This is a genomic window from Thiohalomonas denitrificans (assembly GCF_016841685.1).
Taxonomy (GTDB): domain Bacteria; phylum Pseudomonadota; class Gammaproteobacteria; order Thiohalomonadales; family Thiohalomonadaceae; genus Thiohalomonas; species Thiohalomonas denitrificans_A.
On sequence record NZ_JAENYR010000028.1, the window covers coordinates 1 to 41,881 of the forward strand.

Annotated in this window: 43 protein-coding genes and 2 tRNA genes; 19 read left to right on the top strand and 26 right to left on the bottom strand. The window is 58.9% G+C overall.

The window, feature by feature from the left end; all coding sequences use genetic code 11:
- Positions 1–13 precede the first annotated feature (13 nt).
- On the bottom strand, positions 14–1,405 hold the full coding sequence (gene mltF / locus Q7L05_RS07980; protein WP_303904534.1) for a membrane-bound lytic murein transglycosylase MltF: 1,392 nt from the start codon (positions 1,403–1,405) through the stop codon (positions 14–16).
- Between the two features lie 176 nt (positions 1,406–1,581).
- Here mltF and Q7L05_RS07985 point away from each other — a divergent pair.
- Positions 1,582–1,672: transfer RNA gene (locus Q7L05_RS07985), tRNA-Ser, on the top strand.
- A gap of 215 nt (positions 1,673–1,887) precedes the next feature.
- Here Q7L05_RS07985 and Q7L05_RS07990 read toward each other — a convergent pair.
- Positions 1,888–3,063, bottom strand: a complete 1,176-nt coding sequence (locus tag Q7L05_RS07990; RefSeq protein ID WP_411293326.1) for a lipid A deacylase LpxR family protein — start codon at positions 3,061–3,063, stop codon at positions 1,888–1,890.
- Positions 3,064–3,234: 171 nt separating this feature from the next.
- Complete coding sequence (locus Q7L05_RS07995; protein ID WP_303904540.1) at positions 3,235–3,762, bottom strand: hypothetical protein; 528 nt, start codon at positions 3,760–3,762, stop codon at positions 3,235–3,237.
- Positions 3,763–3,860: 98 nt separating this feature from the next.
- On the opposite strand from Q7L05_RS07995, the gene Q7L05_RS08000 reads away from it, so the two are divergent.
- Positions 3,861–4,301, top strand: coding sequence for an RrF2 family transcriptional regulator (locus Q7L05_RS08000; protein ID WP_303904543.1), 441 nt, complete (start codon positions 3,861–3,863; stop codon positions 4,299–4,301).
- Positions 4,302–4,333: 32 nt separating this feature from the next.
- Here the strand turns inward: Q7L05_RS08000 and Q7L05_RS08005 are convergent, their stop codons facing one another.
- Genes Q7L05_RS08005 through Q7L05_RS08020 form a run of 4 tightly spaced genes read right to left on the bottom strand, consistent with a single transcriptional unit; the run spans position 4,334 to position 7,552 of the window.
- The gene (locus Q7L05_RS08005) at positions 4,334–4,942 is read right to left on the bottom strand and encodes a hypothetical protein (RefSeq protein WP_303904546.1); all 609 of its coding nucleotides are present in this window, start codon (positions 4,940–4,942) and stop codon (positions 4,334–4,336) included.
- A complete protein-coding gene (locus Q7L05_RS08010; protein ID WP_303904549.1) occupies positions 4,939–5,541 on the bottom strand; it encodes an SCO family protein in 603 nt (200 codons plus the stop codon). Before Q7L05_RS08010 ends, Q7L05_RS08005 begins: the two co-directional genes overlap by 4 nt.
- On the bottom strand, positions 5,541–7,013 hold the full coding sequence (locus Q7L05_RS08015) for a cbb3-type cytochrome c oxidase subunit I (RefSeq protein ID WP_303904551.1): 1,473 nt from the start codon (positions 7,011–7,013) through the stop codon (positions 5,541–5,543). The genes Q7L05_RS08010 and Q7L05_RS08015 overlap by 1 nt, the downstream gene beginning before the upstream one ends.
- Positions 7,010–7,552 (bottom strand): cytochrome C oxidase subunit II, encoded by a 543-nt coding sequence (locus tag Q7L05_RS08020; protein ID WP_303904554.1) that lies wholly within the window; start codon positions 7,550–7,552, stop codon positions 7,010–7,012. The genes Q7L05_RS08015 and Q7L05_RS08020 overlap by 4 nt, the downstream gene beginning before the upstream one ends.
- Before the next feature lie 211 nt (positions 7,553–7,763).
- Between Q7L05_RS08020 and Q7L05_RS08025 the strand changes: the two genes are divergently transcribed.
- The 4 genes from Q7L05_RS08025 to Q7L05_RS08040 all read left to right on the top strand — a co-directional run bounded on the left by Q7L05_RS08025 (position 7,764) and on the right by Q7L05_RS08040 (position 10,686).
- Positions 7,764–8,984 (top strand): 2,3-bisphosphoglycerate-independent phosphoglycerate mutase, encoded by a 1,221-nt coding sequence (locus Q7L05_RS08025; protein ID WP_303904557.1) that lies wholly within the window; start codon positions 7,764–7,766, stop codon positions 8,982–8,984.
- Between the two features lie 143 nt (positions 8,985–9,127).
- A tRNA-Ser gene (locus Q7L05_RS08030) sits at positions 9,128–9,217 on the top strand.
- Positions 9,218–9,886: 669 nt separating this feature from the next.
- Positions 9,887–10,372, top strand: coding sequence for a hypothetical protein (locus Q7L05_RS08035; RefSeq protein WP_303904559.1), 486 nt, complete (start codon positions 9,887–9,889; stop codon positions 10,370–10,372).
- Positions 10,373–10,383: 11 nt separating this feature from the next.
- Positions 10,384–10,686, top strand: a complete 303-nt coding sequence (locus Q7L05_RS08040) for a hypothetical protein (RefSeq protein WP_303904562.1) — start codon at positions 10,384–10,386, stop codon at positions 10,684–10,686.
- Positions 10,687–10,953: 267 nt separating this feature from the next.
- On the opposite strand, the gene Q7L05_RS08045 is transcribed toward Q7L05_RS08040, so the two are convergent.
- The 8 genes from Q7L05_RS08045 to Q7L05_RS08080 form a co-directional block, all read right to left on the bottom strand.
- Positions 10,954–11,199 carry a cation:proton antiporter domain-containing protein gene (locus Q7L05_RS08045; RefSeq protein ID WP_303904565.1) on the bottom strand — a complete coding sequence of 82 codons (246 nt, stop codon included), beginning with the start codon at positions 11,197–11,199 and terminating at the stop codon, positions 10,954–10,956.
- A 54-nt stretch (positions 11,200–11,253) separates the two neighbouring features.
- Positions 11,254–11,574, bottom strand: a complete 321-nt coding sequence (locus Q7L05_RS08050; protein WP_303904567.1) for a hypothetical protein — start codon at positions 11,572–11,574, stop codon at positions 11,254–11,256.
- Between the two features lie 4 nt (positions 11,575–11,578).
- Complete coding sequence (locus Q7L05_RS08055; RefSeq protein ID WP_303904570.1) at positions 11,579–11,791, bottom strand: SHOCT domain-containing protein; 213 nt, start codon at positions 11,789–11,791, stop codon at positions 11,579–11,581.
- 134 nt (positions 11,792–11,925) lie between these two features.
- Entirely contained in the window at positions 11,926–12,843 is a 918-nt protein-coding gene (locus Q7L05_RS08060) for a nucleotidyl transferase AbiEii/AbiGii toxin family protein (protein WP_303904573.1), read from the bottom strand.
- The gene (locus tag Q7L05_RS08065; RefSeq protein WP_303904577.1) at positions 12,840–13,625 is read right to left on the bottom strand and encodes a type IV toxin-antitoxin system AbiEi family antitoxin domain-containing protein; all 786 of its coding nucleotides are present in this window, start codon (positions 13,623–13,625) and stop codon (positions 12,840–12,842) included. Before Q7L05_RS08065 ends, Q7L05_RS08060 begins: the two co-directional genes overlap by 4 nt.
- Positions 13,626–14,662: 1,037 nt before the next feature.
- Positions 14,663–14,992, bottom strand: coding sequence for a hypothetical protein (locus tag Q7L05_RS08070; protein ID WP_303904580.1), 330 nt, complete (start codon positions 14,990–14,992; stop codon positions 14,663–14,665).
- Between the two features lie 295 nt (positions 14,993–15,287).
- Positions 15,288–16,373: a porin gene (locus tag Q7L05_RS08075; RefSeq protein WP_303904582.1), complete on the bottom strand. Its 1,086-nt coding sequence runs from the start codon at positions 16,371–16,373 to the stop codon at positions 15,288–15,290.
- Between the two features lie 524 nt (positions 16,374–16,897).
- Positions 16,898–17,248, bottom strand: a complete 351-nt coding sequence (locus Q7L05_RS08080) for a hypothetical protein (protein ID WP_303904585.1) — start codon at positions 17,246–17,248, stop codon at positions 16,898–16,900.
- 704 nt (positions 17,249–17,952) lie between these two features.
- Here Q7L05_RS08080 and Q7L05_RS08085 point away from each other — a divergent pair.
- Genes Q7L05_RS08085 through Q7L05_RS08100 form a run of 4 tightly spaced genes read left to right on the top strand, consistent with a single transcriptional unit; the run spans position 17,953 to position 21,802 of the window.
- Complete coding sequence (locus Q7L05_RS08085; RefSeq protein ID WP_303904588.1) at positions 17,953–18,435, top strand: cytochrome c oxidase subunit II; 483 nt, start codon at positions 17,953–17,955, stop codon at positions 18,433–18,435.
- Complete coding sequence (locus Q7L05_RS08090; protein ID WP_303904591.1) at positions 18,436–18,792, top strand: c-type cytochrome; 357 nt, start codon at positions 18,436–18,438, stop codon at positions 18,790–18,792.
- A complete protein-coding gene (gene ctaD / locus Q7L05_RS08095) occupies positions 18,789–21,293 on the top strand; it encodes a cytochrome c oxidase subunit I (protein ID WP_303904594.1) in 2,505 nt (834 codons plus the stop codon). Before Q7L05_RS08090 ends, ctaD begins: the two co-directional genes overlap by 4 nt.
- A gap of 11 nt (positions 21,294–21,304) precedes the next feature.
- Complete coding sequence (locus tag Q7L05_RS08100) at positions 21,305–21,802, top strand: DUF2231 domain-containing protein (RefSeq protein WP_303904597.1); 498 nt, start codon at positions 21,305–21,307, stop codon at positions 21,800–21,802.
- A 182-nt stretch (positions 21,803–21,984) separates the two neighbouring features.
- Here Q7L05_RS08100 and Q7L05_RS08105 read toward each other — a convergent pair whose 3' ends face one another.
- Both Q7L05_RS08105 and Q7L05_RS08110 read right to left on the bottom strand, forming a co-directional pair.
- On the bottom strand, positions 21,985–22,398 hold the full coding sequence (locus Q7L05_RS08105) for a CopD family protein (protein WP_303904600.1): 414 nt from the start codon (positions 22,396–22,398) through the stop codon (positions 21,985–21,987).
- 52 nt (positions 22,399–22,450) lie between these two features.
- A complete protein-coding gene (locus tag Q7L05_RS08110; RefSeq protein ID WP_303904604.1) occupies positions 22,451–22,807 on the bottom strand; it encodes a DUF1622 domain-containing protein in 357 nt (118 codons plus the stop codon).
- A gap of 312 nt (positions 22,808–23,119) precedes the next feature.
- Here Q7L05_RS08110 and Q7L05_RS08115 point away from each other — a divergent pair, with 312 nt between their 5' ends.
- The 6 genes from Q7L05_RS08115 (at position 23,120) to Q7L05_RS08140 (ending at position 28,725) form a co-directional block, all read left to right on the top strand.
- Positions 23,120–24,283 (top strand): inositol-3-phosphate synthase, encoded by a 1,164-nt coding sequence (locus Q7L05_RS08115; RefSeq protein ID WP_303904607.1) that lies wholly within the window; start codon positions 23,120–23,122, stop codon positions 24,281–24,283.
- Positions 24,280–25,191: a hypothetical protein gene (locus tag Q7L05_RS08120; RefSeq protein ID WP_303904609.1), complete on the top strand. Its 912-nt coding sequence runs from the start codon at positions 24,280–24,282 to the stop codon at positions 25,189–25,191. The genes Q7L05_RS08115 and Q7L05_RS08120 overlap by 4 nt, the downstream gene beginning before the upstream one ends.
- Positions 25,188–25,793, top strand: a complete 606-nt coding sequence (locus Q7L05_RS08125) for a histidine phosphatase family protein (protein WP_303904611.1) — start codon at positions 25,188–25,190, stop codon at positions 25,791–25,793. The genes Q7L05_RS08120 and Q7L05_RS08125 overlap by 4 nt, the downstream gene beginning before the upstream one ends.
- A gap of 49 nt (positions 25,794–25,842) precedes the next feature.
- On the top strand, positions 25,843–26,658 hold the full coding sequence (locus Q7L05_RS08130; RefSeq protein WP_303904614.1) for a TIGR04290 family methyltransferase: 816 nt from the start codon (positions 25,843–25,845) through the stop codon (positions 26,656–26,658).
- 119 nt (positions 26,659–26,777) lie between these two features.
- On the top strand, positions 26,778–27,833 hold the full coding sequence (locus Q7L05_RS08135) for a glycosyltransferase family 9 protein (protein WP_303904617.1): 1,056 nt from the start codon (positions 26,778–26,780) through the stop codon (positions 27,831–27,833).
- Positions 27,834–28,023: 190 nt separating this feature from the next.
- Positions 28,024–28,725: a class I SAM-dependent methyltransferase gene (locus Q7L05_RS08140; RefSeq protein WP_303904620.1), complete on the top strand. Its 702-nt coding sequence runs from the start codon at positions 28,024–28,026 to the stop codon at positions 28,723–28,725.
- A 319-nt stretch (positions 28,726–29,044) separates the two neighbouring features.
- Here the strand turns inward: Q7L05_RS08140 and Q7L05_RS08145 are convergent, their stop codons facing one another.
- Together Q7L05_RS08145 and Q7L05_RS08150 are read right to left on the bottom strand one after the other, a co-directional pair.
- Positions 29,045–29,533: a DUF4112 domain-containing protein gene (locus Q7L05_RS08145; RefSeq protein ID WP_303904623.1), complete on the bottom strand. Its 489-nt coding sequence runs from the start codon at positions 29,531–29,533 to the stop codon at positions 29,045–29,047.
- A 90-nt stretch (positions 29,534–29,623) separates the two neighbouring features.
- Positions 29,624–30,646 carry an AI-2E family transporter gene (locus Q7L05_RS08150; RefSeq protein WP_303904626.1) on the bottom strand — a complete coding sequence of 341 codons (1,023 nt, stop codon included), beginning with the start codon at positions 30,644–30,646 and terminating at the stop codon, positions 29,624–29,626.
- Between the two features lie 108 nt (positions 30,647–30,754).
- On the opposite strand from Q7L05_RS08150, the gene Q7L05_RS08155 reads away from it, so the two are divergent.
- The gene (locus Q7L05_RS08155; protein WP_303904628.1) at positions 30,755–31,432 is read left to right on the top strand and encodes a dienelactone hydrolase family protein; all 678 of its coding nucleotides are present in this window, start codon (positions 30,755–30,757) and stop codon (positions 31,430–31,432) included.
- Positions 31,433–31,510: 78 nt separating this feature from the next.
- Here Q7L05_RS08155 and Q7L05_RS08160 read toward each other — a convergent pair whose 3' ends face one another.
- Together Q7L05_RS08160 and Q7L05_RS08165 are read right to left on the bottom strand one after the other, a co-directional pair.
- Positions 31,511–32,188, bottom strand: coding sequence for an alpha/beta hydrolase family protein (locus Q7L05_RS08160; RefSeq protein WP_303904631.1), 678 nt, complete (start codon positions 32,186–32,188; stop codon positions 31,511–31,513).
- A 53-nt stretch (positions 32,189–32,241) separates the two neighbouring features.
- Positions 32,242–32,646 carry a DUF2267 domain-containing protein gene (locus tag Q7L05_RS08165; protein ID WP_303904634.1) on the bottom strand — a complete coding sequence of 135 codons (405 nt, stop codon included), beginning with the start codon at positions 32,644–32,646 and terminating at the stop codon, positions 32,242–32,244.
- A 343-nt stretch (positions 32,647–32,989) separates the two neighbouring features.
- Here Q7L05_RS08165 and Q7L05_RS08170 point away from each other — a divergent pair, with 343 nt between their 5' ends.
- Both Q7L05_RS08170 and Q7L05_RS08175 read left to right on the top strand, forming a co-directional pair.
- The gene (locus tag Q7L05_RS08170; RefSeq protein ID WP_303904637.1) at positions 32,990–33,439 is read left to right on the top strand and encodes a CBS domain-containing protein; all 450 of its coding nucleotides are present in this window, start codon (positions 32,990–32,992) and stop codon (positions 33,437–33,439) included.
- Positions 33,440–33,675: 236 nt separating this feature from the next.
- A complete protein-coding gene (locus tag Q7L05_RS08175; protein WP_303904640.1) occupies positions 33,676–34,605 on the top strand; it encodes an isoaspartyl peptidase/L-asparaginase family protein in 930 nt (309 codons plus the stop codon).
- A gap of 461 nt (positions 34,606–35,066) precedes the next feature.
- On the opposite strand, the gene Q7L05_RS08180 is transcribed toward Q7L05_RS08175, so the two are convergent.
- From Q7L05_RS08180 to Q7L05_RS08200, 5 genes are all read right to left on the bottom strand, one after another.
- Positions 35,067–36,083: an ABC transporter ATP-binding protein gene (locus Q7L05_RS08180; protein ID WP_303904643.1), complete on the bottom strand. Its 1,017-nt coding sequence runs from the start codon at positions 36,081–36,083 to the stop codon at positions 35,067–35,069.
- Between the two features lie 82 nt (positions 36,084–36,165).
- A complete protein-coding gene (locus Q7L05_RS08185) occupies positions 36,166–37,005 on the bottom strand; it encodes a carbohydrate ABC transporter permease (protein WP_303904646.1) in 840 nt (279 codons plus the stop codon).
- Positions 37,002–37,895 (bottom strand): carbohydrate ABC transporter permease, encoded by an 894-nt coding sequence (locus Q7L05_RS08190; protein WP_303904649.1) that lies wholly within the window; start codon positions 37,893–37,895, stop codon positions 37,002–37,004. Before Q7L05_RS08190 ends, Q7L05_RS08185 begins: the two co-directional genes overlap by 4 nt.
- Positions 37,896–37,897: 2 nt before the next feature.
- Positions 37,898–39,169, bottom strand: a complete 1,272-nt coding sequence (locus tag Q7L05_RS08195) for an ABC transporter substrate-binding protein (RefSeq protein ID WP_411293327.1) — start codon at positions 39,167–39,169, stop codon at positions 37,898–37,900.
- A 516-nt stretch (positions 39,170–39,685) separates the two neighbouring features.
- Positions 39,686–41,605 carry a hypothetical protein gene (locus Q7L05_RS08200; RefSeq protein ID WP_303904660.1) on the bottom strand — a complete coding sequence of 640 codons (1,920 nt, stop codon included), beginning with the start codon at positions 41,603–41,605 and terminating at the stop codon, positions 39,686–39,688.
- Positions 41,606–41,881: the final 276 nt, after the last annotated feature.

Consider the following 41,881-nt stretch of genomic DNA (forward strand, 5'->3'; position numbering starts at 1 on the left):
ATGCAACAGTACACTAGAGTGCAGGGCTGGCGATGGTGAGGTTGGTCGGGGTGCGTTTGGGAGGGGACTTCTCCTGGTCCGTCAGCCACGCAAGAATGTCGTAGTAACTGCGAATGTTCTCGACATAAGTCGTGGCTTCAGTGCCGCGTGCATAGCCGTGTTTGGTGTTTTTGTGCCAGGCACGTTTCCGTAAAAGCGGCAGGTTCTCCTTTACGTTCTTCCAGACATCGGCATCTTGGCCCTTTCTCTGGGTGATGATGCGAGCGTCGTTGAGATGGCCGTATCCGATATTGTAGGCCGCCAACGCCATCCATATGCGATCCGGACGGTCGATGCGCTCCGGCACGAGTTCAATCAGTTTGCGGGTGTAACGGGCACCGCCCTCGATGCTCTGCCAAAGGTCGGTCCGCTCTTGCACTCCGAGGTAGCGTGCGGTTGCCTGGGTGAGCATCATGAAACCGCGCACCCCGGTCGGCGAGACCGCGTCGGGATCCCAGTGTGATTCCTGATACGCCATGGAGGCGAGAAGCCGCCAGTCCAGACCGTTTTCTGTGGCAGCGGTTTCCAGCATTTCGCGATAAGCGGGTAGCCGTTCGCGGATATGGCGCATAAAGATGCGGGTGCCGACGTAGTCGAATGCTTCCACATGACCGTAATGGCGTTCAATCAGCTGCGCCAGTCTGCCACTTGCCTTGAGACGTTCGAAGTAGTCGACCGCAGCGTCGTAAAGGCTTTCATCCGGGCTCTTCAAAAAGGCCCATCCCAGTCCCTGCGGATCCGAGATGTCAAAAGCGGCACGTAGTTCCGGATAGAAACGTTGGTTCAGGCGCAGTTCGTTGGAATCCGCAATCGTGAAATCGGCGGCCCTTTCCGATACCCGCGTGAGCAGTTCTTCATTCTCCAGCTCACCATTTTCCAACCAGGCAAGTTGCGGATGGGTTTTCCTGAGTTCCCGAAGGCGTTCGGCATGAGAGCTGCCCGCCAATACCTCGAGTGTCCCATCCAGTTCCGAAACGTTGTCGGGCCGGTCGGTCGTACCGATCCGGTAGACCAGTTGCTGACTAATGGACTGGTAAGGCGGCGTGAAGCGGGCCCAGTTTTTACGCTCTTCGGTGATCGTCAGGCCAGCCGCGGCCAAATGGGCGCGGCGTTGACGCAATTCTGAAACCACATCGGACACACTGGCGACGGTGATCAGCTTCAGATCCACCCCTAACTCATTGGCAAAGCCCTTCGCAAGGTCGTACTCCAGTCCTGTCGGACCGGTGGGACCTTCATAAAAGGTGGTCGCCGCATTGCGGGTAAGGACCTGTAGCTCTCCCGCTTCGAGTACCCGGTCCAATTCGTTGCTGTAAGAACAGCCGGTGAGGAGGGGCAGCATCAGCAGGCCAGCTGCAATACGCATGTAGGTGCCAGTGAGCATGAATGAGTGGTTTTGTGGGCGCGGTCACATTTAACCACAAATATAGTGCAATTTCCGCCTTGTCACCGAAATACATCGGCGTTAAGCTAGTGGGCTTCCTTCGGTAATGAGCCTGTTTGGGCTAAAATTACAGGGAATACAATAAGTTAGAAAAATAAGGAGAGGTGGCTGAGTGGTCGAAAGCGCGCGACTCGAAATCGCGTGACGGGTAATCCCCGTCCGAGGGTTCGAATCCCTCCCTCTCCGCCAATCGCGTCGCCTAATTCCTAATCCCTCGTCTTCGCCCCTACCCGGGGAAGCCAATTCTCTCCGGCGTTTGTTCCATTCACTGAGCGCGAACGGGCGGCGCCCTATCTGGAGAGTTTGCCGTAGGTTGTGTTTCAACTCGATCAGGGCATGTCAGGCTATAAAGCCCGATCTACAGAGGTTTGCGCATTTAACGTCGACAAGAGCGCGGAATTCGCTCAGAACTCGATGCTTAGTGCTACAGAACCATGCGCCTGGTTGGCCTGCTGTTCCTCGAATTCCCGTGAGCGATAGATACGCATCACGGCCAACCTGACGCCGTTTCCTGACACCAGACCGTGAACACTGATCCCGATTGAAGCCTGGGCAACCCATGGTCGGCGAGTGACACGGTGGCTTGAGCGAAAGAGGTTGCCGTCGAGTGAAAAGTCATGCGCGACGAGCTTCGCTTCCAGCGTCCCAAAGAGCTGAACACCCGGACGTACCCTGGGGGCTGCCGAAGGGGTACCGCTCGGGCTGCTGTGGACGGAGGCGGATGGAGGACGATTTTCGGCGCCCGGTCGGATCGGATAGGTTCCGAAGTCATTTGGTAGATTCCAACCGATACGTCCTTCGATACCCAGGGTTGCAGAGGTTTCGATGTTGCCCAGCCGCAGCCCCAGTGAGCTTATCGAATCGGCAGAGAAACCGGGCGTAACCGCGCCCGTTCCCCGATACTCCTTGAACTTGCGGTCCATGGCCAATTGTAGTGCCGGCTCATTCTCCAATTGATGCTCCCAACCGGCAAATCGCTCGCTGCCGACCATATCGTGGACCACATTCTGTGACTCTTCCGCGAGCGACAGCGGGCCGATAACGCCGAATGTGACCTCGCGTGTATCGAGCATTTCCCGATTGCTGCGCGGTTCATGTTTGCGGCGGTTCCACGACATTCCCACGTACAGCAGGCCCGCATAGGGCCGATCGTCCGGGATCAAATCGGTCCTGGTATAGTCTTCTGGCGTGAACATGGACTGACCGAATTTCACTATCACGTTTTGTGTGGGTGCGGAGTCTCCCGCATCGGACCAGAAACCGGGATTTACCAACTGGATGAATTTTGCATGCAGCCGCACCGGTTTCGGCAGGCATTTGGTTTGCAGTCTGCCCGGAATGTCGTGGGACACAGCGGTGAATACCACACCGTTGGTATAGTTTTGGTCTCTGCCGATAAACAGGTCGTTTTCGAGCCTTGCCGTCCCCCCGCGAAATCTGACGGCTTCCTCTGCCTTGCAATCCCCGATAGCAGGGGTATTTTCATCGGCGGCTTGTGCCATGGCCGGGGCAATGGGCAAAAACAGCGCGAGTACCCACGCGACTTTTCGCCGCACATGCTTGGCCGAGGGATGCCTCATCAGCGGAGGTGGGGTGACTGAAAAGAGGGAGCAGAATTACAGGAAGTCATCTACGGCAATGTCACACACTAATTACCGAATAGTATCAAAATCCTCCTTTTTGCGCTGGAATGCACCCTGCCGGTGGTTGGCCGCGGGGTGCATTCTTTCAAACGTACCGACTCTGCTCTTTTATTGGGATGTTGGTCGGGGAGCGGGGTCTGCGGACTCCAGATTGGTCTCCTGGTGCGGGTAGCGCTCCAGTGCCCATTTGGGAAGAGTGCCGTTACTGGCGTGCTGCATGGCCTCTGACTCCATGAGAATCAAGACCAGCATGGTCCCCATCACCGGCACCCCGAAAACCCCACCGACCGCATAATGGCCCGGCTTCAGATCACCGCCTGATATCGCCAGCAGTCCCAGGATAATGGCCCCTGCGATCACCCACATTGCGGCGAAAAAAAGGCTTCGTTTTGCGGCGATCTGCCAGTGACAGACAACGAACCAGGGATCCCGGATCTGTGACCGCTTGGCCCGCCAGAGGGTGTACCCAAGGATTGCTGCCGACACGATGGGCACGATAAGCACCGTGCCCCGCAGGGAAGTCGCCATCAGCGCTGCAATGAGCAAAAAAATGTGGTTGAAAACCAGGTTGACCAAGAACAGTTCATGCGGTGACCTGGCCCTGACAGTATCGCTTTTGGAAACCTCGTAGCGCATCTCTTTCACTCCTGGTGGTGGTCGGTGAATGGCAAACCTAATAGACTGATAAGTAGTATCTGTAATGCATCTAGGCGATACGAGTGGAGCCCGTCTTTATGAACCTGACCCGCCACACCGATTATGCCCTGCGCGTGTTGATGTATCTGGGCAGCCAGCCGGAGCGACTGGCGACCATCTCCGAGATCGCACAGTCGTACGCCATTTCCCGCAACCATCTCATGAAGGTGGTGCATGAACTGGGTCGCGCCGGGATTGTCCGCACCGTCCGGGGACACGGGGGCGGGATTCAGCTCGGCCGCGATCCGGCTGCGATCAATGTTGGTGAGGTGGTGCGGTTGATGGAGGGGAATCTCGACATCATCGATTGTGCCAAACCGGGCTGTCCCATTGCCGCGGCCTGCGGTTTGCGAGGGGTATTGGACGAGGCACGGGACGCCTTTCTTGCAGTGCTGGACAGTTACAGTCTGCAGGATCTGATTCAATCCCGACGCACCCGGCTGAAGAGCCTGCTTCGAATCGAGAGACCGGTCGGTTGATTCTATCCGTCTCTTGTCCGCAAGTTGTCGCATCATGTTTTCCTCAACGCCGGATCAGGTGATGGCGACAGCGGCCGCGCTGCGACGCCAGCCGGCCGTGAGGGGATGAACGCACGAACCGTCAATGCCGTCGCGATCACAAAGCCGAGTAGCAACAGAATCTGACCGACCAGCGCCTGCTCATCGATGCGATAATTGTTGCAGACCCGAACCGGTGCACTGAGATAGAGCCAGGAGAGCACCCACAGCATCGCGATCAGGTTGCTCCAGACGAGTCCACGGCCGATCGCCGTCAAACGGCGCCAGCTCAACTGGAGCGGGATGCCGACCAGGAGTGGTAGCGAAAGGAATTTCCCGATCTCGTACGCCGTTCCTTCCAGGGAGGCATCCAGATGGCGGGGCAGCATCCAGAAGAGGGCGGTGATCACCACCAGGGCCAGTCCGGTTAGGCCATACCCGTTCATCGCCTGCAAAGCTTTCCGCTTCCCGGCAGGTAATCCCCACCCGATCCAGACGCCGCTGAGGACCAGAAGAGGGATCTGCAGCAGCATGTGGCCCGCCATGGTTTGCTCGAAGGCATGGCGTATCGGCGGAAGTGCCAGTATCCCGAAGAGCAACAGGCCTCCGGCCATCCATTTCATGGGCGGCCCTCCAGAAATCCGAGCACGGCTGATGGGTCGTCGTAGTCGAAGATGGCGACCAGAAGGCCGCCGGGATCGATCACATACATCGCCGCGTTGTGTTCATAGCCGCCCCACCCGTCGGGAATCACGGTCACCTGAAAGGTATCCAGCAAGGCCGGTAACCGGTCGGGGTCGGAAGCCCGTGCAATCGACCAGTGATCGGCATGGGCGCGGTAGCGTCTGGCGTAATACTCCAGCTGCGGCAATTGGTCATGGGTCGGATCAAAACTGATGCTCAGCAGGGATACACCCCGGCCCAGCCGCTCTTCGGGCAGCCCGTCGCGGATCTCGCTCAGCGTGTTGCCGGCAGTGATGCAGAGATCGGCGCAGCGGGTGTAGATAAAATCCAGTACCACCCACCTCCCGCGGAACTGTTCAAGACCGAACCGGCTCCCGGTGTGGTCCTGCAGCATCAGCGCAGGGACCGGACGGGGGGATTTACGGATATCCAGCCGGCGCGCACCCTCGGTGGTGAAGGCGCGCGCCCCGTCCGTGGCTGTCCAGAGCACTCCGGTTCCGGTCAGCAGCACAAGGATGGTTGCCAGAGCGGTTCGCATCAGTTCACTTCGGTTGCCAGTGCCACCGGTCTGGTTGCGAACAGCCGTGCCAGAAACTGCAGCGCAAAGACCAGTACCGAGGTGACCACCACCGCCACAAAGGCAGAGGCAATCTGATCGTAGGGAACCCATTGGGGCAGGTGTTCCGCAAACCGGCGCGGCACGCTGTTCGCACCCGAGTAGAGGAACATGAACACGAAGCCCAGCGAGCCGAACATGAAGCCCCAAAACGCCCAGCGAGCGAACCAGCGGTCCTCCTGTTCCACGCTCTCTTTCCCGAGGAAATGCATGAACCCGAACAGCATGGAGGCTACGCCGATGAGCAGGTAGAAGTGGAAGTGGCCGGGTACCCAGAGCGTATTGTGCATCACCATGTTGACGCGGATGGTGGCGTCGACGATGGCGGGGATCACCCCGGCGGCCCATCCGAATACGGAGAGCACCAGCAGACTGGAGGTCACATCCCAGCGCATGCCCGACCGGTAGATGAGCATCAGGGCACCGAAAGTGGTTACCACCAGTACCGGAAGCCCGCTGGTATAGGAGATGACCTGCCCCATGACCATCATCCAGGTAGGCATGGCAAAGTCCATCAGCAGATGGTGCGGATAGACAATCAAGACCATGATGGTGGATGCGGTCCAGGCCGCCAGGAAGGCCTTGTTGGGTTTCCAGGGCCGTTTGGCATAGAGCGGCAGGATCTCGTAGACCGCGATGATGGCCATGTAGATGGTGGCGTTGATAAACACGTGCCCGAAGAAGTAGATCAGGTTTTTGGCGAGCAGGGGATCGATGGTGAAGCTGGGCACGTAGAGGTTGACCAGACTCATGACCAGAATCGCCGCACCGGCGGTAATCCCCAGAATATTTACGATGGTGACCATGGTACTGGCGACCACCGTCGGGGGCGGCGCCTCACCCGAATCGCGGCCAAACAGCTGGGGCCAGCCCAGCCCCTGTCCCAGGCTTCCGTACTGGCGAGTGATGGCGCGTGCAAAATCGAGGTGAAGGATGAGAAACCCGGTGCCGATCAGCAGCAGACCGCCCAGGAACAGGGCTGCCGCTCCCGTGCCCCAGAGTCCCATGCCCTTGGCCGGCAGTGGATAGAGGAACGTCCAGCCGGCGGCGAAACCGCCGCCCAGAATGCTTCCCAGGATCATCACTACGCCCACCAGGAACAGGAGCAGGTTCGCGACAAACAGGGTCCGCGACAGGTCGAGATAACGGCTCGCGAAGTACCACATGATCGCCGCTGAACCCAGGGCAGCGATACCGACCATGCCGGCACCGTGGACGGTGAGTAGCTGGTAGAAGAAACCCGGTGAGATATCCAGCATCTCGCCCTGAGCAAGGCGCATCACCAGACCCACGATCATCATCAACAGCAGAACGACGGCGCTGACCCCGACGTAGATGTTCACGAGCGGTTGGGCCGGTTGGGTATTCCCGCTTTCGTTTGCGTGGGACATCATGCTCCCCCTTCTTCTTGATTCGTCAGCACCTGGAATTCGGCTTTCATCTGGTGGTGGGCTACGCCGCAATATTCGAGGCAGAGGATCTGGTAGGTGCCGGGCTGGTCGAAGACGTGGACCAGTTCATTGGTATAGCCCGGCATCGCCTGGGTCTGGGCAACCAGGCGCATGGACTCGTCGTAGATACCGAAGCCGTGGTTTACATCGGCGCTTTCGACCCGAAACACCACGGTTTGACCGACCTGCGCCTCTGATTCGCTGATTTCCCAGTACCACTGATAGCCCATGGCGTCGACGTGCAGCGCCTGCGCGTCGGCGTTTGTGGCGGCGGCATAGGGCATTTTCATCAGAGTGACTCCCATCAGCGGAATACCGGCTGCGGCGAGCGCTACGAACAGCCGCTTCCGCCAGCGGTAGCCGGATTGCTGGATGGTTTTGTACTCGGCTCGCTGACGCGAGCGGGTGATCACCCAGACAAACACGGCCGCGAGGGTTGCGATTGAGACCGTGGTGATGAGCCACACCGTTTCCTGCATCATGAAATCCTCTCCCAATAACATGTATGGTCAATACATCTTTGCTGGCGAGCCGGTTAATGTCAAGTGAATTACTGGGTCTTTCTTGGCTGGATTCGTCACAGGGTGTCTCCTTCCATGCAGCGCCGGCTGTGCCCGGTCCTTCATCGCCGGCTATGGTAAGGACACGGACCTTTTGCAGTAGGGAAACCGCATAAGACGTTCAGGTGCCGAAATGACGGAATATGGCGACATCAGTGATGTTTGGGAGGGGTTGGTACAGGACGGTGGGAAGATCGTCTATCTGGTCCTCGACGGCGGTGGCGGCCTGGCGGACCCGTTTACGGTCCGAACGGCGCTTCAGGGGGCACAAACACCCAATCTCGATCGCATCGCATCGGCCTCCGAAACGGGCCTTATGGAGCCGGTCGGGCCGGGGATCACGCCCGGCAGCGGACCGGGTCACCTGGCCCTGTTCGGGTACGATCCGCTCCGTTACCGCATAGGACGCGGAGTCCTTTCGGCACTGGGCGTCAATTTCGAACTACGGGAAGGGGATGTGGCCGCCCGGGTCAATTTCGCCACGAGTGAAGCGGGAAAGGTGGTGGATCGGCGCGCCGGACGCCTGGACTCGAACGTGAACCGTCACCTCTGCAAAAAGGTGCTGGACTCTCTCGAACTGAAATTTGACGGCGAGCTTTACCTGGAAACCGTCAGCGAGCATCGGGCCGTGCTTGTGCTGCGCGGCGAAGGGCTCGGTGGCGAGCTGACTGATACCGATCCGCAGGCGACCGGTCGTGAACCCTTGCCGCCGGAGGCGCAGGATGAGGGCTCGCGCCGAACCGCCGAACTGGTCAACCGTTTCCTGGAGCAGGCCCACCGGGCGCTTGCCGGAGAACCGGCCAATACCCTCCTATTGCGGGGCTTTCAGCGCTATTCACCCCTTCCGTCCATCCAGCAGCGTTTCGGTCTGCGCGGCCTCTGCCTGGCGCAGTATCCGATGTACCGCGGGGTCTCCCGCCTGTTGGGAATGCAGCTGGGGCCCCGCCCCGAAAGTGTCGAAGCCATGTTTGAAGTCCTGCAGCAGCGGTATCACGATGAAGACATCGACCTGTTTTTTCTGCACGTAAAGGGCACCGACAAGGCGGGAGAGGATGGTGACTGGGTGGCCAAGGTGGCCGTCATCGAAGAAGTGGACCGTCTGTTACCGCGCGTGCTGGCCATCGACCCGGATGTGCTCGTCATCACATCCGACCATTCGACCCCGGCGGTAATGGGGCGTCACAGCTGGCACCCCGTCCCGACCCTGATCCGTTCCCAATACGCCCGCATCGACGCCACCCAGCACTTCGATGAAATGGCCTGTGCGACCGGCAGCCTCGGGCTTCGTCCCGGCCTGCACCTCATGGGACTGGCACTGGCCAATGCCGGCCGTCTGAAGAAGTTCGGGGCCTGACCGACGGATCCAGTTTAGGGTAGGGCTGGTGGCCTTGCGTCTGCCATCCATCTGGTTTAACCTTTCGCGTCTTCCACGGGCGGGTCTGTTATTCCGAACTCCGGAACGCTGCTAGCGCGCCGCCCCGGCAGGAAGTCATGATTGGAGAGGTGTCCGAGCGGTCGAAGGAGCACGCCTGGAAAGTGTGTGTACCCTAACCGGTACCGAGGGTTCGAATCCCTCCCTCTCCGCCATTCAAATGATGGATTTCCGAGAATTCGAGCCCAAGAGCCAAGGTTCGAGTCAGAGTCGGCTTTCAGAAGCACGCGCTCATTTTTCCCAACCCGATTGACCCCCGAGCGACCCCCCGACCGGTTGACACCCTTCGGAATTCCCCAAAAATCCAACCCCCGCTTTCCAGAGTGCCGTCCTCAACGCACCCGGACAGCGCTGTCATCCATCGCCCAACTTGCCATACCCCGCCTAACCGATAATGTCATCCCTTGCCCAGACGCCACCGGAACCGAAGGCGTCGCAAAGACGAAGAGATGGATATCGCCATGGCAGCCGCTCCCGGGTCCGACATCATAATCCCTGCTTCCCCAGCCAGTCGACGCCGACCAAGCTGTCGTCGTCACGCAAAGCTGAACCCTTTCGGCGCGTCCATTCAATATATCGACCTCGTCCCTATCTCTTCGCCGGCGCGTCTACCGGACTGCGCACAACCGGAACACGGTCGATTCCTTGGTGCCAATCACGTTCTCGCTCTCACCGACTTTCGGCGGTTATACGTATGGTTCGCCACCGCATAACTGTTATGCGGCGAGCGGCCACCTATCCACGCAGGAAAATCGGCAGCTTAGCTGAAAAATGAAGAATCCAAACCTTTCAAATTGGCCCAATGAATTCAGGACCTTTCAGGGTTGCTTTACTTTGCTCAGCGTTGGGAGGAGATGCTTTTCGACTATTCGGTGGATTCGTATCGATTCAAAATGCTGAATGCACCAGGATTGTGTCAAGAAGTAATTGACACCTATAAACTGTGTGAAATGCAAATGCTTGCATGGGGTAGGCTCGTTTCAATTAAAGAAGAATTAGTCGATGCATTAGAGAAAGATGCAGAGTCCAGAGCATTACTCGGAACTCGATATGGTTCGCTTCTATCGACGCTTCGTAATTGGCATCCAAAACAAAAAGGTATTCGCGAGATTGCTCTGACGGCTAGTGCAATCCATAATGTGCTAGCCAGAGGTTTATACGATTCACTATTGTCCGAACTGCGCGCTACGCTTAAAAAGCCAAACCAAAAAGAAAAGATTTATAATTTGTCCGCCAACCTGCTTACTGAGTCGATAAGGAAAGGGTTGTCGCCCAGTTTTTGTATCAGCAAATTAATGAGTTCTTTTTAGGAAAAAAAGAAGTGCGCAACCTTGACGCATTTGATGAGTTTGTTAAGGCAATTGAGCCTCAACTCCAACAATATACCGTTGTATTTTGTGCCTCCAAAACCGGTAAGCTAATTACCAAAAATGCAAATGAGAAGTTTGTTAGCTATTCCGAAAGCTTCGTAACACGACTTGAAAATGATCCGAATGAAGGAAAGTTTGCATCAGAGGCAAAAGAAACAGATCTCTTTTTGACTTTTGGAAATATTGAAGAGCGCGATCCGGTCTCGGCGCGGGAAGTGCTGAAACAAGACTCGAAATGGCATCATCGTTCATAGGATTTTTCAAGCATAGCTTCAATATTCGAATTCCCAGTTCTTCCATCGTTTATCAAGGTGAAAGCCAAGGCGAAGGTGAACCAATAACTTTTCTGATAAAAGCCCCGAAAAGTTCCACGAAAAAGCGCCCAGATCCGAAACCGTGGTTAGTGGATAAAAAAGTCATGGAGATGTTAGGGCCAATTATTAATTATGAGACAGAAGAAGCGACAAGGAATCGTTTATTGGGGTCTTTGCGATCTCACCTTATAGGGGGATGCGCTCCCTTCAGCCTCCAGAGATGCTGACGGAAAAATCGAGGCCGATGGTAAACAGCAGTAGCACCACCCCGAATTCCGCCAGAAAGTGGAGGTCCTCCGTATGCGGCACCCAAGAGATGCCGGAGGGGCCCAGAGAAATGCCCACAAGAAGGTAGCCGAGCAGCACGGGCAGGCCGAGCCGCTGGAACAGGGTCAGGACGGCGACGGAGGCAGCCAGCAGGACGACGGCAGCGGTGAGAACCGGGTATTCCATCAGCCAAGTCTCTTTAGTGGGGCGGACCGTGGTAGGCACGTCTGGGCGGCGTGGTTATTTCCGGCGGGAGGCACCGGGCGGCGGCTTGCTGCAACAGGCGGGTTTGTGTTCCAGATTGGCCCGCCGATTCTCGTCCTGGAATTGATACCAGCTGTCGCGCAGGCGCTGAAGACGGCCCGTCGGTCCTAGGTAACCGTGTCGGCGTAGCGCCTCCTGCAGCGTCCGGTAGTCGGTCTCTGCAATGTCATAGGTCACCTTCAGCTTACCCGCGCCGGCGTTCCGAGCGGCGAGGACTCCGGGCAGACTCTGAGCCACGTCAATGGCGCTATCGTTCACCTCCCGTAAGCGAAAGCCCCGGCTGACGCTCTCGACCATAGCGCTATCTCCTCAAATCATCGCGTTTGCGTTCGAACTCCTCCTTGTCGATTTCGCCCCGCGCGTAGCGCTCTTCCAGGATCTGTAGCGGTGTCCGGCGGGTTGCGCGTGGCTCGCCACCGCGGAACGCGCCTACCGCCCAGATGACGAGGAGGATTAGCAGTATCCAGAAAATCCACATGAATCCGCCGAAGCCGAAACCGAACCCGTCGTGCATAACGCTTCTCCCTTAATGGCGATCTCATGAGCATACGCAGGGGGAGCGTGGACTTCCATCACGGCCGCAAGCGCCTGTCCAGCGGGGGCTTCCATCATTGCAACATGAAGGACCGAGCTCTGTAAGCCATGTGGTCAGGCTAGGCGAAGTATTCGAGCAAGTTTATCTCGTGCCTTCATGTACGCGGCCCTGTCAGTAGACGAAAACTTGCTAATATTCCGAAGTTTCCAGCGTACCGCCGGTAATTCAGCGATTCCAGGGAGACCAAGTAAGTCCCAGTCAGGTTCCAAGTCTTTGAACGAAAGAAGAAACTTCCGGTGTTCCGGGCCTAGCTTGTCGTTTATTTCGCGGATAAGTCGCTCTCTAGCAGACACGAGGTCTTCAAGACCGATCGGTTCGCGAGTCATTCCTTGAAACTCGGTTACAAAGATAGGCTCCAGGGGTGCAAGGTTCGGTGCCAAGACCTCCGAAAAAGGTCGATTATGGCTGATTAGATAGACGATAAAACCTCGGATGAGGTCTTCTGAAAGACCTTCATTTTGAAACAGCAAATGTACATCGAAGAGGTCGCGTGGGTGCTGCCGGTCAAGGGCGGCAACCAACTTACCGCCGTAAAGGTCTTCGTGCGACACCAGCAACATCTCTGCAAAGCCGAACTCTTGTTCGACGGCTGGGACGACCCTCTTGAGAGAAGAGGGGAATGCCGTGCCACGCAGGACGGGCGATAGCTCTACTTTTACCTGCGCCGCGTTTGCGCGGACGAGCATACGGGGTGATCCCCCTCCAGCGGCGATGGTCACGGTGCTGCCTTGAATACGGCGCTCCACGTCTTCCTTAATCCGTCCAAAAGCTGCGGCTACTGCTGCCAACGCTTCAGCTCGCTCGTCATTGCCGAGATAGACGAGGTCGATATCAACCGACAGCCGGGGCAGATCCCGGACGAACAGGTTGATTGCCGTACCGCCCTTCAGGGCGAAGCAGCTCTCGCGGGCTATCGAGGGCAGCACCCTGATAAGGAGCCGAACCTGTTGCTTGTACTGTGGCGCTATCATGGGTGAAAGCCTTCACCCGACCGGGGCGCCATGTCACGTGGGACTGTGATGAGGTACTTCGGGTCGAGATGGCCGCCGGGCGTTAGCTGACGTTTGCCGTGGCCCAAGTCCACGCGTTCGCGGTTCAGGTACCGGACCCACGCGTGCCCATGGCGTTCGGCGAACCAGAAGAAGAGGCGGCGAGCTTTTACAGATGCCAGGGTCAGGGCCTCATGGGAAAGTGATGGCCGCATGTCGGTTAGGGACTCGAAAACCATATCGACTTGGTGCCAGGAGGCTTTCGGCAGCTCTTCCAAGAGCTGAAGCGCCGCCAGTTCCTGGGTAGCTGCCCGAAGCGCTGTGCCTTCAACTTTTTGTTCGGTGGAAAGGGTGGAAGGCACCGATTGTCGGTGATATTGGAATACTACGTCGATTTCCAGCCGGTTAACCCAAGTGGGTGGGTGTTTAGGGCCATAGACGTGGATGGTCGATTGTCCGGCACTTACATAGTGCGAGTAGCCGGCGAGCTCCAAAGCGGTAAAGCCGCCTATGACCAGCTCGTAGCGTAATAGATGCTGGAGTGAGCGGATGACATCCATCCATCGGAGTGGGAGTTCCGGATCGGTACGGTAGAACACGCCGCGAGCCGGGCTGGCAAGCCAACCGCTACGGACGTACTTCTTAACCAGAGATCGACTATATCCCTGCTCTTGGAGCCAGGCGTAGGTCACTGGCAATCTGGCCGGAAGGCGGCGCTGGAGTTGGTTTAACTTGGATGAATGTTGGCTACTCATGGTTGCCATATTTTCAAATTCTTAAACCGCACGCAAGCCGTTTAGTTTGAATATTTTCTAGAAAGGATACTTTAGGTACCCAAAGAAATAAAATTGCAAACTATACTCTGACGCCCCCACCATCACTTCAGTTCCAGAACGGGGTCGGACCACTTTCCAGAACGGGGTCGGCTTTCCAGAACGGAGTCGGACCACCGTAATACGTTGAATAGAAAGATATCCTGGCTTGAAAATAGCCGTATTTTGGGCTTAAAAACCCCATTTCTGGACTAAAATCGCTACCCCAGCGTGACCGGGGATGCACTAACCCCGGCAGCAAGAATTGTGAAACAGGGCTCTACCGCTACTTCTGAAGAACTTCCCCCCGCTGTCATTACGAGGAGCCCCGGCGACGAAGTAATCTCCCGCTCCCAAACCCCAGATTGCCGCGTCGCTGGGGCTCCTCGCAATGACGGCTACGAGTTCGTCACTGATTCGGGGCCGCGCAGCGGCGGGTACGGCTCGCAACGACGGCTGAACGTTCGTCACCGATTCGGGGGCCGCGGAGCGGCGGGTGGTGCTCGCAAATGACGGCTAAATGTTCGTCACTGATTTGGGCCTGCGCAGCAGGGGGTACGGCTCGTAAGGAGACGAAGGAAAGGGTCACAATTGCCATGATTGGCATTGCCTCAGATCAATGGGACTTTGGCAGAAGTCGAGAAGGAATGCGCAGAAATTGAACCGCCATCTATTCGCAAGGCTGGAGGAAAAGGGTTGGGAGCGCCGTCCAGATGACTGCAATCAGGGAAACGATGCTGATGAACAGTCCCACCCGGAGTCGTGTGCGGCGCTCGACATCATAGCGGGGTCGGACCACCGCAATGCATTGAATAGAAAGGTATTCTGCCTTGAAAATGGCCGTGGTTTTGGCTTAAAGGCCCCATTTCTGGCTTAAAATTGCATTTCTAGTGGGACCGATGATGCACCAACCGAGGGTTGGTTGGCCGGTCATTTTCTTGGGGATTACATGGACAGCCATCGTAAGAAGACGAAGGAAAATGCTCCCGCTATAGCCTTGAACGGTATTGCCGCCTCAGGTCGGTGCTGCTTCGATGCGACGTCGGCCAGAGTCGATGGAAGGGATGCGCAGCGGGTTTGCCTGGATGAGTCTTGGTGCGCCGTCCGATGAAGTCCACCAGGTCCAGGTAATCGGGGAGGTAAAGGGGCAAGCCCTTGGGCATCGGATAGCGCGGGTTGTCGGCGAAGGGCAGAAGACGGCCGGGTTGTGATTGGATCTCGTCGGGATGGTCCGCCTGCTTTGCCGCATCGGTGCGCTCCTGAACGGAGGCAAATTCGGCGCCTCCGGCGTTGTCGGCGGAGACAGGTTTTGAAAGCAATCATTAGGTTGGCAGCTGGCAGGCGGGTGTAGCTTACGGAGCAAGATGCAAGGCCTCCAGGGCTGTTCCGCGACAGCCCACGACATCCCCTCTCGGTCGACGGCGTCACCAATGTCGAGGTCGACCCTCAGCTGAGGGTCCGCTGACGTGGGGCTGGGCGTCACCGTCAGGCCCTTTCCCCCGACGAGGAGCGGCCTCCCTGCCGCAACTTTCATCGCTAGAGATTGCGTTTTCCCGACTTCACCCCAACCCGTCCGACAAAGATGGCCGGCTGGTGCAAGGCCATTCGACGCGCCTAAATGAGGCCCGCATCGAACTTGATGACGATACCCAGTGAGAACGCGCTCGGATCTTTTCCCAATGCTGGTGTTACCGCATCGCCGTGACCGTAATTGTTGGCAGTAATCGCCGCGGCGTCATCGTTATCCACTGCGGCGTAGGCGGCATAGACGGTGGTGTAGTCATTAACCGCGTGGTCGTAGCCGATGGCGATCTGAGAGGCGTCCTGATCATCATTATCGTGATCACTGGTGGCGTATTGCGCCTTCCACAGACCGTTGGCACCAACTTTTGCGCTCGCGCCCACGGTATAGCTGCTGCGATCGGCGCCGGAAACGCCACCGATGTCGGTCTCGCTCTGCAGTCCGCCGCCGACCGTGAATCGGTCAAACCCGTAACTGGCGGTCACGGCGACCACGGTCCAGTCATCGTCGTTGACCGGGTCATCCTGGCCCAGCTGCGTGTAGGCCCCTCCCAGATTGAGTCCTCCTGTGGCGTAATCGGCCTTGGCGATGATGACATCCTCACTCACGTCGGCATCTTCATCAGGGACGTAGGTGAGCCCCAGGGAGAGGCCGCCGACATTCGGGGTTTGATACTGCAGGGCATCGGTCACCCGACCGGGGAGACCACTGCCACCCCAGACATTGCCCAGGTCGCCCACCTGATCGCCAAACAGGTTGTAGTCATAGAGCCATTGATTCAGGCCGCCCACCTTACCGGCGACGACGCTACCGAAGCCCCCGGAAAGACCTGCGTAGGAGTCCCGTGCCGCTGTGAAGATATCGCTGGTGGAACCGGCCGCGGCCCCGTTGCCGTCGTTGCCGCCCTGGCCGGTCAGGTCCACTCCGGCCTCATACTGAAACACCGCCGCCAGACCATTGCCCAGTTCGTGATTACCACGGAAACCGAGGCGTGAGGAGTTACTGGCGATGAAGGATTCGCTATCGGTGCCGTTGTCGACACTATCGGCCGACACGTGCCCCACTCCATAGATGTTCAGCTGCAGCGCCTGTGCGGGTGTGGCCAATGCGCAGGCGCCGGCCAGTGCGGTTATCCTCAGCCAGTTCATATCACGTGCGCTACGGTTATTGTTTTTCATGAGTACTCTTTCCCCCATTGATGAGATCGAACCTCGATCGACTGCCGGAGACGCCTTTCGGTATGACAGGGCCGACCTTGGCGTCTATAGAGCCAAATGCGAAATGCGTGCCAACCCTTCGGGTGGCGCGCGCTAAAGCGCGGGGAAGTGGTACCGCTGATGGACAGAAGCGCCATCGATCGCGATACAGGGGGTGAGATGTTACCTAACAGTAATGCGAAGGCAGAGGGGCCCTTACCGAACGGTAACGTCAAGGGCCGCATGATAGGGCCGACCTTGGCGTTTGTAACGCCAAATGCTTGCAACCGGAAGTGTTTCTGCTGACGGACAGAAGCGCCATCGATCGTGACGCAGGGGGGCGAGATGTTACCTGGCAGTAACAATTACATGGACACTCATCGTAAGGAGACGAAGGAAAATGCTCCGCGATAGCCTTGAACGAAATTGCCGCCGCAGATCGATACGACTTCGAAGTGACTTCGGCCAGAGTCGGTGTAAGGAATGCGCAAAATTCGACCCGCCATCTATTCGCAAGGTTGGAGGAAAAGGGTCGGGAGCGCCGTCCAGATGACTGCAATCAGGGAAACGATGCTGATGAACAGTCCCACCCGTAGTCGCGTGCGGCGCTCGATGTTCGATTTCGTCGGTGAGGTGGCCCCCTGCCGAAGGCCGCTCCAGAAGAGATAGCCTGTTCCCAGTACCCCAACGGTGGCAATGGTACTCACAACCCACAGTATCGGGCGTACCCAGCCGGTCTCGCTCAGCCGCGCACAGGCGATGGCTACCAATACGTAGACCACGAGGAAATAGATGCTCCACAGCAGCAGGGGAGAGAGCATCCCCAGCGCTGTTTCGGCCCGTTTCTGCAATCGCAAGATGCCTCCAGGCGCTTAGCCCGAATCTTTCACAAATTTGCACCGATCGCGCTTGTCTCTTGGCCCCACAAGGAATATTTTCTCAGTCGGCCGTAATCGCCGATACGCCGCTCCTTGTTGCGTGCCGTCCATGGCACGCCCCTGCGGGCGTCCTACGGACGACCCGTTTTGCTCCCGGCAAAACGTCGGAAATTTCCTTGTGAAACCAAATATCCTAAGCGATCTCGGCACAAATTTATGAAATCTTCGGGTCAGATCTTACAAAAGCAAAGCACAAAAACCGTGTAAACGTGCGGGTGAGGGACGCCCGAGGGGCGGGGCCCTTTAGATGGCGGGAGAGGTCCCGGCAGCTATCCTTAACCGGGCAATCTCATGGATTCGAGTATGCCTTTTTTCTTTCAGTATGTTCCTGGGAGCCTGTCCGAGAATAGACTGACCTACTGCGGCCAAGCCTGATTGGCCAGATTTCCCGCTCATTTTCGTTAAATAGAACCACTATTCGCCTCAAATGACCGAAAAATCTGACTCAATCAGTCTTGCCCTCGTGACGGTCGCTATTCTCGGACAGGCTCCTAGGGCTCTCCTGCTGTTAGCTGTTCCGTTGCTTGCGGCCTGCGACCTGGTCCAATCGGCCCTGCACCCGGGAGGACCCTCCGCGCAGGCCATCGCCTCGGTCTGGTGGGTGATGTTTCTCGGGCTCGCTGGTGATTCTGACGCTGGTGATGGTGCTGGCGCTGATTGCACTGCGTGCGACTCCCGCGGAGAAGCAGTACCGGCCTGGGCGCTGGTTTATTCTCGGCGGAGGAGTGCTGTTCCCCGTCGTCATCTTGACGGCACTGCTGATATACGGGTTCGAAATCGATTACCCACTGTTCCGCGGTGAGTCGGAACCGATGAACATCGAGGTGACGGGGCACCAGTGGTGGTGGGAGGTTCGTTACCCCGGTGGTGGTGGTGCGGAGGTGGTGACCGCGAATGAGATCCACATTCCGGTTGGTCGCACGGTGCGGATCAATGTGCGAAGTGCCGATGTGATTCACAGCTTCTGGGTGCCGCGGCTGGGCGGAAAACAGGACGCCATTCCGGGTCATGAGAATTCCCTCGATCTGCATGCCGACCAGCCGGGCGCCTTCCGGGGCCAGTGTGCCGAATTCTGCGGCGCCCAGCATGCGCATATGGCCTTTTAGGTGATTGCCGAGCCGGTCGAGCGTTTTGATGCGTGGCTTGCCCGGCAGCGGCAGCCGGTGTCGGCTCCGGTCGATGAGCCCGTTCACCGCGGCCGGGAGCACTTCTCACGGATCGGTTGCGCCGATTGTCACACCATTCGAGGCACCCCCGCACGGGGGGATGAGGGACCAGACCTGACCCACGTGGCCAGCCGCCGAACCATCGCGGCCGGCACCCTCCCGATGAGCCGGGAGAATCTGGCACGCTGGATTTCCGCAAGTCAGCGCGTCAAACCGGGCAACCGGATGGAAGACTTTTCGCATCTTGACGATGTGGTCGTTCGCGATCTGGCCGCCTACCTCCACAGCCTTGAATGATGGGCGGCGCCAACTCCAACGAGCTCTACGATCGCTTTTTCGCCTTCTGGCGCACGCTGCCCGGCTGGCGCGCGGCCGGTGCGGTCAACCACACTTCCGTCGGCCGGCGTTATCTTGCCACCGGGTTGGTGTTCTTTCTCATCGGTGGCCTCCTTGCGATGGCCATTCGCAGTCAGTTGGCCACGGCCGGCGGCGTCGAACTGGGCAACGATACCTACAATCAGCTGGTCACCATGCACGGGACCACGATGATGTTTCTATTCGCGGTCCCGGTGATGGAAGGGTTCGCGATCTATTTGATCCCGAAAATGATCGGGGCACGTGACCTGCCGTTCCCGCGGCTTTCTGCGTTCAGTTATTGGTGTTATCTGTTCGGGGGCATCTTCCTGTACCTCAGCTTTCTGTTCGATGCCGCACCGGACGGAGGCTGGTTCATGTACCTGCCGCTGAACAGCAAGTTGTTTTCTCCGGGGATGGGGGCGGATTTCTGGTTGCTGGGGGTCACCTTTGTCGAGGTCTCGGCGCTGTCGGCGGCTATCGAACTGATCGTCGCGATCCTCAAAACGCGTGCACCGGGAATGTCGATGGGGAGGATGCCGCTGTTCGCGTGGTACATCCTGGTGGTCGCCTTCATGATCCTGTTCGGCTTCCCCCCACTGATACTGGGCAGCATCCTGCTGGAGCTGGAGCGTAACTTCGGCTTTGTCTTCTTTGACCCGGAGCGGGGAGGAGACCCGCTGTTGTGGCAGCATCTGTTCTGGATCTTCGGCCACCCGGAGGTCTACATCATCTTCCTGCCCGCGGCCGGTATCGTCACGATGGTGGTCGAGACCTTCGCGCGCCGCCCGGTGGTCGGCTATGCGTGGGTTGTGGCTGCCGTCATCGCGACCGGCTTCCTCAGCTTCGGTCTGTGGGTCCATCACATGTATACGGCCGGGATCCCGCGGCTTTCGCTGAGTTTTTTCTCCGCCGCCAGCATGGCCGTCGCGATCCCCAGCGGGATCCAGGTGTTCGCGTGGATTGCCACGCTCTGGTACGGCCGTCCGGTAATGGCGCTGCCGCTGCTGTATGTGTTCGGGTTCCTGTTCACGTTCGTTCTCGGTGGCCTCACCGGGGTGATGGTCGCCCTGGTGCCGTTCGATGCGCAGGTTCACGACACCCATTTCGTCGTGGCCCACCTGCATTATGTCCTGTTCGGTGGCATGGTCTTTCCCCTGATCGCCGGGATCTACTACTGGTTACCCCTGCTGACCGGTGGCAACGTCTCGGTCGGGGTAGGCAAAATCGGGTTCTGGCTGGTGTTCTCCGGTTTCCAGTTGACGTTTCTCCCGATGCACCTCACCGGATTGGTGGGGATGCCGCGGCGGGTGTATACCTATCCGGAAGGACTCGGCTGGGAATGGCTCAACCTCTTTTCCACGGCTGGCGGATTTCTCCTGGCCGCCGGCATTGCCGCGGTCGCTGTCGATCTGTATCTGCGTTTCCGGCCTGGCGAGAATGGAAAACGCAATCCCTGGGGTGCCGGGACCCTGGAGTGGGGTTTGCGTCTGCCGGTCCCGCCGTTCAATTTCATCAGCATCCCGCCGGTGACCGGGCGTTATCCGCTCTGGGACCAGCAGGGCACCATCGAGGCCAGCGAACGGGGCGAGCACTTCCTCGGTGATCCGTCGGCAGCCCGGCGCGAAACCATCGGGACGAGTGCCGGCGACGCCATTCCCGAGCAGGTGATTCGGCTACCGCATCAGAGCTGGGAGCCATGGTGGGCAGCGGTTGCCGGCATCATCGCGCTGGCGGGTATACTGGCGGGACGCTACTGGCTTTCCGGGTTGGCCGGGATGGCGCTGGTGGCGGTGTTTTTTGTCTGGGCATGGCGCGCGGCCTACCGGGATTCACCGGCACGTATCGAGGCGGGCGCCGGGCTGCACCTTCCCAACCAAAGCAGCAGCGGACAGGCCCCCGGTCTGTGGGGAACCCGTCTTGCCTTGGTCTCCAGCGCGATAGTGTTTGCCTCGTTGCTGTTTGCGTACTATTTCCTCTGGACGGTCTCGCCACCCTGGCCTCCATCGTTCTTCAAGGTGGAGGCGGCGATGAATGCACCGCTTCTGGCGCTGCTCCTGCTGATTGCGGGGACCCTCGTACTGTGGACTGCAGTGGCGGCCAACCGGCGGGGGGCCTACCGTCGTTTTCGGCTGGGCCTGGCGGTGACTTTCGTGCTGGGAGCGGCCTATCCATTCCTGATGCTGGACTGGCTGGCCGATGCCTACCCTGAACGTGGCGGGCATGTCTATCTTTCGCTGGTCCACATCCTGCACGGCTATCTCTGGTTTCATCTGTTCTTTTCTTTGGCGGCAATCGGGTTTGCCATCGCTCGTTCCTGGAAAGGGCATATCGATTCGGAACGGAGGCTCGAGGTGGACGTGGCAACGGGACTTTGGCACTACGCTGTGGTGGTGGCCCTCATCGTTTATGCCGTCGTCTTTGTATCGCCCCATCTTGTTTGAACCGAGGCCGGATGATGATGGAAGAAGAGAAGCGCAACCTTCACCGGGATATCCGTATCCCGAGTACCGCTGCCATCTACAGCCATCCACTTCACCCGATGCTGGTGACATTTCCTATTGCATTCTTTACCGGAACCCTGTTCAGCGACATCGCCTTCCTGTGGAGTGGTGACCCATTCTGGGCGCGTGCCGCTTTCTGGTTGGTGTTGTCGGGACTGGTCGGCGGAGCGGCGGCCGCCATCGCGGGCATCACCGATTTTCTGACGGTGGTGGCCATCCGCAACAAGATTCGTAGCTGGGGACATTTTCTTGCGGCCATTGCGCTGCTTTCCTTTGCCTCGGCAAATATGGTGCTGCGACTCGACCACCCCGGAGCGGTGGTGTTTCCCTGGGGAGTTTTTCTCTCCGCGCTCACCATGCTGATGTTGGCCTTCACAGGTTATCTTGGCGGCAAGCTGGTGTTTCACGAACTGGTGGGAACCTATCTCACGGAAGAGGAGGAGCCTTGAAGTGGCTGGCGAGTGGCGAGTGGCTAGTGGCTAGTGGCGAGTGGCGAGTAGCGAGTAGCGAGTAGCGAGTGGTGAGTGGTGAGTGGTGAGTGACAAGGGACAAGGGACAAGGGACAAGGGACAAGGGACAAGGGACAAGGGACAAGGGACCCCAGGGACCCCAGGGACCCAGCAACCGCGGCTCAAAAGGGCTTTGCCACCGCCAATACGACAATGGCCAGGAAAAGCGGTATGGGAATCAGCGAGAGACCGCTGAAGTAGGAAAGCCCGTGGGACTTTTGCTTCTTTTCCTCTTTCAGGAGGATGCGGCCGCAATAGAGGTGATACAGCACCAGTAGAAAGACCACCGAAAGCTTTACGGGGAGCCAGCCCCCTTCGAAGCCGAAGAACACCAGTCCGCTCCCCAGCAGTACCGCGATGATCGCGCTGGGGGTCATCAGTTCGAAATAGAGCCGCCTCGCCAAGCCAATCGCCTGCTCCGCCTCGGCAGTGGACTGTGCCTTGTCGTAGAGGCGGAACAGGCGCGGGATATAGAGCGCTCCGGCGATCCAGAACATCACGAATCCGATATGCAAGAGCTTCAGGAATAGTGCCATGGAATCCCTTCTGCCCGCGTTATCGATATACCAGGGATGGCGTTCTTTCGGTTCATGGTCGCCCGGGCTCCGCCTGCCATGGCCAGCGCCCGGTCATCTCGACCTCCAGGGTAAAGCTCAGAAAGGTTCGGACCAGCACGATGGCCGCAAGCACACCTACACTGTTATAGGACGGCTCTATGGCAATGGTATTGATGATATCCCCCGCTACCAGGAACTCCAGCCCGAGCAGAATGCCGCGGCCCAACTGGATTCGGAATTGTAAAAAGATCACGTTCCTGTTAGTGGCACCGAACCAGAGGCGTATCGCCTGTGCCGTTGCGTAAGCAGCGCCGAGGACGATCACTACCATGCCCGCGAACTCCAGGGCGAGTCCCGCATACTCAATCAGGGTTCTTACATCTTCCACCGGTTCCCCCGCTGTCTGTGCGGTACACAGACCAGTCTAGCAGCCTGCCGGAACGAGCCATTCGGAGCCGAGTAAAGTCGGTCTTGAGAGTGTATTTCCGAGTCAATTGTAAGGAGTAGCAAACCTGTTTGACGACATTTCCGTAGCAGTAATGATTTGCAATCGCGGGGTGGTGTTCTAACTTTTCGAACAGTGATGGTTCTACCTACCATGACAAAGGTGCGTTTCCCGGAATGTCCGCTGACGGTTCCGGAACTTGAATCGGCCCCGGTGCGCGGAACAAAACCGGTGTCGCCAGGAGATAACAAAGGAATGGGCGGGAAGATAAGGATTGCCATTGCCGGCGTCGGAAATTGTGCCAGTTCTCTTGTTCAGGGAATCCAGTTTTACCGCGAAAGACGTGATCTCGAATCCGTAGGGCTGATGCACCTCGATCTGGGTGGCTACCGCCCGGAAGATATTGAGGTGGTCGTCGCCTTTGATGTGGATAGTCGAAAGGTGGGACGCGACCTGGCGGAAGCCGTGTTTGCCAAGCCCAACTGCACGCAGGAGTTTAAGAGCAATCTGTCGGAAACCGGCGCAATGGTGCATATGGGACCCATCCTTGACGGGTTCGCACCGCACATGGCGGAGCATCCAAAAAGTCGCCGTTGTGTGCCTGCAGATCAGGCCGAACCCTCGCAGCGGGAGGTGGTACAGATACTCCGCGACAGCGGCGCGGAAATGCTGGTCAATTATCTGCCGGTGGGTTCGGAGGTGGCAACGCGGTTCTATGCCGAATGCGCCCTCGATGCAGAAATCGGGTTTATCAACAACATACCGGTCTTCATCGCCAGCGATCCGGTCTGGGCGAGGCGCTTCGAAGAGCGGGGTCTGCCCGTCATCGGCGACGATATCAAATCCCAGCTTGGCGCCACTATCGTGCACCGAATGCTGACCGATCTCTTTCGGCGCCGGGGAGTGCGCATTGATCGTACCTACCAGCTCAATACCGGCGGTAACAGCGATTTTCTCAATATGCTGGATCGCAAGCGGCTCTCTTCCAAGAAGATTTCGAAAACCGAAGCCGTGCAATCGGTGGCGGCAAGTCGTATCGAGGACGACAACATTCACGTGGGTCCCAGCGACTATGTGCCGTGGCAGAACGATAACAAGGTCTGCTTCATCCGAATGGAGGGGACCATGTTCGGTGAAGTGCCGATGAATCTGGAGCTTCGTCTCTCGGTGGAGGATTCCCCCAATTCGGCCGGCGTTGCCATTGATGCGATCCGCTGCTGCCGGTTAGCTCTGGACCGGGGACAGGCAGGGCCGCTGCATGCCCCCGCTGCTTACTTCTGCAAGCACCCTCCGCGCCAGTACACCGATGATGAGGCGTATCGGCTGACCGAAGCCTTTATCAACGGCTGGATGCATCGTATGGAAAACGACGAGAAGTCCGCCGATACCGGCCACAACGTTCCCGGAAGCGCATTATGATTGAGGCTATCAAGTTCTGGAATGAACCCAACAACCTCTCTCACTGGGATTTCGAAATGGACCCGGAGTGGCGCGAGTACGCTGAAATGACCCGCAGGGCCGCAGTGACCGTGCGGGCGCTGGCGCCCGAGATCAAGCTGGTGCTTGGGGGCATCTCTCCCATCGACGCCAATTTTATCCGTCTGCTGACGGGGTACGGCTTAATGAGGGAACTTGATGCGGTGGGTGTGCATGGGTTTCCCCTTGACTGGAACCATTGGCAGTTGGATCACTGGCCAGACAAGGTGGCGGAAATCGAAGACGTCACGGATCTTCCCGTCTGGGTGACCGAAGTGGGGGTTTCGACCTTCGGGGCGGACGAGGTTCAGGTTTTCGGTCTGAAACGTACGACCGAGCTGCTGCTTGACCGGGTGGAGCGGGTGTTCTGGTACAGCCTTTACGATCTGCCGCCCAGCTGGGAGGCGACCACACGGCATCGGGAGAGCGAAGGCAGTGCTTATTACCGGCACTTTTACATGGGATTGTTACGCCATGACGGTACACCGAAGCCGGCGCTGGAACACTTTGACCCGGAAATGGGGATTTGCCAGTGGTTCCATTTCGAGGATCATCGTCTCGAAGAGGCTGTGGGTTGGTTGAAACAGTTGGGCGTGAAGCGGCTGCGCACCGGCATCAGTTGGGCCGACTGGCATCGCCCGGGCGCGCTGGAGTGGTTCGACCGGCAGATGCGAGCCATTGCCGATTTCGATGTCACCCTAACCCTCTGCTTTACCCCTCCGTCCCGTGGACGTCGACCCTGCCACACCAGTCCGCCGATCGATCTGGCCGAATTCTCCCAATTCGCTTCGGAGGTGGTGGAACGCTACGTGAAACCGACTACACGTGTTCGACAGGTCACGGCCTCGTGACCCGATTTGTGTTTATCCGCCACGGTGAAACCGAAGCCGTGGGAAAGACGCTTACTGGCCGTATTCCGGGGTTGCACCTCACCAGGCGCGGAGTCGGGCAGGTACGGACACTAGCCGAACGCCTGAAGTTTCGCCGGCTCGACCGTCTGGTTACCAGCCCCATGGAGCGTACCCGGCAAACTGCAACAGTCATCGCCGAGATCCATGACGCCGAGGTGGAGATTGACGAGGCACTCCTGGAAGTCGATTTCGGGGAGTGGAGCGGGCGTAGCTTCGCTGAGATGGAGGACAACCTTTTATGGCGCCGTTACCACGAATTTCGTAGCGGCGTTCGTATTCCCGGTGGCGAAATGGCCCCGGAGATACAGGCCCGTGTTGTTGCAGCTACCGAAAGGCTCCGCATGGAAACCCCGGACGGGGTGATCGTACTGGTGTCGCATGGGGATCCGATCCGTTACGGCATCGCATTCTACGCCGGCATTCCGCTCGATCTGGCTCTCCGTACCGACATCGATATCGCATCGGTGAGCGCGATCGACGTTGACGACAGAGGAGCGCGGGTTTTATGCGTTAACCATACCGGAAGTTTGCCTGTGTTCTGAAGGTGGAGTTTTTTCTTTTCCGATGAGTTGCCCTTCGGCGAGGTGAAATGTGGATCAGACCGGACATGAAGAAATCGAGAGGCAGATAGAAGAGCTGTGCCCCTGGTTTCATAACCTCCACCTCCCGAACGGACAGCAGACCGCGCCCGATCATTTCCTTGGTGATTTTCCCGCCTATAAGTGGCAGGAATTGGGGACTGCGCTGCCGAACGACCTGAGGGGGTGGACCGCACTGGATATCGGCTGCAATGCCGGTTTCTACACGATAGAACTGGCCCTACGGGGTGCCGACGTGACGGCCGTCGACATGAATCCCCATTATCTGAAGCAGGCCCGATGGGCCGTCGAGGTCTTCGGGCTTTCCGCCCGTGTACAACTGCTTCAGCGACAGGTTTATCAGCTGAGCGAACTCGAACAGCAGTTCGATCTCGTTCTCTTCCTTGGAGTCTTTTACCATCTGCGTTATCCATTGTTGGGACTGGATATCGTTGCGCGCAAGGCTCGCCGGCTGTTGGCTTTTCAGACACTGAGCATGCCGGGCCGGGAGATCCTGAATCCGGGGGAGGATAGGGATATCAATGATCGTGCGGCCATGAATGAGCCGGGTTGGCCCAAAATGGCTTTTATCGAAAACCGGCTGGCCGGGGACAGGACCAACTGGTGGGCGCCGAACCATGCCGGCATCGAGGCGATGCTGCGCTCCACCGGAATGCAGATCGTGGGTTATCCCGGAACAGAAACCTATCTGTGCACACCCGAAGCAAACGGCACCTCCCCGATAACCACGTGGGATGCCGAGGAGTTCCTCGCCGCTACGGGCCGCCTTGATGCCCCGTCCGATCCCCAGGAGCGTGTCCGAGAATAGCAATCAGCCCCAAAATGCAGGTTGGCGCTGAGGAACGAGGGCCAACAAATCGGCGTTGGGGTTCGTATAACTCACCCCAACCTACAAAAAACGGTTTCCCGCATGACCCTGGTTCCGAGATGTCTCTCTTCGAAGCGCACAAGGTTCTGATCTGCCTCCGCTACGGTATTGGCGACCTGGTGATGCAGTTGCCGGCGCTTTCCGTGTTACGGGAGAAACTGGTCGAGGCACGTATTACGGGTCTCGGATCACGTCCGGCTATCGAATTGCTGGAGGGAGACGAGCGTGTCGATGAGCTGGTCAGCGTCCATGACTTCGGCTTGGCACATTGGGGGGATTTCGGCGATTCGGAAACCCGTTCCGCCATCCGGGCCTGGCTGCGTGCCCGTGACTTCGATGTGGTCATCGACCCCTCCCATGCGACGATGGGATTCGGGAGCGTAGTATGGGATTCGACCTCGGCGATACTCGACACCGGTAACGGGCTTGAAGACCGTGCCCTTGAAAAGGGTGACAAGGGGCTGGATGCGATTCGCGAAGCGGTGCGTCTCGGATGGGGGATCGAGGTGCCGGATGGCTGCCGGCCTGAGCTGCCGTTGCGGGAAGAGGAACGCGACCATGCCTGCAGGCTTCTGGCGCAGTTCGGGATGATTGGCCCCGCCCGGCCCTATACCGTCTCACCGGTAGCGTCATCTCCGTTAAAACGATGGCCGGTGGGGAGCGTTGCGGAGGTCGCTCGTGATCTGCTTGAGCAGGACGACGATGCCCGGGTCCTGATCCTGTCGGGCAATCAGCCAGAATTGGGTCGCCGTCTTGAACAGGGGATCGGTCATCCTGATCGCACAGCGGTTCTGCCGCCCGCGAACCTGCGCCTCACCGGTGCGCTGATCGAACGCTGTCGCGCGCTTCTTTGTAACGATACCGGTCTGATGCATCTTGCCGCGGCAGTAGGAACATCGACTATTGCAGTATTCGGCCCTACCAGTTCCACTATTTATACCCCGCCGGGTGCGGTAGGACTCAGCAGCCAGGTGAACTGTCCCCACCGATTGGAGAAGCGGTTCGGCCCCCCCCGCTGTGTCATCGAGGCCCGCTGCCTGATTGACCAGCATAGCTGTATCGATACGGTCCGCGTTGAAACGGTGTGCGACACTTTGAAGAGGGTGACCTGCTAAATACGTGTTCCAAATTGGTGTCCCATGCGTGTAGGAGCGACGGGAGTCGCGATAAACGCCGAATCGCGGCTTCCGCCGCTCCTACATGTATCTCGATATTTTGCCAAAGGAGCGTTTTGGACACGATTTCGGAACAGCTATTTAGCACGATCGTCATTCGATTTGTCGCGAACCCAACCGAGGAGGGAATATGCGTGCGCCGAACCGCATCCTCGACCTGGACGAGCTTGAAACCCCGGCTTTTCGGCAGGTGCTCGACCGAATGGATGAGTTGACCGGCAGTGATTCCATCTCTTACCTGCATCCGAGCAAGCGCTGGGAGTACCCATGGGCATTGGAGCGCGCCCGGCTGTCACCAGGGGCCCGCGTGCTGGATGCGGGCTGCGGAGCCTCCATCTTTCCGGTTTACCTGGCCGAGCAGGGCTACCGGGTTTCCGCTCTGGACCTGTCACCCCCGCCAGGGCTGGATCGGGTTCACGGGGTAAGCGTCGGCTACGTGGGCGGCGATCTGGGCAGGCTGCCGTTCGTGGATGGTGCCTTTGATGCCGTGTTCTGCATATCGGTCATCGAACATCTGGGTTTTGGCGCGATGGCGGCGGCTTTGTCGGAAATGCATCGGGTGATCCGGGCAAACGGGCGTCTGCTGTTGACCACGGACTACTATGAAGACGCCAATGCCTCCATCCGGTATGAAGGGGAGGGGGGACCATTCCCGGTGGAGTGGAGTTTCTTCGATGCCGAACGTCTGAAGCAGCACATTCTCGAGGCCCCCGGTTGGCGGCTAGAGGGAGAACTGGACTTGCGGGTCGATTGGGAGCGTACCAAGCCGGTAATGCGGCGTTTTCACGGCTATCCCTACACGTCGGTGGGAGTCACGCTGGTGCGGGTCTGAATCAATTTTCTGCCCGTCAGGTAACTGCTCGCCCGGGTGATCATGCACTGCATAGCCGATTCGTCATTCCCGCGCAGGCGATTCGTCATCCCCGCGCAGGCGCGCAGGCGGGGATCCATAGCCATGCCGCTACTCTCTGGATTCCCGCCTACGCGGGAACGACGGGGTCCTTGGCGGCGTGGGGGTGGTTTTCCTTACCACTCTGGATTCCCGCCTACGCGGGAATGACGGGGGAGTGACGGGAACGACGGGGGAGTGACGGGAATGACGGGGGAGTGACGGGAATGACGGGAATGACGGGGGAGTGAACAGTTGCCCCTCAAAAAAGTTTTGCCAGCATCAGGACAAACAGGTAGACGAGAGCAATCACCGCCAGGATGGCGAGCGCAACCACGGCCATAATCGTGTACGCAAGCCGCTGGGTTCCCCGTTCGCCGACGCTGGCTTCGCCCATGTGTCTTTTCAGCAGGTCGAAGTTCTTCAGGTTGGCCTTCCAGGCAAAGTCGAACAAGTCGCCCAAAACCGGTATCGAGCCGATGATCGTCTCGATCAGGATATTGCCGATCATGCGTAATAGAACGCCCGCCGGGACTCCGAAGCGGGCGGCCTGCCCCACGATGACCGACGAGACGACTGCACCCGCTGCATCCCCCACGCCGGGAATGAGTCCGATGATTCCGTCGAGCCCGATCCGGAACCCGCCGGGGAGTCGAACAATGTCGTCCATCCAGCGGCTGAGCAGGTCTGCATGACGGAGCTCCGGCCGCTCCGGAGTCTCCCGATCCCGTTTTGAATCGGTGCGTGACATATCGGTTTTCCCGCGCTTTGGTGGTGATCCAGATTGTAGTTCCCCACTAGACCTGAGCGTGATCACTGCCTGCCGTCAGGCTCCCTCTTCTTATTGCGCGGTGGTTGCATTGCGGCGCGGCAGATAGATCACCTTGACCAACACCACCGCCACGACCGTAAGCGGGGTGGCGACCAAAAGCCCCAACGTGCCGTACGCAAATGCCATCAGTACCTGCATGGTAATCACCAGTGCCGGCGGGAGCCGCACCGCGCGACGCTGGATCAGGGGCGTGATGAAATAGCTCTCCACCGTCTGTACGGCGACATAAAGAATGATTACGTAAATGGCCGTGGTGACCGACTGCTCCAGGCCCACCAGTCCCGCAGGAATTGCCGATAACACAGGACCGATATTGGGAATGAACGATAACAGCGCCGCCAACAGGGCAAGTGTAAAGGCCAGTGGCATATCGAGGACGAGAAGGCCGAACCAGGTCAGAATTCCGACCACCAGCATGGAAGCGATGCGTCCGATGAGCCACCAGTGCAGCGTTGACCGGAGTGTACGAAGGGCCTGTTGCAACTCCTCCCGGTGTCGTTCCGGAAACAGGGACTGCAGTGCGCCGGTGTAGACATCCGGTTCAGCCGCAAGATAGATACCGGTGAACAGAATGATGAGGCCCGCGGAGATGGCCCAGGTGGCCGTTCCAAGGAGCCCGGCAACGGTACTGAATGCCGAGGTGACAATCGAACTCCCACTGCCGCCCGGGGACAGCAGAGTCCTTGCCCATTCACGTTCGCCAAGGAAACGGGCGACCTCGTCCGTATACTGCCCAACGGTGTCGGCGAGCTGACTGATGCCATCGATAAACAGTGGGCCGAAGCGAAAAGCTGCCGCGCCCATGAGGGCCAGAAACAGGATCACCACCAAGGTGAAGGTGGCACCACGGGGAAGGCGGGTCCAACGGGCCAGATACGCGCTGAAACCGTCAATGAACACCGCCAGTAAAACGCCGGCGAACGCAAGCAGCAGGACATATCCAAAAAACACAGCCACGGTGGCCAGAAGAATCAGGGCCGTTATTCCAAAGACGCGGGGTGGGGGAAATCTGGTGGAGGCGGTCTCTTTCATGATCTCTGTGCCGGAATGTCAGCTTGAGGTTAGTTCGGCACCCCGGCTACGTCGACCATCCGGCGCTACACTAGAAGAAAACTGATCCGAGTGGGCCGTACGGAGAGCATGATGCAAAATGAAGGGGACTCGACCTGGAAAGATGTCTCGATCGATACGCCGGATGGAGCTCTGCTCTCTGGCCTGTGGGTGAAGCCGGCAGATGCGCAGGCCATTATCCTTCTGGTCAGCGTCACCAGTGAGGAACTCCATAGCGCGACCAATCAGTTGTTGGCTGAAACCTTTGCGCGGGCAGGCTATGCCAGCCTGTTGACCGACCTCTTGACCGAGGCTGAACACCGTGAAGATGCGGAACTCGCCGACCTGCGCTATGACATCGGGTTGCTCACCGCCCGTCTTTCGAATGTGATCGACTGGGGAAGGAAGGAGATTCCCGGCGCCCGGGTCGGCATTCTGGCCGCATCGACCGGGGCCGCCGCTGCACTCTCGGTGGCTGCAGAACGGGGTGACGAAGTCGCTGCGGTTGTGAGTCGGGGCGGTCGGCCCGACCTGGCTGGCGATACACTGCACGCCACCAACACACCCACACTGCTGTTGGTGGGCGGCGAGGATTCGCCGGTGGTGGACCTCAACCGCGAAGCAGCGGCATGGTTGCGCGGAGAATACCGGGTGGAGATCATTCCCGGAGCAACAGGGTTCTCCGGTAACCGTCCCAGCCATGCGGAAGAACTCGCCCTCTCGGCCGGCGAGTGGTTTTCCACATATCTCACGCCAGGATCATCATAGACGGGCTCTTTGGCAGGACTATTCCCGAAGTGAAGCTGAGGTTCAACATGACACGCCCAGCGGGAAATGGGCAGGCGTCTATCCCGGGATGTGCCCCAGGTGCTCGTGGTACCAGTCTGATGCCAGCCGGGCCACGCGCTCTGAGTAGGGGGAGTGGTCGAGCCGATGGGTTCCGCTGGGTATCACAGCCAGCTGGTATCGGCCTTTCATCAAGTTGGCCGCATGGCGGTTGGCGTCCAGTACGATATGGTCATGTTCGCCGACGACCAGCAGTGTCGGTGTCCGGAGCTGGAGAAGTGTCTGTTGCCCCGCCAGATCGGGGCGACCGGAGACGGAAACGATGGCATGAATCCGGCTTGGCCTCGCCGTTGCCACTTTGACGCTGGCGGCGGCGCCAAGTTCGCGTCCCAGTAAGCCAAGACGGCACCCTCCGATATCGCTATCGTCCACCAGGCCATCGACAGCCGCTACCATCCGTGTGCCGAGCCGGGCGACCCGCTCATACACATCTCCGGCGTGATCCTCGTGGGCCCACTCTTCAGGAGTGTAGGGGTCGATAATCAGGGTGGCGATGTTTTCGGCGGCCAGTGCCCCGGCCAATTGGAGGAAACTCTCCTCGTAGCGGGCATTCTCAAGACCGCCAAACATCACCACCATGATCGACGCCTCTTCCGGAAGGGTGAGGTCCCCCTCGATCAGCATGCCCCTGGCGTTGACGATGATGGTTCGGCGACGAACGGTGGTCGGAATATCCATAACGACTTTATACTCTGACGACTCCGAAATCCGGCTTCTGCCTATCGCAGCGGTCAGTGCATGGGCATGCTGCCGCTGGTGCCGGCTTCGAAGATGCGTTTGTAGTCCTCGGGAAGCTGGGCCAGCACATCGTTGATCTCACCGGCAGAGACGGCTTCGCGCAGTACCTCAATCACCGTCCGGGCGTGGTAGACGGCCACCGGCAAGTCAATGCCCTCGCGTTCACTGACGCGTTTCAGAAACTCGGTGGAATCGAAGCGCTCGCCGCTACCGGCGGTTTCCCTCTGCAGGAATTCCCTGAGTTCCCGAGGAAGCTGTGCGCCAAGCTGAGCAGGCTCATTTCCAGCGAGTCGTTCCGCCAGTGTCTCCAGAGTGGCGCGGCTGGCCCGAAGAGCGGCATCGAGGTCAGGCATTTGTGCCCGATGTTGGACCTGTCCGAGAAAATCATGGAGCTGCATGGTACACCTCCTGCGTTAAAGGGGACGCGATGCGCCTTACATGACAAGCCTAGCGGTTGACCGCAGCCTTTCCAGACAAAAAGTGAACGTAACTGTTCACTCCCCCGTCATTCCCGCGGAGGCGGGAATCAAGAGCAGTGGCATGGCTCAAAATGGATCCCCGCCTGCGCGGGGATGACGACTATCCACATCCGTGGGGATGACGACCATCCTCATCCGGGGATGACGAATTTCCTGGGCCGTGCATGATCACTCGGGCGAACAGTTACAAGTGAACAAAGATACCGTTCGGACTATAAAGGTCTAAGGTCATCGATATGGGTATGTATGGAGGAGCCGGGTGATGTCGGTGGGTGAGTGGTGCAACCGGGAAGTGATTGTGATCAAACCGGACGAAAGTCCGCGTGAAGCGGTGTGGCTGATGCGCAAATACCACGTGGGTGATCTCGTTGTGGTCAGAGAGGATCCCGACGGGCGTCGTCCTCTCGGTATGATTACCGACCGTGACATTGTGATTGAGTTGACGGCAGAGGATGTCGAACCGGAAAAGGTCACGGTAGGCGATATCATGAGTCGGGACTTGCTGGTTCTGCACGAAGAGGAAGACCTGGTTGATGCCACCAACCAAATGGCTGAACACGGCGTCCGGCGGGCCCCGGTGGTCAATCAGCGGGAGGTCCTGGTGGGGCTGCTGGCGGCAGACGATATCCTGGAGGTGCTCGCCGAACAGGTTAGCGATCTGGTACGGATCGCTCGCAAGGAACAGCTTCGTGAACGGCGGCTGAGACCCTGAAGGGAGAAGTCTAACAGGTACCGTTGAAAAGGGTTTTGTCCCTTCTCCCGGAGGCAGGGCAACCGCCTACTTTGAAGCGAGCGGTGTAAGTCCTTGATAGCAGGTCGTCGGCAGCACGCCGCCGGGGATGGCGGTGTTAGGACTTGGTTCGCTCGCCGGCATCAAAAATGGGAGGAGGCGTTTTTCAATAGCCTGCTAAAGGACACGGGAGCGACCCCGCGGATGAGGTGAAGGGCATGTATGCAATAGCAGTTCACGGTGGGGCGGGGAACTGGAGCCATACGCCCCGGCAATCGGCGCTGCTCGGTGTCGAACGAGCGGCGGAAGCGGGTCGCCGTATTCTGGAGCAGGACGGAAGTGCCGTCGATGCGGTCACCGAGGCGGTGCGGATCTTTGAGGATGACCCCCTGTTCAACGCCGGAACCGGCTCTGTGCTCAATCTTGATGGTGATGCCGAGATGGATGCCGGCATTATGGTGGGACGCGGGCTGCGCACTGGTAATGTGGCGGCATTGAGGCGGGTGCGGAATCCGATTCTCGTCGCACGTAAGGTCATGGAGATGACCGACCATGTTCTGCTCGGCGGAAACGGTGCCTTGCGTTTCGCCAGGGCCGTTGGCTTTGCCGATCATGACCCGGTGACTACGCAACGCCGCGAGAGCTGGCGGCGCCGCCGCGACGATCTCGAGGCCAAGCAGGGTGACGACAGACTGGCTGCACTTCACGCGATGCTTTCGACCGGGCCCCGTGATGACGACATGGGCACCGTGGGGGCGGTCGCACTGGACCGTCAGGGCGACCTCGCCGCGGGCACGTCGACCGGCGGGGTGACGCTGAAACTTCCGGGCCGCATTGGTGATTCTGCATTTCCCGGCGCGGGCAATTACGCGACGACCCACGCGGCCGTCTCGGCGACCGGACGCGGTGAACTGATGATGCGTTTTCTGACCGCCAAAGTCATTTGTGAAGACATCTGGAATGGGCATCCGGCGCACACAGCTGTCGAGCGGGTGCTCAGGGAGATGCGCAAGAGTGTGGGAGAGGATGTCGGCGTGATTGCCCTGGATTCCGAAGGTGACCTCGGAATTCATCACCTGACCCCCGCGATGCCCCACGCGTGGGGCAGGGAAGGAAGTCCCGCAATCGAGGTCCGAATGAGTGCGTAGGGCGTATTCTTTCAAGCCGACCCGGTCAACCGAAGGCAACGCCGTTTATCAATCCCACCCTCCGAGCCAATGGCACCACCCAAATGCGCCGACCCACGGAGCGGTGCATTTGAACAGGGGCCACAAGCACCATCCGTAGGGCGGATAAGCGTCAGCGCATCCGCCAATAATCAACTGGGATAAGGTGGATGCGCTCCGCTTATCCACCCTACAGGGCTACAACTCACAAGCACCATCCGGTAGGGCGGATAAGCGTTAGCGCATCCGCCAATAATCAGCTGGGATAAGGTGGATGCGCTCCGCTTATCCACCCTACGCCTGGATCTTGCGGCCTTTGTCATTGAAGAAGTGAAGGTGTTCGGAAGGGAATTTCACTGCCATGGTGTCGCCGGGTCGGATAAGCGTCAGCGCATCCGCCAATAATCAACTGGGATAAGGTGGATGCGCTCCGCTTATCCACCCTACGCTTGAATCTTTCTGTCTTCGTCATCGAAGAAGTGAAGGTGTTCGGAAGGAAATTTCATTGTCATCATGTCGCCGGGGCGGGCTGACAAATCTCCGGAAGCACGTGCCGTAACCCTTCCTCCCCCGGGTAGTTCCAGATGCAGGAAGGTTTCACTGCCGAGTCGTTCGACGAGAGAGATTCTGCCCTGGAGCGGACCCTCTCCGAGGATTACATGTTCCGGCCGGATGCCCAGCGTGACAATCTCCGGTGCAGTCGGCTTCGGAAGTGGTGCTCCATCCTCGAGCTTCAAAAAATTCATCTCCGGCGAGCCGATGAAGCCGGCTACGAAACGATTGATCGGGGTTCGGTAAACCTCCAGTGGCGTGCCCACCTGTTCTACACGTCCTGCGTTCAGCACCACGATGGTATGGCCCAGGATCATCGCTTCGGTCTGATCATGGGTGACATACACCATGGTCGCATCGAGCTCACGCTGAAGCGATGCCAATTCCAGGCGCATCTGCACCCGCAGCGCGGCATCCAGATTGGACAGCGGTTCGTCGAACAGAAAAACCTTCGGCTCCCGCACGATGGCTCGACCGATGGCCACGCGTTGGCGCTGCCCGCCTGAAAGTTCACGCGGTTTGTAATCCAGCAGCGGTTCGATCTGAAGTATGCGGGCCGCCTGCCGGACCCTGTTCTTGATCTCGTCGCGTTTGGTTCGGGAGATTTTCAGCCCGAAGGCCATATTGTCGAAGACGCTCATGTGGGGGTAGAGCGCATAGGACTGGAAGACCATCGCCACCCCTCTCTCGGCGGGCGGTCGGTCGGTGACGCTCTCGCCGCCGATACGGATGTCACCGGACGTCACCTCTTCCAGTCCGGCAATGAGCCGGAGTAGTGTGGATTTGCCGCAACCCGAAGGGCCGACAAAAACCGTCAGCCGACCGTGTTCGATGGTCAGGTCCATTTTGTGAATCACCTCGGTGCGGCCAAAGCGTTTCGTTACGTTTTCGAGATCCACCGATGCCATATCAAACTCAACCAATAGTTGCCACAGAGAACACAGAATCCGGGAGGGTGAAAGAAGCCTGTTTATCCCGGCCTCCGCATCCTCATCCCTTTACGGCCCCCGCGGTCAGTCCCGCGACGATCTTGCGCTGGAAAACCAGTACAAGCAGTACCAGAGGCACGGTGACGATTACACTGGCCGCCATGATGCGGCCCCAGGGCAACTCGTAGGCACTGGCGCCGCTGATGAGGGCGATGGCCACCGGAACGGTGCGCATTTCTCCGGTCAGGGTAAAGGTCAGGGCAAAAAGGAACTCGTTCCAGGCCGTGATAAAGGCGAGCAGGCCGGTGCTGACCAGTGCCGGTCCCATTAGGGGCAGGAATATGTGAGTGATCACCTGCCAGTGCGTGGCTCCATCGACCAGAGCGGCCTCTTCGAGCTCCTTCGGCAGCTCCCGCATAAATATGGTCAACACCCAGACGGTGAAGGGCAGGGTAATGATCATGTAGGAGACGACCAGCCCAAGCAGATTGTTGTAGAGGCCCAGCGTCCGGATCAATTCGAACATACCGGATAACACCGCCACCTGCGGAAACATCGACACTCCCAGGAATGTCAATAGCAGGGGTAGCCGGCCACGGAAGGAGATACGCCCGAAGGCATAGGCGGCGGTGACCGCCAGCAGAAGCGAGAGGGCGACCGTTGCCGTCGATACCAGTATCGAATTGAGGATGTTGCGGCCGAAGGGCTGCTCCTGGAAAACGGCAGTGTAATTGCTCCAGGCCGGATCGATAGGCAGAGGATGGGCCTCGAACAGTGCGCTGCCGCTTTTCAGCGACGAAACCACGGCCCAGTAGAAAGGAAACAGCGTGTAGATGAGGATAATGGTTATCAGCAGATAGAAAAGGATGCGTCTCAACAGGCGTGCGCGGCTGAGTCTCATTGACGCACCTCCCGTGTCAGGTGGGCGCGCCCCAGCGTCAGAACAGTGGCGGTGATTAGCGCAACCAGTGCAAACAGGAACGTCGAGGCGGCGGAACCGTAGCCCACGTCCTGAAACTCCACGAGATGCCGACGGGCATAAACCGACATGGACATGGTGGAGGGGCTGCCCGAGGTCAGGATGTAGATCAGATCGAAGATGCGCAGGGCATCCAGCATGCGGAATACCATCGCCACCAGCAGCGCCGGCATGATGAGCGGCAGGGTGATCCGAAAGAAGATTTTCACCGGGTGAACACCATCGACCCGGGCCGCCTCATAGAGCTCCCGGGGAACCAGCTGCAGGGCCGCCAGGGCGAGCAGGGCTACAAATGGCGTTGTCTTCCAGACATCGACCGCAACCACTGCCCAAAGGGAGAGAGCCGGGTCGGCTGTCCAGGCAATCGGCTCGGCGATTACTCCCACTCCCATCAGCATCTGATTGAAGACGCCGTAGAGATCGTTGTACATCCACTGCCACATGCGGGCGGAGACGATGGTGGGAATCGCCCAGGGAATGAGCACCGCCGCCCGCATAACACCCCGGCCGGGGAGGGCAACATTCAGGATTAATGCGATAGTGAGCCCCAGGACCAGCTCCAGAGCTACCGAAGCGACGGTAAAGAACAGCGTGTTTTGTACCGATTGCCACCAGAACGGGTCCTGAGAAAGGAGAATGAAATTGTCCAGCCCGACAAAAGAGTAGTTCTCCAAATCCCCCAGGTAGGCATCGGTAAGACTGAAGCCGATGGTGCGCAGTAGCGGCCATCCTGCAATCAGCAGCAATACGGTGAGCGAGGGCAGTAGAAACCACCAGGCGGCACGGGCGCGTCTGCGGGCCAGCGGACCCATAACTACCAGCCTCGGTGGCGCCGGATGCGTTCCAGCCGGCGCTCGAGAAGTGCGAGATTGCCGGCGGCATCCCCCTTCCCGGCAAGCGTAGCGTGGACTGCGCTCCAGAAGGCGTTGGAGACTTGATTGTAACTGCGGCCGGTGACATCGGAAGGCCGGGCGACGGCGCCGGCCAGCACTTTGCGCAGGGTTGGAGCGATGGGGTGGGCGGCTCGTACTTCGGGGTCGTCATAAAGCTCCGGCCAGGTGGGGTTGTAGCCGGCCTCGAGCGCACGCCGTTTCTGTTCCCGGCGGCTGCTGAGATGACGTACCAGGTCAATGGCCTCTTGGCGAACCCCGGAGTAGCGCGATACGGCCAGTTGCCAGCCGCCGAGGGTTCCCGTGTGAACCCCGTCTTCGCCCCGGGGCAGGGCGGCGATTCCGACCTTGCCGCGTACCGGGCTGTCTCCACCGTTTACCAGCGTCCATGCGTAGGGCCAGTTGCGCATGAACAGCGCGCGCCCGGACTGGAAGACGCCCCGCGCCTGCTCCTCCTCATAATTGAGAACACCCAATGGGGTGATTGTGCCGATCCAGGCGGCGGCCTGGTCGATCGCCTCGACCGCGGCCGGGTTATTGATGATCACCTCGCCCCGGTCGTCGACGATATTGCCGCCGCCTGAGCTGTGAACCCACTCCAGGGCATTACAGGTCAGTCCCTCGTAGGCCCTTCCCTGCCAGACGAACCCCCACAGGTCGCGGTTGCCTCCGGCGCGTTCGGTTTTCTGGATGGTGGCAGCGGTGTGGGTGAGGGCCTCCCAGGTCTCGGGCACTCCGAAGCCGTGCTTATCGAGGAGATCCTTGCGGTAATAGAGCAGGCCGGCATCGACGAACCAGGGGAGTGCAACCAGATGGCCGTCGACGATATTGGCATCGATGATGTTCTCGAACTGGGCCCTCAGCCGCTCAGGTTCGATGTGTGGTTTGAGGTCGATAAAGTGCTCGTGCAGGATGCCGGGCCAGACGACGTCGATCTGGAAGACATCGATATCCGCCGAACCGGCCGCAAGCAGCTGCTGATAGAGAGCCAGCCGGTCGGTCGTGGAGTTTGGCGTCGAAATGATGCGTATTTCATTGCCGGTTTTTTCCGCCCAGGCCTCGGCACCATCGCGACAGACCTCCAGTTCAATGCCGACAGCACCGCAGGAAATTGATACGGTTGCCGCCCGGACCAAAGTGGCCGGGCTCAGGCATAGTAGAAGCAAGCCCAACCGGAGGATATTGTTTAACCGCATCTTCATCCCTGTTATCGATACTGGTGAATCCAGCGCCGGGTACTCGGGCGAGGGCATCATTCTTAACCAATAACTATACGAACAGTCTGTAGAAAATGCGGTAATTCACGGGTAGCCGCGCCAGGACGATGAGCCAGGGGGAAGGATTGTTTTGCGGCGGGGGCACCCCCGCGACGATTTCAATCTGGATAATGGCGTGGGGATTGAAAACGGTGCATTTGACTGATTCCGGTTCCAACCGTAGGGCGCATTCTTTTAAGCCGACTCGGTCAACCGAAGGCAAGACCGTTTAACGACCCACCCTCCGGGCCGAGCGCACCACCCAAATGCGCCGGCTCCGACCACCATCGAACGGTGCATTTGAATGTGCCCCAACCATGGTAGGTGCACTCTGTAAATTGATCGGCTCTGTTAAAGGACGTTGGTATGTCAAGAATGCACCCTACGGGGGTCATTTCAGCGAAGGCAACGCATTTGAGGGAGCCAGGATACGCGCCCTCGCGGCGATTGGGAGTTTCAGATGTGACGGTTGTGCCGCTCCAGGAGCCGCCGTGCGCGGTTGACCTGGCGAGCCCAGCTCTCTTCCAGGGGAGGCAGGGAGGGGGGGCGGGTACGAAGCTGGCTGATCGGGATCGACGGCATGGGCTCGGTAGTGCCGGCAAGCACTTTCAGGGTTTCGAGATTGGCGCCGTAGGTCTCATGCAGGAAATCGATGGCTTCGTCGGTCAGTTCGATCCGATAGTGGCGAACCAGTGCCCAGGCGAGCTGCTCGGCTGCGCGCCCGGTATCGACCCGGACCTCCTTGGCCACGGCCGCGCCGATCGCCGCTTTCGATGCCGCGCTCATGCCCGGCTCGATGTTGGCGAGCAGCGAGGCATTGGAACTGTTGATGGCACGCTGGGTTTCAGGTGAACCGATATTGATGAAACGCTGCAGAATCAGGGCAACCTCCACCGTCAGATCTTTCGCCGCCTCCACAGTCAACGCCCGGAAGCGGTTTTGTGCCCGCGAAACTGTGCGGGGGTCGCGGCGTAGATCGAGAAAGCGCAGGGGCTTCGCCAGCGCTTCGGCCACCCTCAGCTTGTCTTCGTCATCCAGCCGGATAAGCCGCTCGGTAATCCGCAGGCCATAACGACCACGGCCGGTTCGCAGTGCGGTTGCCGAATCGGGACGCCGGTTGGAGAGATCGTCCCAGCGCTGGCGGGCACGGATCAGTGCGGCATGGCGACGGCCCTGCGCCCGATAGGCATTCCGAATGGACCGGTACAGTTCCAGACCGGTGGAGAGCGTTTCTGTTTTCTCCCTCAGCGCAGGCAGTTGGCTGATCTTTCCGTTGGCCACATCCACCCGCAGATCGTAGATCTCGTCCCGCAGGGTATCGAAGGTCTGTTGTGCCTTCTCGAGCAGTACCGGTGTCGGCTGTCCGGCGACCGCCTCCGCCAGCCCGGTATCGCGTTCGGTGAGATAGCCGATAAGGGCCTTGAGTCGGCTGTATCCACGGGCCTGGGCCAGCCGATAGTGCGTACGGGCCAGCTCCAGATTATCCGTCGCCTTTGCCAGCCACCACGATCCCCGGTAATTGAAGGCCAACACCGGGATTTCGCGCCCGCTCAATAGCTCGAAAGCCAGTATCAGGATTTCGTCCACGTCATAGAGCGTCATCAGCGCGAGATTGTCTTCTGCAATGGCGGCCAGAATGCGCTCGATGAAGTGTTCGTCCCGCGGCACACCCATCTTGATGGTGGGTCCGTGCCCCTCCAGCCGCCCGCGCAGGGTGGTCTCCATGGCGGGGGCCGAGGTGTGGAGTTCGTCCAGTACCGCGCTAATCAGGGGCCACTCTTCATCGAGAAGGTCCTGGGCCCGGATGTGCATGCCGTTGCGGCGATAGATCTCCGCACGCTGGGCCGTCTCGGCGAGATGGTTGTCACCGGTGAGATCCTCCACCGCCGTGGCCAGCGAAACCGGTCCCAGTTCGAACTCCTTCAACAGGTGCCAGGCCGCTTCGCGCTTGCGCTGATCCGGCGGCAGCTGCTCCAGTGCCAGATTGCGGACCGCAAAAATGAGTTCCGGCAGCCGATCGATAACCGTGGTCAGCGCTTCGTCCTGTCGCCTCTTTTTGCGTTTGGCATGGGTGTCATAGAAGACCTTGGTCAGGATACCGATAACGCCCGCTATGACCGTGTAGCCGATGAAGAAGGCCATACGATCGAGGGGCAGAAATTCGTTGTAGCCCAGGTAATAGCCACCCTGGGCAGCGATATAGGTCACCGGACCCGCGGTCCAGGCCAATTGCATGAGCGAGATGCTCCACGGTGCATCCTCCACCGTCGAAAGCACCTGGTCGATCCGGTTCCGCCCCTCCCGCTCGAGATAGACGTTGGAGATTCGCTCCTCGCCGTTTTCGCTATCGCTGCGACCCCCCGGGGTGCGCTTCATAATTGGACTCAAAGTTGGTTGGCAGAAAGATCCCACAGCATATCACGCCGCCCGGACCGGACGCCGCTGGTATCCCCGTATAACGGCAGATTTTCGCGCCGGGAGGCGCGCCCCCGCGGCGATTTTCATTGCGAGCCGTACCCCCTGCTGCGCAGGCCCGAATCAAAGACGAACATTTAGCCGTCATTGCGAGCCGTGCCCCTGCTGAGGCCCGAATCAAAGACGAACCTTCAGCCGTCATTGCGAGGAGCCACAGCGACGCGGCAATCTGGGGTT

What these genes read in the sequence shown, in the direction of transcription:
- Q7L05_RS08135 (WP_303904617.1), top strand. Translation starts at nt 26,778, where the DNA reads ATGTCTCTCTTCGAAGCGCACAAGGTTCTGATCTGCCTCCGCTACGGT.
- Q7L05_RS08055 (WP_303904570.1), bottom strand. Translation starts at nt 11,791, where the DNA reads ATGCACGACGGGTTCGGTTTCGGCTTCGGCGGATTCATGTGGATTTTC.
- Q7L05_RS08170 (WP_303904637.1), top strand. Translation starts at nt 32,990, where the DNA reads ATGTCGGTGGGTGAGTGGTGCAACCGGGAAGTGATTGTGATCAAACCG.
- mltF (WP_303904534.1), bottom strand. Translation starts at nt 1,405, where the DNA reads ATGCGTATTGCAGCTGGCCTGCTGATGCTGCCCCTCCTCACCGGCTGT.
- Q7L05_RS08115 (WP_303904607.1), top strand. Translation starts at nt 23,120, where the DNA reads ATGGGCGGGAAGATAAGGATTGCCATTGCCGGCGTCGGAAATTGTGCC.
- Q7L05_RS08075 (WP_303904582.1), bottom strand. Translation starts at nt 16,373, where the DNA reads ATGAAAAACAATAACCGTAGCGCACGTGATATGAACTGGCTGAGGATA.
- Q7L05_RS08195 (WP_411293327.1), bottom strand. Translation starts at nt 39,169, where the DNA reads ATGCGGTTAAACAATATCCTCCGGTTGGGCTTGCTTCTACTATGCCTG.
- Q7L05_RS08015 (WP_303904551.1), bottom strand. Translation starts at nt 7,013, where the DNA reads ATGATGTCCCACGCAAACGAAAGCGGGAATACCCAACCGGCCCAACCG.
- Q7L05_RS08065 (WP_303904577.1), bottom strand. Translation starts at nt 13,625, where the DNA reads ATGGCAACCATGAGTAGCCAACATTCATCCAAGTTAAACCAACTCCAG.
- Q7L05_RS08010 (WP_303904549.1), bottom strand. Translation starts at nt 5,541, where the DNA reads ATGCGAACCGCTCTGGCAACCATCCTTGTGCTGCTGACCGGAACCGGA.
- Q7L05_RS08005 (WP_303904546.1), bottom strand. Translation starts at nt 4,942, where the DNA reads ATGAAATGGATGGCCGGAGGCCTGTTGCTCTTCGGGATACTGGCACTT.
- Q7L05_RS08020 (WP_303904554.1), bottom strand. Translation starts at nt 7,552, where the DNA reads ATGATGCAGGAAACGGTGTGGCTCATCACCACGGTCTCAATCGCAACC.
- Q7L05_RS08175 (WP_303904640.1), top strand. Translation starts at nt 33,676, where the DNA reads ATGTATGCAATAGCAGTTCACGGTGGGGCGGGGAACTGGAGCCATACG.
- Q7L05_RS08200 (WP_303904660.1), bottom strand. Translation starts at nt 41,605, where the DNA reads ATGAAGCGCACCCCGGGGGGTCGCAGCGATAGCGAAAACGGCGAGGAG.
- Q7L05_RS08050 (WP_303904567.1), bottom strand. Translation starts at nt 11,574, where the DNA reads ATGGTCGAGAGCGTCAGCCGGGGCTTTCGCTTACGGGAGGTGAACGAT.
- Q7L05_RS08160 (WP_303904631.1), bottom strand. Translation starts at nt 32,188, where the DNA reads ATGGATATTCCGACCACCGTTCGTCGCCGAACCATCATCGTCAACGCC.
- Q7L05_RS08025 (WP_303904557.1), top strand. Translation starts at nt 7,764, where the DNA reads ATGACGGAATATGGCGACATCAGTGATGTTTGGGAGGGGTTGGTACAG.
- Q7L05_RS08180 (WP_303904643.1), bottom strand. Translation starts at nt 36,083, where the DNA reads ATGGCATCGGTGGATCTCGAAAACGTAACGAAACGCTTTGGCCGCACC.
- Q7L05_RS08045 (WP_303904565.1), bottom strand. Translation starts at nt 11,199, where the DNA reads ATGGAATACCCGGTTCTCACCGCTGCCGTCGTCCTGCTGGCTGCCTCC.
- Q7L05_RS07995 (WP_303904540.1), bottom strand. Translation starts at nt 3,762, where the DNA reads ATGCGCTACGAGGTTTCCAAAAGCGATACTGTCAGGGCCAGGTCACCG.
- Q7L05_RS08120 (WP_303904609.1), top strand. Translation starts at nt 24,280, where the DNA reads ATGATTGAGGCTATCAAGTTCTGGAATGAACCCAACAACCTCTCTCAC.
- Q7L05_RS08105 (WP_303904600.1), bottom strand. Translation starts at nt 22,398, where the DNA reads ATGGCACTATTCCTGAAGCTCTTGCATATCGGATTCGTGATGTTCTGG.
- Q7L05_RS08185 (WP_303904646.1), bottom strand. Translation starts at nt 37,005, where the DNA reads ATGAGACTCAGCCGCGCACGCCTGTTGAGACGCATCCTTTTCTATCTG.
- Q7L05_RS08190 (WP_303904649.1), bottom strand. Translation starts at nt 37,895, where the DNA reads ATGGGTCCGCTGGCCCGCAGACGCGCCCGTGCCGCCTGGTGGTTTCTA.
- Q7L05_RS08145 (WP_303904623.1), bottom strand. Translation starts at nt 29,533, where the DNA reads ATGTCACGCACCGATTCAAAACGGGATCGGGAGACTCCGGAGCGGCCG.
- Q7L05_RS08155 (WP_303904628.1), top strand. Translation starts at nt 30,755, where the DNA reads ATGATGCAAAATGAAGGGGACTCGACCTGGAAAGATGTCTCGATCGAT.
- Q7L05_RS08165 (WP_303904634.1), bottom strand. Translation starts at nt 32,646, where the DNA reads ATGCAGCTCCATGATTTTCTCGGACAGGTCCAACATCGGGCACAAATG.
- ctaD (WP_303904594.1), top strand. Translation starts at nt 18,789, where the DNA reads ATGATGGGCGGCGCCAACTCCAACGAGCTCTACGATCGCTTTTTCGCC.
- Q7L05_RS08000 (WP_303904543.1), top strand. Translation starts at nt 3,861, where the DNA reads ATGAACCTGACCCGCCACACCGATTATGCCCTGCGCGTGTTGATGTAT.
- Q7L05_RS08060 (WP_303904573.1), bottom strand. Translation starts at nt 12,843, where the DNA reads ATGATAGCGCCACAGTACAAGCAACAGGTTCGGCTCCTTATCAGGGTG.
- Q7L05_RS08100 (WP_303904597.1), top strand. Translation starts at nt 21,305, where the DNA reads ATGATGATGGAAGAAGAGAAGCGCAACCTTCACCGGGATATCCGTATC.
- Q7L05_RS07990 (WP_411293326.1), bottom strand. Translation starts at nt 3,063, where the DNA reads ATGAGGCATCCCTCGGCCAAGCATGTGCGGCGAAAAGTCGCGTGGGTA.
- Q7L05_RS08140 (WP_303904620.1), top strand. Translation starts at nt 28,024, where the DNA reads ATGCGTGCGCCGAACCGCATCCTCGACCTGGACGAGCTTGAAACCCCG.
- Q7L05_RS08150 (WP_303904626.1), bottom strand. Translation starts at nt 30,646, where the DNA reads ATGAAAGAGACCGCCTCCACCAGATTTCCCCCACCCCGCGTCTTTGGA.